Consider the following 53,788-nt stretch of genomic DNA (forward strand, 5'->3'; position numbering starts at 1 on the left):
CACCGCCGAGGTGTTGCCGTGATAGGCGGTCTGCGTCACCACGAAGCCGGCGCCGCCGGTCGCCCGCCTGGCGATGCGCAAGGCGAGGTCGTTGCTCTCGCTGCCGGTGCAGGTGAGCACGAGGTTCGACAGCACCGCCGGAAAGGTGGCGAGCAGCTTCTCGGCATAGTCGTGCGAGACGTCGAACAGGTAGCGCGAGTGGATGTTGAACGCGGCGACCTGCTTCTGCACCGCCTCCACCACCTTGGGGTGGCAATGCCCGACGGTCGGCACGTTGTTGTAGAAATCGAGATAGGCCCGCCCGTCGGAAGCGTGCAGATACGGCCCCTCCGCGCCGACCACCTTCAGCGGCACGTCGTAGAACAGCACCGAGCCGGCGCCGAAGGCGCGCTGGCGCCGTTCGACCAGCGCCGCGATGTCCGGCGGCAGCGCCGCGCCTTCGCCGGAAAAGGCGTTGAGCGACAGGATCTGCAGTTCCGGGCTCTTCTTCATCGGGCTCGTCACGAGGCCGCCCTCCCATGGGTTTCGAGGAAGGCGCGGCCGAGCGCCACCGTGCCCTGCGTATAGGCCTCGCCCATCGCCTGCGCGGTCGGAGTCTCCGCGTGCGAGGCGACCCAGGCGGTCAGCAGCATGCGCCGCAGCATGATGAACACCGGCAGGATGGCGCACTCCTCGTCGGTGAGCGGCGCCACGGTGCGGTAGCCCTCGATCCACGCCGCCTGCAACGCCGGGACATAGGGCTCGTGCTCGGTGAAGCTGATGGCGGCGGCGAAGTCGTAGAGGTACCAGGAGAAGCCGCAATCGTCGAAATCGATCACCGACAGCGTGTCGCCGTCGACCAGCAGATTGGCGACCCGCATGTCGGCATGGACGAGGCCGAAACGGTCCTCGCCGGTGCCATAGGCGGCGAGCTTCCGCTTCAGCACCGCCGCGACGTCTTCCAGCACCGCCCGCCCGTCTCCATCGAGGCCGAGGCCGGCGCGCCAGTCGCCCCAGAGCAGTACCTCGCCCAGCATGGCGTCATAGTCCCAGCGCTTGCGCACGAAGCCGTCCGGCCGCTTCCAGCCCTTGGCATGGGCGTGCAGCCGGGCATTGATGGCCCCGAGTTCGCGGAACCAGCGCGGCAGGTCCTCGCCCTCGGCCGGCTCCTTGCCGGCGACCAGCTCGAACGCCACCGCGTGCCGGGTCACGCCGCCATCGTCGAGATCGGCGATCAGCGTGCCGTCGGCGAGCGGCACCGGGGTCAGCGTCGCCACCACGCCCTCGCCGCCGAGCGCGCCCAGCCAGGCGAGTTCGGAAGCGATCTCGGCGCGCGAATGGTAGCCGGGCCGATGCACCCGCAGCACCAGCTCGCGGCCGCTGGCGGCGTCGCGGGCGCGGAAGGTGGCGTTCTCGGAGATGGTGAGCAGCTTCACGTCGCTCTCCGGCGACAGGTCCCAGCGCGGCAGCGCGGCGCGCAGGCTGGCTTCCAGCCGGCCCAGGAAGTCGTCGCTATACATGGTGTCGGTCATGGTCATGCTTCATCAGGATGCACGGAACGCAAAGGCGACGGGGACGGTCGTCGACCTCATGCCACGCCTCCCCGGTGCTTGCCGAGGAAGGCGAGCAGGCGCTGATCATAGGCGGCCGGCTCCTCGTAGAACGGCATGTGGCTGGAATTGGGAAACACCGCCGTCTCGGCCTGGGTGAGGTTCTGCTTCATGCGCAGCGCGCAGGCGGGGGTGATCTCGTCGTGCCGGCCGACGGTGATGAGCGCCGGACAGGCGATGCGATGGAGGTCCGCCGTGCGGTTCCAGTCCTTGAGGTTGCCGATATAGAGAAATTCGTTCGGCCCCTGCATCGCCATGTACGGCGCCATGTTCCAGTCGTTCAGCGAGGCCATCAGCGGCGCCGGCCACTCTTGCAGGCGGCACACATGCCGGTAGTTCAACAGCGTGATCGCCGCCTGGTATTCGGGATGGTCGTAGGAGCCGTCCGCCTCGTGGGCGAGCAGCATCTCCACCGTCTCCGGCCCCAAAGCGGCGCGCAGGCGGTGCATCTCGGCCATCAGATGCGGCAGGTCGGCGGCGGTATCTTCCAGGATCAGCGTCTTCAAGACCTGCGGATATGTCAGCGCATACTCGATGGCGAGCCAGCCGCCCCAGCTATGGCCGAGAAGATGCACCCGGCCGAGCCCGAGCGCGGCGCGCACCGTCTCGACTTCCCCGACATAGCGCTCGATGCGCCACAGGGACGGATCGTCCGGCTTGTCGGAGGCGCCGCAGCCGAGCTGGTCGAAGGCGACGACGCGATAGCCGTGATCGGCGAGGAAGGAATGCGCGTCGCGCAGATAGTCGCAGGGCAGGCCCGGCCCGCCATTCAGGAGGAAGACCACCTCCTCGCCGGCGCCGTAGCTGTAGGCGACGACCCTGTGGCCGTCGACCGCGATCTCGATCCGCTCATCGGCGGGCTTCTGCTGCCACATGATCCCTACTTTCCGGCCACCGAGACCTCGACCCCGGCACGGGCGAGCGCGCGGGCGAGCGCGCCGTCCGGCGCCTTGTCGGTGACGAGGCGCTGGATGTCCGGCACCCGCGCCCAGATGGCGAGCGACGGCACATCGAATTTCTGATGATCGGTGACGATGATGGTCTCGGCCGCCCGGTTCATCATCGCCTTGTAGACCCACGCCGCCGGCGCCTCGGCATCGGCGAGGCCCTCCGGGGTGATGCCGGAAACGCCGAGGATCGCCCGGTTGACGTTGTAGCTCTGCAGGAACTCGATGGTCTCCACCCCCACCATCATGCCCTCGCGGCCATTGTAGCGGCCGGGGCAGACGATCACCTCGATCGTCGGGTTGGCCGCCACCACCGTGGCCACCGAAAAGGAATGGGTGATCACGGTGAGGTCGCGGCACTCGGCGGCCATGCGGCGGGCGACATGGGTGGTGGTGGCGCCGGCGCCGATGGCGATCACCTCGTGCGGCTTGATGAACTTCACCGCCTTTGCCGCGATCGCCTCGCGCTCGGCCACCATCATGCGGTGCCGCTCGCTCACCGCCGGCTCGGAGCCGAAGGGCCGCACCGCGCCGCCATAGGTGCGGTTGATCAGCCCGCGCTCCTGCAATTCGAACAGGTCGCGGCGGATGGTCTCGGTGGAGACGTTGAGGTCGGCGGCGAGGTCGCCCACCCGCAGCGTCGCCGCCGCCCGCATCTCGGCGAGGATGCGCTCCTGCCGCGCCGCCTTGTCGAGCCGCGGCCGCCGCCGGTCGCCCAGCGTATCGGGACCGTCGCTGTTCGGGGGCGCGCTCATGCCGGTTGACGCCTGCGCAGGAGGAGCATGATCAGCCCGCCGCCGAGCAGCAGGCTCGCCGCGCCCAGCGTCGCCATGGTGCCCAGCGCCGGCACCATCGGCGTATAGCCGGCTACCATCTTGGCATAGAGCCATTTCGGGATCGTCGAATCCGCCCCTGCCGTATAGAGCGACAGCGGGAAGTTGCTCCACGACAGGAGGAACGCGAACAGCATGCCCGACCAGATGCCCGGCCACAACAGCGGCAGCGTCACCTCGCGGAACACCTGCACCCGCGTGCAGCCGAGATCGTAGGCCGCCTCCTCCAGCGAGGGATCGAAGCCGTAGACCTGGATGGCGATCACCAGCGTCACCACCGGCACGATCCACACCAGATGCGCGAACACCGCGGTGAGCCAGGAGGTCTGGATGCCCACCGCGTTGAAGCCCAGCAGCAGGGCAAGCCCCAGCACCGGCTGCGGGAAGAAGACCGGCAGCAGGATCAGCTTCTGGTAGAGCCGCCGCCCCTTCCAGTCGTAGCGGGCGAAGGCCAGCGCGCCGAAGGTGGCGATCACCACCGAGATCGCCGTCACCAGGAGGGCAATGGCGATGGAGTTGCGCACCAGCATGCCGATCTCGATGGAATCGAGGGTCTTCTGCCACCACTCGGTGGCGTAGACCTTGATCGGAAAGCCGAAATAGCGGCTCTTGTTGAAGCTCGCCAGCGCGCCGCAGACGATCGGCAGATAGACCGCGATGAGGACGAACGCCGTCCAGATCCAGATCAGGGTGTTGGTGCGTCTGCGGGCGACGGCCGGTGTGGTGGCCATGGTTCAGCGCCTCCCCAGCATGCGGTCGAGATCGAGCTTCGACAGCGCGACAAGCGTCAGCGCGGCGATGAACACGCTCACCACCACCGCCAGCGCCGAGCCGAGCGGCCAGTTCTGCGAATAGGTGAAGGCGATCTCGATATCGTGCGAGATCACGATGATCGACTGGCCGCCGAGGATCTTCGCTTCCGCCGTGGCGCCCACCGCCAGCACGAAGGTGAGCAGCATGCCGATCAATATGCCGGGCATGGCGAGCGGCAATTCGATCTCGCGCCAGATCAGCAGCCGCCCGGCGCCGAGGTCGCGTGCGGCATCCACGAGGTCGCGCGGCACCAGAGCGAGGCCGAGCGTCATCGGAAACAGCATGAAGGGCAGATAGGTGTAGGCCATGCCGAACAGGGTGACGCCCGGCGTGTACAGCACCTCCGGTCCGCCGGAAAAGCCGAGCCATCTCAGCGTGCCGTCGAGCACGCCGTTCTTGATGAAGAACAGCACCCAGCCATAGAGGCGCACATTCTCCGACACGAAGAGCGGGAACACGAACAGCACGCTGATCAAGCCGGCCCAGCGGCCGAACACCGCGTTCAGCCCGTAGGCGATGGGATAGGCCACCACCGCCAGGATCGCCACGGTGAACAGCGCGAAGCCCACCGACCAGGCGAAGGACAGCCACACCGTGTTGGCGGGGTCGAACAGGCCGGCGAAATTCTCCAGCGTGAAGGAGCGGAACACGTCGAAGCTGCGCGGCGTCGCGAAGGAATAGGCGAGGATCGCCACCATCGGCGCCAGGAAGCCGATGCCGAGCAGCACCGCCACCGGCATGGCGCATTTCGCGCCCACCGACAGCCGGCGGGCGTGGCGGATCTCGCGGGCGGTCTCGGGTGCGCGTGCGAGTGCGATGTCGGCCATCGTCCCCTCCTCAGCTGCCCAGCGTGAAGGCGTCGGCGGCGTCCCAGCCGATCGTCACCTCGCGCGAGGCGCCGGGCGCGAGCGCGTGGGCGCGCGACAGCTCCACCAGCATCACCTTCTCGCCCACCCGCACCTGATACTGGATGCGCGAGCCGAGGGAATACTCATTGTACACCGCACCGGACAGCCGGTTGTCGGCCCGGTCGCCGGGCGCGAGGAAGCGCATATATTCCGGCCGGATCACCACGAAGGCCTCGTCCAGCGCCGCGCCGTCCTTGGGCGGGGCGAGCGTGAAGGTGCCGGGCACGTCGACCCCGTGCCATTCCGCACCGGCGCGCGTCATCTTCAGCGTGTTCACCTCGCCGACGAATTCCGACACGAAGCGGTCCACCGGCGCGCCGTAGATCTCCTCCGGCGTGCCCACCTGCACCAGCTTGCCGGCGCGCATCACGCCGATGCGGTCGCTCATCACCATCGCCTCCTCCAGCGAGTGGGTGATGTAGATGAAGGTCTTGCCGGTCTCGCGGTGCAGGTCCTTCAGCTCCTTCTCCAGCGCCTTCTTCAGCTTGTAGTCGAGAGCGGAGAGCGGTTCGTCGAAGAACAGCACGTCGGGATCATAGGCGAAGGCGCGGGCGAGCGCGACGCGCTGGCGCTCGCCGCCCGAGCACTTCATCACGTTCTTGTCGTGATAATTGTCCGGCAGGCGGACGACGCGCATCAGCTCCAGCGCCCGCTTCTTGCGGGTCGCGGCATCGACGCCCTTCACCTTCAGCGCGAAGGCGATGTTCTCGCCGACGCTCTTGTGCGGGAACAAAGCGAGCGACTGGAAGACGAGGCAGGTGGGGCGCCTGTTCGGCGGCATGTCGTTGATCAGCTCGCCGCGCAGGGTGATGTTGCCCTCGCTCGGCTGGTCCATGCCGGCGAGCATGCGCAGCAGCGTCGTCTTGCCGGAGCCGGAGGGGCCGACGATGGTGAGGAACTCGCCCTCGCGCACGTCGAGGTCGATCCCCTCCACCGCCGCGAAGCCGCCGAACATCTTGCGCACGCCGACCAATTGCAGGATCGGCAAGGCCGTTGCGGCATGGGCGGGCGGGGCGTCCGCGGGGATGGTCTGGAACATGTCGGTCTTTCGGTGTCAGGGCAGGCGGCGGGCGTGCCGCCGCGGGCAGGAGATTGTGGAAGTCGGTGGAGCGGGACCGGCAGGGGCGCGTCGGCGGATGCGACCTGCGTGCTTCGAGACGCGGGGCCATGCCCCGCTCCTCAGCATGAGGAACACTCTCCAGCGGAAGGAGAGCTTTCCCCATGCCCGCGGCCCCTCATCCTGAGGTGCCCGGCCATCGGCCGGGCCTCGAAGGACGCAGGCCCGCCCCGTCGCGCCTCACCCCCTCAACCGCTTGGCGGCGTTCATGATGTCGAGTGCCTTGTCGTAGTCCGGCACGATGTCGTACTCGACCGAGCGGGCCATCTCCTCCTCGAGGCTGTCCCACTGGATGGCGTCGAGCTCCTCCTTGGTGAACAGCTTGAAGCAGTCGGGATTGCCCATCTGCGCCACCGGGTTGAAGGTGCCCTCGGCGAAGGCGACGGTGTGCGCCACGTCCGGCGCCTGCACATATTTCAGGAACTCCAGCGCCAGCGGCGACAGGTTCGGGTTGTTCACCGTCGACGTCACCTCGATCCAGGAGATGCCGCCCTTGCCGCCGGCCAGCGGGCCCTTCAGCGGGGTGATGGCGCGCAGGTTCGGATGGCCGTCGGCGCGCGCCGGGGAGACCGAATAGGTGCCGCCGGTGAGATGCAGGTCGATCTCGCCGGAAATCAGCGCCTGGTTCATCGAGGCGATGTCGCCGATCAGCTTGGCGCCCTTGAAGACCCGCTTGGCGGTCTCCCCGAACTTCGCCATCTCCTCCGGCGTGTGGACCTTGAAGGGGTCGATGCCGGCGACGACGAAGAGGTTGAACACGTTCCAGTCGTCGGATTCCAGGATGCCGTATTTGCCGGCCAGGGCGGGATCGTTGAACAGGTCCCAGCCGGTCTCCTCGGCGGTCTTGCGGCTGATCTTGTCGGTGTTGACCACGAAGCTGTAGGGCCCGAAGCGCTGCACCATGCCGAGCAGGTCGTTGCCGTCCTCGCTCATCGCCCATTTGTAGGGCCATTTGAATTCGGGCAGCATCTTGGCGAAGAAGGGCTCGAACTCCGCCTTGGGCAACGGCTTGATCAGCTTCTCGGGCAGCATCACCTTGCGCGCCCAGGGATTGTTGACGTTGATCAGGTCCCAGGTGCTGATCTCGCCGGCGCGCAGGCGGTTGATCATGGTCGGGTCGTTGGTGAGGCTTTCCGCCTTCACCGTAGCGCCGGTCTTGGAGCGGAACGGGTCGAGCACCTGCGCGGAGTTGTAGCCCTCCCAGCACAGGATGTTCAGCTCCTTCTCGCGTGCCGCCCATGCCGAGCCGGCGCCGAGGAACGGTCCCGCCGCCAGTGCGCCGGCACCGGCCGCCATGCCCTGCAGCAGCGATCTCCTGGAAATGCCTGCCGAATTCCCTGCCATCTCGAAGTCCCCTCTTATGGTGGCGCGCACCTCGTCCGGCCGCGCATGCAACGCTCCATCGGAACCCGGCGATGTGGTTCTGATGTTGGAGTTTGTGCGATGCTAAACATTCCGTTTTGGGCTTTACAACACCAATTTTGCAGCGCACCCTGCTGAAAAGAAAGGCAGCCTAGAGTTTCGGCAGCATCGGCACCGAGAGCGGCAGCCTTCCTGCAACCAGCTGACAAACAACGAATTTTCCAAGGGAATCCTCGACACATGTTCACGCCGCTCGCAGGCAAGACGGTCATCGTCACCGGCGCCAGCAAGGGAATCGGGCGCGGCATCGCGCTGCGCTTCGGACAGGCCGGCCTCAATGTGCTGGTGGTCAGCCGCACGCTCGCCGAGGCCGAGAAGGTCGCCGCCGAAATCGGGCCCCACGCGTCGGGCTTCGCCGCCGACGTCACCCGCGTCGAGGACTGCGACGCCATGGCGGCGACGGCGGTGGCCCGCTACGGCTCCATCGACGTGCTCTGCGCCAATGCCGGCATCTTCCCCGCCGCCAGGCTCGGCGAGATGACCGAGGCGGATTTCGACCATGTGATCGGCACCAACCTCAAGGGCACCTTCCTGTCGGTCTCGGCGGTGCTGCCGCAGATGAAGGCGCAGAAGCAGGGCCGCATCGTGCTGACCTCATCGATCACCGGACCGATCACCGGCTTTCCCGGCTGGTCGCACTATGGCGCCTCCAAGGCCGGCCAGCTCGGCTTCATGCGCACGGCGGCGATCGAGCTGGCGCCGTGGAACATCACCGTCAACGCGGTGATGCCCGGCAACATCCACACCGAGGGCATGGACGGCATGGGCGAAGCCTATATCGCCTCCACCGCCGCCTGCGTGCCGATGAAGAAGCTCGGCAGCGTGTTCGACATCGCCAATGCGGCGCTGTTCTTCGCCTCCGAGGAAGCCGGCTACATCACCGGCCAGGGCCTTTCCATCGATGGCGGGCAGATCCTGCCGGAATCGCCGATGGCGCTCGAGGAGATGGGCACCGCCTGAGCCGCGGCGGCGCACCAACGAAAAAGGGCACCGCCACGGCGATACCCCTCATCTCGTTGCCTTCACGCCGGCCGCTTATTCCGAAGGCGAGCCCTTCGGCTTCAGCCAGGCGAACATGGAGCCGACGCCCTTCTTGGGCCGGATGTCGTCCGGCAGGCGGGCGACCACCACCATGTGGTCGACCTTGCCCTTCTTCCAATGGGCGAGGAAGGAATTGTAGTCCTTGAAGGAAATGCAGCCGTTGGAATCCCCGCGCGCGCCCAGCAGATAGCTGTGGGTCAGGATGCCGTTGCGGCCATACATCGGCTCCTTGCCGATCGGCGTCATCCGCAGCGCCTCGACGCCGTGGAACAGCGATTCGCGCATGGTCAGCCGATAGGTGTTCGGCGGCGTCGGGCCGCGCATCTTCACCGCGACGTGGCGCGGATCGTCGAACTTGTCGCCATAGCCGGAATGCGCCTCGAACTTGGTGCCGTCCGGCATGTAGACCACCTGGCCGACGATGTCGTAGACGGCGAAGCGGTCGCCGGGCTTGGGCAGGCGCACCTCGGCACTGGACATCGGGATGCCCGACGCCTCTTCCGGCGCCGCCTGGGGCGCCACGGTCGGCCCCAGATCCAGCTCGCCCTCGCCGGTCGACAAGGCGGCAAGGCGCACCTTGCGGGCCAGCGGGTTCTTGTCGGGCAGCGGCGTCTGCGCGGCGAGATCGCCGGCCGCGAGCGCGTCCGGGGCCTCGGCCGCCGGCCTCGCGGCGGTCTGGCTGCGGGCGGCGCCACGCGGATCGGAGGGCGGCAGCGGCACCGCATGCGTCATCGCCACCACCGCGCCCTTCGGCGCCGCGGTACCGGCGAGGTCGGAGATGGCCGGTGCGCTCGCCACGGTCGGGCCGGGCGCGGCGCGCGGCGGCATCTGCACGTCGGGACCGAAGATCCAGTTCGGCGCCAGCGCCACGAGGCCCGACGACTGGAAATTGCGGATTTCCCGGACGCTCGCCTCCATCTTCATCGGCGGCGGCGCCATCTCGAAAGGCGTGTCCTCCGGCATGGGCGGCGGCAGGTCGACCGGCATCCGGCCGATTCCCGACAGGCCGGCAATGGCGCTCGCCTCGGTCACGCGCAATTCGGAGGAAGTCGATGACGGCACCCAGGCGGCACCGAAGGAAACCGCGGCGGTCGCAGCCGCACCTCCCGCGCCGATGATCAGCGCGGTGACGAGATGCCAGCGGGGACGGACAGGCTTGGGCGCCACCGGCGCGCGCGTACCAAAGCCACGGGTGCGAGCTCTTCTGCTCATAACTCCCCAAACCCACATTCACACCGCCGATGCGTTGCGAAGGAGGTCGCCGCATCGGTCGATCACGCTCCCGCCTTCTGACGAGGCAGGCTTACTGAGCGCGTATCCATAGCGAAACTTGGTAAGCAATTTATTGATATCCGCGTGCAATGCAAACGCGAAACGCAGGAACGGGTTTTCCGGCCTCTCCATGCCGCAGCGCAATACCGCGCGGCGCCGGGCACGGGCCGGCTCCACCCTCGTCCTTGCCCCGCCTCCGTGCGATAAGCCGTGGCTGCGGGGCGATCGGCCGGCAGCCGCCGACGACCAACAGGGAATCACACGCATGACCGACGGCATCCTTCCGGCCCTGGCCGCCCGCCTCGACGAGCTGACCGCCTGGCGGCGCGAGCTGCACAGCTTCCCCGAGACGGCCTTCGAGGAGCATCGCACCAGCGACTACCTCGCCGCCAGATTGGAGGGCTTCGGCCTGCCGGTGCATCGCGGCCTCGCCGGCACCGGCCTGGTCGCGACGCTGGAGGGCCGCCGCGGCGCGGGTCCCGCCATCGGCCTGCGCGCGGATATCGACGCCCTCGACATCGCCGAGGCCACCAATCTGCCCTGGCGCTCCACCCGTCCCGGCAAGATGCACGCCTGCGGCCATGACGGGCACATGACCATGCTGCTGGGCGCCGCCCAGCATCTCGCCGCCCATCCCGATTTCGCCGGCACGGTGCACTTCATCTTCCAGCCGGCGGAAGAGAACGAGGGCGGCGGCAAGGTGATGGTTGAGGAAGGGCTGTTCGAGCGCTTCCCGGTGCAGGGGGTATACGGGCTGCACAACTGGCCGAACGCGCCGTTCGGCACCTTTCTCGGCCGGCCGGGGCCGATGTTCGCCGCCTTCGACATCTTCGAGGTGCGAATCGGCGGGCGCAGCGCCCATGCCGCCATGCCGCATCGCGGCGTCGATCCGGTGCTGGCGGCCAGCCAGCTGGTCGCCGCGCTGCAGTCCATCGTCTCGCGCAACGTCGATCCGGCCGAGGCGGCGGTGCTCACCGTCACCCAGATCCATGGCGGCGATACCTGGAACGTCATCCCCGAGGAGGTGGTGCTGCGCGGCACCTGCCGCACCTTCACCGCCGAGGTGCGCGATCTCGTCGAGGCGCGGTTCAGGGAAATCTGCGCCGGCATCGGCGCGGCGACGGGCACCGCGATCACCGTCGACTACCAGCGCCGCTACCCGGCGATGGTCAATCACCCCGCCGAGCTCGACGAGGCCTTCGCCGCCGCCCGCGCCACCAGCGGCGAGGCGAGCGTCATCACCGATTTCCCGCCGATCATGGCGGCGGAGGACTTCGCCTACATGCTGGAGGCGGTGCCGGGCGCCTATATCTGCCTGGCCAGCGGGCCGGGGCCGAACCTGCACAACGCCCATTACGACTTCAACGATGCGCTGCTGCCGGTCGGGGCCTCCTACTGGGTGAACCTCGTGCAGCGGCTGCTGGCGCCGCGCTAGAAGCCGCCGGCGGCCGCCGCCGCGCGGGCATAGTGCACCACCCCGTCCATCACCAGCTTCAGCGACAGCAGGAACAGCGCCCCGATCACCAGGCGGAAGAACAGCTTCTCCGGGATGATGCGCGTCAGCTTCACCCCGGCGAAGGTGCCCGCCACCGCCACCGGGGTGATCGCCAGCGTCAGGGTGAGGTTGGAGAGGCTCAGCTGCCCCAGCGCCCAGTAGGGCACCAGCTTCATGGCGTTGATCGCCGCGAAGAGCAGCGTCGAGGTGCCCGCGAACACCATCTTCGGCAGGCGCTGCGGCAGCATGTAGGTCTGGTAGGGCGGCGCGCCGGCATGGGTGACGAAGCTGGTGAAGCCGGTCAGCGTGCCCCAGAACAGCCCGCGCGGCACGTCGGCGGGCCGCGGCTGCGTCGGCAGGCGGCCGAACCAGCGGTTCAGGCAGAAGGCGAGCCCGATCAGCCCGACCATCAGCATCACCGCTTCCTCGCTGATCACCGAGGCGGTCGCCCAGCCGATGCCCACCCCCAGCGCGCCGGCCGGCATCAGGATGGCGAGGTTGCGGCCGGAATATTCCCGCCGGTAGTTCCAGACGCCGAACATGTCGCTGACGACATAGACCGGCAGCAGCAGGCCGGCGGCGGTGAGCGGCGACATCACCAGCGACATGATCGGCACCGCGAGCAGGCCGATCATCGGCAGCCCGCCCTTGGACAGCCCGACCGCCATCGCCGCCAGGCAAGCGGCCAGCGCGAACCCGATCTGCGACGGATCGAGCATGATGGAGATTACCTCGGAAAAGAACGACGGCGGGCGACGGCGCTGCCGCCGTCACCCGCCCTGGTGGGAAGAGGGTGGGAAGAGAACGAAGCCGCTGCGCCGCTCAGGCCGCCACGGCGCTCTTCAGCCGCGCCCCGACCTTGGCGCGCAGGCTGTTCAGGTCCTTGACGAACTGACGGATGCCCTCGGAGAGCTTCTCGGTCGCCATGGGGTCCTCGTTCATGGCGAAGCGGAACGCCTTCTCGTCGAGCGTGATCCGCGCCGACGCCTCGGTCGCCTGGGCCGGATCGAGCCGGCGCACGAGCGTGCCCTGGTCCGCCTCCAGCTGGTCGAGCAGCGCCGGGCCGATGGTCAGGCGGTCGCAGCCCGCCAGCGCCTCGATCTCGCCGGTGTTGCGGAAGGAGGCGCCCATCACCACGGTCTTGATGCCCTGGGCCTTGTAATAGGCGTAGATGTTGCGCACCGAGACCACGCCGGGATCGGTCTCGGCGGTGAACGGACCCTCGCCGGCCTTGACGTGCCAGTCGAGGATGCGCCCGACGAAGGGCGAGATCAGGAACACGCCGGCCTCGGCGCAGGCCACCGCCTGCGGCAGCGCGAAGAGCAGCGTCAAATTGCAGTCGATGCCTTCCTTCTGCAGCACTTCCGCCGCGCGGATGCCCTCCCAGGTGGAGGCGATCTTGATGAGGATGCGCTCGCGGCCGATGCCGCGCGCCTCATAGGCCTTGATGAAGGCCCGCGCTTTGGCGAGCGTCGCCTCGGTATCGAAGGAGAGGTCGGCATCGACCTCGGTGGACACGCGGCCCGGCACGATGCCGGCGAGCTCGGCGCCGAAATTGATCGCGAGACGGTCGCAGGTCGCCTTCACCACCGCGTCATGATCGCCGCCCTGCTTGGCGCCCCAGGCGATCGCCTCGTCGACCAGCGAGGCATAGGCCGGGGTTTCGGCCGCCTTGAGCAGCAGCGTCGGGTTGGTGGTGCAATCCTGCGGCTTGAGGCGTCGTACCGCCTCGATGTCACCGGTATCGGCGACGACGACGGTCATGGCGCGCAGCTGTTCGAGCTTGGAGGGCATGTCGATCTCTCTTCCTGCGGCGCCGCTCGCCGCGTCGGCTCATGTCATATGGGACCGCGATCACAAGGTTACGACCCTTGGACCACAATTTACCCTGCCGCTTCAAGATGCTCCGGCCGCGGATTGCATCGGCCGGCAGGGTCGCCATCGCGCTCTTGTGAGCCGCGCCGGGCAGGCGTAAATGCTGAAGAATCATGCTGCCGCCAGCCGTGGCTCCCCGAGGTCGCTCATGGACGATATCCACTACCGCGAATACAAGATCCTGCTGCGTCCCGAGCGGTTCTTCGATCCGCGCCAGTTCGAGGTGTTCTGGCGCAAGGCTACGCAGATCGCCTCCGAGCACAAGGTCGGCGTCATCACGAACAAGGACGGCTTCAAGCGCCAGGTGCGCGAGGTGCTGTTCTACGACACGCCCGACTACGACCTGTACCGGAACGCCTTCATCCTGCGCAAGCGCACCTTCTACACCGATGGCTGGCCCGAGAACGAGCACGAGCTCACCTTCAAGTTCCGCCATCCCGACTTCCACGAGGCGGCGCAGATCGACGTCACCCCGCATCTTCAGGGCGCCGCCGACATCAAGTTCAAGGAGGAGTTGCTGCCGCTGAAGGAAAAGCTCGGCGGCATGCGCAGCCTCTATTCGCATAATTGCGTGCTGCGCTCGGCGGGCCTCGTGCTCGATGCCGGGCTGGAGCGCATCGCCTCGGTGTTTCCGGTGCTGTCGGAACTGTGCCCCGCCCAGGCCGGCACGCCGGTGTCGCTGGTCAACAACCTGCCGGTGGAAGAAGTGCAGGTGAATGTCGGCGCGTTCGATTTCGGCCACGGCCTCGTCGCCAAGGCGACGATCGCGGTATGGCGCGACCGGCCGACCGAGAGCTCCATCGTCGGCGAATTCGCCTTCCAGGCCAAGTTCGACCGCTATGACGAACTGCACGCCAAGGCCAAGACGCGCTCGGAAGCCTTCTTCCTCGACGTGCAGCAGCAGATGCCGGAATGGGTCTATCTCGGCGCCACTAAGACCGCGCTGGTCTATAATTTCGGCAAGCTCGCCGTGGCCGGCCGCGAATGAGCGATCCGGCGGCCGCGACGCCTGCCCCCCCGCCCGGCGGCCCGGTGGGGCTCGGCGAGATCTTCCTCACCTTCCTCGTCATCGGGGCGACCAGCTTCGGCGGCGGGGTGGTCGCCTATCTGCGCAACGCGCTGGTGCTGCAGAAGGGCTGGCTCGACGAGGAGCGCTTCCTGTCGGCGCTGGAGATCGCCCAGGCGCTGCCGGGCCTCAACGCCACCAACATGGCGATCATCGTCGGCGACCGGCTGCGCGGCATCCTCGGCGCCATCATCGCCTTTCTCGGCATCACCCTGCCCGGCGCCACGCTGATCATGGTGCTCGGCGTCGCCTATGCGGCGAACGCCGACAACCCCTACGTCAACGCCGCGCTGGTCGGGGTCGGCGCGGCGGCGGTCGGCATGCTGGCGGCGGTGACGCTGCAGATCGGCCGCAAGCAGCTCGGCTCGCTGATCGACGTCGCCATCATCCTCGTCACCGTGGGGCTGGTGAGCTTCCTGCACGTCTCGCTGGTCTGGGTGATCCTCACCGTCGGTCCGGCGGCGGTGCTCATCTATCGCCCGCGCAAGGGCGAGGCGGTGGAAGGCGAGCCGACATGAACGAGAATCTCTCGGTGCTCGGCGTGTTCTCGCTGCTGTCGATCCTGGCGGTCGGCGGCGGCGCCGCGGTGCTGCCGGAAACCAAGGCGCTGGTGATCGACAGCCATCACTGGCTCACCGAGGACCAGTTCCGCGACATTTACGGCCTCGGCCAGGTGGTGCCGGGGCCGAACATGCTGATGGTGATGGTGATCGGCTATCACGTCACCGGCTTCCTCGGCGCCCTCCTCGCCTATCTCGGCTTCTTCCTGCCGGCGGGGGCGATCTCGCTCGGCGCCTCGCGGCTGTGGGACCATTTCGAGGGCTCGCCCTGGCGCGCCGCGCTGCAGCGGGGCATGGCGCCGCTGGTGGTGGGGCTGATGGCGGCCGGCGCCATCTCCATCGCCCGCACCGCCATAGAGGGGACGATGACCGTCGCCATCGCCATCGCGGTGTTCCTCGGGGTCTATTTCGTCAAGCGGGTCAACCCGGCCCTGCTGGTGCTCGCCGGCGGCCTCGTCGGGCTCGTCGCGCTGGGCTGAGAGGGCCCCCGACGCCCCGCAAGGCGATGTCCGGCACCGCAAATGCCGCGCCGGCGTGGGTTGGGGCTACAGCGGCGCCGGCACGGTGCTATCATGCCGGGGTTGTCGAACCTTCAGGGAGACTTTCCATGCCCGGTCTGCCCGCCTTCGGCCTTGCCCAGCCTCTACGTCGCCTCGCGGCCCCGCTCCTCGGCGCCGCCGCCCTCGCCGTCACCTTCGGCCTCGGCACCCCGGCCGAAGCCGGCGTCGCCATGCCGTCCCTCGCCGCCGCCTCCACGACCGCCACGACGCTGCCCGGCGTCGAGCCGGTGCGCTGGGTCTGCGGTCCTTGGCGCTGCGTCTGGCGGCCGAACTATCCCGCCTACTGGTATGTGCCGCCCTATGCGCGCGCCTGGGGGCCGCCGGTGCGGCCGGCCTGCTACTGGCGCCGCACCTGGGGTGGCGGCTGGGCGCATGTCTGCCCCTGAGATCCGCGGAGCTCGGCAGCCCCCGGATGCTGCCGAGCTTCCGACCCTGCCGCGCGCGGCCTCCGGGCGCGGCAGCTTCCCGCGGGCCTCCCTCCCGCCCGCCGGGCCTTCATGACCTCCGATCCGACGACTGGTATCGCGTTGCGCCCGCTCATCTTCGCCACTTTCGCCACCCTCATCGCCGGTTTCGTGAACGGGGTGGGCTATGCCCATCTCGGCGGCCTGTTCCTCTCCTTCATGAGCGGCAATTCCACCCGCCTCGGCATCAGCCTCGCCGCCGGCGAACACGCCGCCGCGCTGCATGCCGCCGCCGTCATCGGCAGCTTCGTCGCCGGCGCGCTGGTCGGCACGCTGATCGCCGAGGCCGCCGGGCGCTGGAAACTGGTGCTGATCCTCGCCGGCGAAGTGGGCCTGTTCGCGCTCGCCGCCGGGCTGACCCGGCACGATGCCGGCTTTGCCGCCCTGCTGCCGGTCGCCGTCGCCATGGGCATGCAGAACGCCGTGCACCAGATCATCGCCGGCGCCGATGTCGGCAAGAGCTTCGTCACCGGCGCGCTGTTCGGCCTCGGCCGGGCGATGGCGCGCCGCCTCACCGGCCGGGGCTCGATGGCGGAAGCGGCGAGCTATGCCCTGTCCTGGTTGGCCTTCGTCGGCGGGGCGCTGACCGGGGCGCTGATGCCCGTCACCCTGGGAATGACGCCGGCGCTGATCATCGCCGGGCTGTTGCTGACCGCGCTGGCGGTGCTGGCCTTCATCTTCAGCCGGCACCTCGGGCCGGCATTGGCCGAATTCGGCGGCGACTAGCCGTCACGCATCGGACGGGAGGCGGAAGCGGTCTCCCGCCATAGGCACGCGGCCCGTCGAGGCGCCTATTCCACCCCGATGGCGTCGCGGGCCTTGGCGAGCGCCTGGCGGCAGCCCTCGGCATCCTCGCGCTCGTCGGCGGCGCGGGCCTTGTCGAGTTCCGCCTGCGCCTTTTCGGGCGCGAGGCCCTCGCCGAGTTCCCCCTCGGCCTGCGCGATGCCGCCGGGCGAGGGGTCGTGGCTCAGCGTCGCATCCTCGCTCTCCGGCGCGGTGGGGCCGGTGGCGGCGAGGTCGGCGAGCAGCCGGTCGAGCGCCTCCTGCGTGGCGACGATGTCGGCCGTGCAGGGACCCGCCAGCGCGGCCGGAGCCGATGCCAGCAGCAGGGCGACAGCGAACGGGGCGGCGGCTTTCAGGCTCATGACATCCTTCCCTCGGCGGGCCCGCGAACGGAATCGGCCTGCCGGCGGCACTCTAGCAAAGTCCCCGGCGAGGTTTCGAGAGGCAAGCCGCGGCGGCGGCCGGCTTCCGGTCCGCTCAGTCGCGGGCGATCAGCTCGCGCTCGCCGCGATGCACCGGCAAGGCCGCGGGCGTGCAGCCGGCGGCGCGGCGGCGGAACATCGCCGGCCGGCGGTGCCGCAGCACGCTGCGCCGGCGCCGGCGCGGCTGCATGCCACCGATCACCAGACGCCCGAGGGTCGGATAGGCGGCGGCGAGCGTGCCGGCCGCGTCGGTGATCAGCATCGGCAGGCCGAGCAGGCCGCTCCAGAACCGCCATTCGGCGACCACGTCGTCGACATGCGGCGCGCTGTAGAGCGTCACCGACAGCTCGGCATCCTCGTGCACCAGCACCACCGCGACGCTGTCGTCCTCGCCCTGCGGATCGAGCAGGGCGATGGCGAGGCCGCGAAAGCGCGAATAGTCGATCGCCGCCCGCAGCGGCAGGCCGCCGAGCCGGCGATGCAGCACCAGATGCTCGGGGTGGAGCTCGACGCGCCGGCAGCCGCCGTCGGCGCCAGGGTCCGGCGCCTCGAACACCACCGGCCAGCCGGCGGTGCCGATCGGCCGCGCCAGCGAAACGTACTCGTAGGTTGAAACCGGAGGCCAGGCCTCCATTGCGCAGTGACGCCTCATGGTTCTCCCCGCCGGTTTTTCGACTTTGCTGTCCCGGTCGTGAGGCCACCTTAGTCCCGCCCCTGCCCTATCCGGCTTAAGGGACATGGTTGACCGTTTCTTCGCGCCCCCGGTTCCGCTTCCATGCTTGACGAAACCTTGCCGGGGCGCACGACGGCGCCTTGCCGGCGCGCATGCGTCGCGCCTCGGCCGGGCACCGTCCCGCTTGCGTCGGGCGCGTGCTGCGCCTAAGTCGCTGGGATGGATCTGTCCCCGCGAAACACGCCCGCGCCCGCCGATGCCGGCACGGTCGCCGAGCAGCTCGCCGCCGTCGTGGTGGAAGCGGGCGGGGTGGCGCGCGACATGTTCGCCCGCGGCATCACCTCCTGGTCGAAGCACAATGATTCCCCGGTCACCGATGCCGACATCGCCGTCGACACGCTCCTGAGGGAGAAGCTCGGCGCCCTCGCCCCGGATTATGGCTGGCTGTCGGAGGAGACCGCCGACATGCCCGCCCGCCTCGAGCGCCGGCGGGTATGGATCGTCGACCCCATCGACGGCACCCGCGCCTTCATGGCCGGCGGACCGGACTGGGCGGTGGCGGCGGCGCTGGTGGAAGACGGAAGGCCGGTCGCCGGCGCCCTGTTCGCCCCGGTGACGCAGGAGCTGTTCCTGGCGGCGGCCGGGCGAGGCGCCACCCGCAACGGCGCGCCGATCCGCGCCTCGCGGGCGCAGGCCGTCGCCGGCGCCCGCGCCGACGGCCCGGCCCAGTGGCTGGCGCGGGTCGACCGGCTCGGCACGCTCGCCCGGGTGCCGCGGATCCGCTCGCTCGCGCTGCGCATCGCCCGGGTGGCGACCGGCGAGCTCGACGTCGCCATCGCCGGGCCGAACGGCAACGACTGGGACCTTGCCGCCGCCGACCTTTTGGTGCACGAAGCAGGAGGCCGGCTGACCGACCTCGACGGCCTCCAGCTGATCTACAACGCTCCCGTGCCTCGGCACGGCGCTCTGGTGTCCGCCGGCACCGGGCTGCACCCGTCGGTGACGGAAGCGGCGCGCCGGGACGAGGAATGACATAGGAATTGGATGGCAATGGCTGACAGCGCGACGAGTCCCCAGCTTCTCCACCTCGTCTTCGGCGGCGAGCTCGACAGCATCGATGGCGTGACCTTCAAGGATCTCGACGGGCTCGACGTCGTCGGCATCTTCCCCAACTACGCCACCGCCCATGCGGCGTGGAAGGCCAAGGCGCAGCAGACCGTCGACAACGCCCAGATGCGCTATTTCATCGTCCACCTGCACCGCCTGCTCGACCCGGACGCCACCGCCGGCAAGGCCGCTGCCAAGAACTGACGGACACTATCGGTCTCATGTGGCGTAAGCTGCGACGCTCGCAGGCCATCCGCACCCTTCTCGGCCGTGCGATGGCTTCCTATCTGCGCTTTGTCTGGCGCTCCTCCCGGGTGGTGATGGAGCCGGCGAACCTGCATGAGCTCGCCGACCAGCAATTGCCGATGATCCTCACCTTCTGGCACGGGCAGCATTTCCTCACCCCCTTCCTGGTGAAGCCGCATCACCGCGCCAAGGTGATGATCTCGCGCTCGCGCGATGCCGACGTGAACGCCATCGCCGCCGAGGCGCTGGGCATCGGCACGGTGCGCGGCTCCGGCGCGCAGGGGCGCAACTTCCATGAGAAGGGCGGCCTCAACGCCACCATGGAGATGATCCGCAACCTCCGGGAAGGCTGCAACGTCGCCATGACCGCCGACGTGCCGAAGATCTCGCGCGTCGCCGGCCTCGGCGTCGTCACCATCGCCAAGCATTCCGGCCGGCCGATCTATCCGGTGGCGATCGCCACCTCCAACCGCATCCTGGCGAAGAGCTGGGACAAGGCGGCCATCCACCTGCCCTTCGGCCGCGCCGCCGTGGTGGCGGGCGACGGGGTGCGGGTGCCGGCCGACGCCGATGCCGAGGCGCTGGAAGCCGCCCGCCGCGAATTGCAGCGCCAGCTGGAGGAGATCACCGCCCGTGCCGAGGCGCTGGTCGGCCGTCCCCCCGTCGCCGGCCACAGCGCCGGCACGCAGACCGGCGGTGCCGGGAACGGTGCCGATCGCTCCGCCGGCGGCGCCCATCCCGGCCGCCTCAATGCCTAGGCGCCGGGCGACGCTGCCGATCCATCTCTACCGCCTCCTGACCTGGCTGGCCTCGCCCTTCGCGCGGCTGCTGCTCGCCGGCCGGCTCCGGCGCGGCAAGGAGGATCCCGCCCGCCTGGCCGAGCGCTTCGGCCGCGCCTCGCAGCCGCGGCCGAAGGGGCCGCTGGTCTGGCTGCACGGCGCCAGCGTCGGCGAGATCATCGCCATCATGCCGCTGATGGACCGGCTGCGCGGCCTCGGCTTCCGGGTGCTGCTCACCTCCGGCACCGTCACCTCGGCGAAGCTCGCCGCCGCCCGCCTGCCGCCGGACATCGTGCACCAGTTCGTGCCGCTGGATTCGCCGCTGTTCATGCGGCGCTTCCTGAAGCACTGGCGGCCGGACCTCGCCTTGCTGGTCGAATCCGAGCTGTGGCCGAACCTGCTGATCGAGGTGGGCCGGCGCCGGGTGCCGCTGGTGCTGGTCAATGCCCGCATGTCCGAGCGCTCCTTCGCGCAATGGAGCCGCCTGCCGCGGACGGCGGCCGCCCTGCTCGCCCATGTCGATCTGTGCCTGCCGCAGGACCCGCTGGATGCCGAGCGGCTCGCCGCCCTCGGCGCCGCCCGGGTCCACACCATCGGCAACCTCAAATTCGACGCCCCGCCGCCGCCGGTCGACCTCGCCGCCTTCGAGGCCCTGCGCGCCGCCACCGTCGGCCGGACCATCCTCGTCGCCGCCTCCACCCATCCGGGCGAGGAAGCGGTGGCGGTGGAGGCGCATCGCACCCTCGCCCGCGACCTGCCGGAGCTGCTCACCATCATCGCCCCGCGCCATCCCGAGCGCGGCCGCGAGGTGATCGGCGTCGCCGACGAGGCCGGCTGCCCGGCGGTGCTGCGCTCCGACGGCTACCTGCCGGATCGCGGCACCCAGATCTATGTCGCCGACACCATCGGCGAGCTCGGCCTGTTCTACCGGCTGGCGCCGGTGGCGCTGCTGGGCGGCTCGCTGATCCGCCATGGCGGACAGAACCCGATCGAGCCGATCAAGCTCGACGCCGCCATCCTGCACGGCCCGCATGTCGCCAATTTCGCCGCGCTCTATGAGCGGCTCGACGCGGCGGGCGGCGCCGCCTCCATCGCCGATGCCGGTTCGCTGGCGGCGCATGCGCTGGCGCTCATCACCGACCTGCCGGCCCGCCGGCGCATGGTGGACGCGGCGCAGGCCACCATCGCCACGCTGGGCGGCGCGCTGGAGCGCACGCTTGCCGCCATCGATCCCTATCTGGTGCAGATCCGGCTGGAGCGGCATCCGTCATGATCGGCCACCCACCTCTCCCCACGATGCGCGAGAACTGAGGCGATGCGCGCTCCCTCCTTCTGGTGGCGACCCGAACGGAGCCTGGCGGCGCATCTCCTCTCGCCCCTTGGCGCCCTGGTCGGCGCCGTCGCCGCCCGCCGCATGCGCGAGCCGGGGGTCAGCCTCGGCGTGCCGGTGATCTGCATCGGCAATCCCACCGTCGGCGGCGCCGGCAAGACCCCGACCGCGCTCTATCTCGCCCGCCGCCTCGCCCGCCGCGGCCACCGGCCCTCGATCCTCACCCGCGGCTATGGCGGGCGCGTCGAGGGGCCTATCCAGGTCGATCCGGTGCGGCACCGCGCCATCGATGTCGGCGACGAGCCGCTGCTGCTGGCCAGCGTCGCGCCGACCTATGTCGCCCGCGAGCGGCCCGCCGGCCTCGGCATGGCGGTGGCCGACGGCGCCGACGTGGTGCTGATGGATGACGGCTTCCAGAACCCGTCGGTGGAGAAGGCGCTTTCCCTGCTGGTGATCGATGCCGGCGTCGGCATCGGCAACGGGCTGTGCCTGCCGGCCGGCCCGCTGCGGGCGCCGCTCGCCCCTCAGCTCGCCCGTGCCCAGGCGGTGCTGGTCATCGGCGAGGGCGAGGCCGCGGCGGAGGTGGTGCGCATGGCGCACGCGGCGGGCCTCGCCGTGCTCACCGGGCGGCTGGCGCCCAACGCCGCCATCATGTCGCGGCTGATCGGGCGGCGGGTGCTCGCCTTCGCCGGCATCGGCCGGCCGGAAAAATTCTTCGCCACGCTGCGCGGCCTCGGCGTCGCCTCGGTGGCGACCATGGCCTTCGCCGACCATCATCCCTTCAACGCCGGCGACATCGCCGCGCTGGTCGAGCGGGCGGCGGCCGACGACCTGCTGCCGGTGACGACGGAAAAGGATGCGGTGCGCCTCACCGCCACGCCGGAGGGACGCGACCTGCTGCGCGCCAGCATCGTCCTGCCGGTGCAGCTGGTGCTGGAGGCGGAAAGCGTCGCGGTGCTGGACAGGCTGGTCGCCCGCCTGTTCCCCGGCCGCTGATCCCGGTCTCGCGCCGGGCGGTCCGTTGCGGCGCTCAGGCGTCCTTGCCGGGGCGCAGCCGGCCGGGATGCAGGCGGGTCAGCACCGCCTGCGGGCTGGAATAGGCCTCCTGCAGGTCGACACTCCAGTAGCGCAGCTCGTCGAGCGGGATCGGCTCGCCGGTCACGGCGCAGCGCACGAAGGTGCCGGGGCGTACCACCCGGAAGTCGCCGTCGAGATAGCGCAGCTCGGCCTCGCCGGATGCGGAAAACCGTTCGAAGCGGTTCATCGTCGTCATAAATCCTGTCTGGCCGCCCTTTCGGGCGACAATAGCCAACACCGCCACGCACCGGCAAGCACCGAGCGGAACAGGCGGACTCCCGCTTTTTGGCGCAGGACCGCCGCCGCGTCCACCCCGCGGCGCCCGGCGTGGCGGAAGGCGCTAATCGTCGAACAGGGTGGGCTGCGCCGGCGACTTCGGCAAGGCATCCGCCTTGGCCCGCGCCTTCGGCTCCCGCCCGCGTGCCGGCCCCTTCGGCGCCGCCCCGCCCGCCGTCGTGGGCGGCAGGGCGCCCGGCGCGCTCTCGCCGGCTGCCGCGCGCACATGCCCGTCGGCGAACTCGATGTCGAGCCTCTGGCCGCCGGCGATCGCCGCCGCGCTGCGCAGCGGCTGGCCGTCGGCGTCGCGGACCAGGGCGAACCCGCGCGCGAGCACCCCGCGATAGGACAATGCGCCCATCAGCTTGCCGATGGCGTCGAGCCGCCGCCCCCGCTCCGCCAGCCCGCGCCGCCACGCCGGGTCGAGCCGCGCATGGAAGCCCTCGAAGCGCTCGCGGGCGCGGTGGATGCGCTCGCGATGCGCATTGGCATTGGCACGCAGCGCCGCGTCGAGCCGGCCCGCCACCAGGGTGAAGCGCTCGCGGCGCCCGGCCACCAGCTGGGCCAGCCGGTGCGGCGACAGCCGCCCCTCGGCGCGGGTGAGCTGCAGGCGGTGGGCCGCCGCATTGGCCTTGAGCGCCCGCGGCAGCCGCCCCGAGGCGAGGTCGAGCCGCTGGCGCGGCACGGCGAGCAGCGTCTCCCCGCTGGGCAGCAGCCGCGCCAGCCCGCGCAGATCGGCGCGCCGCCGTTCGCTGGCACGGGCCATGGCCGCGGTGAGCCGCGCCCCGCCGGCCTGGATCGCCGCCATCAGCTCGCCGCGCACCGGCACCGCCATTTCGGCGGCGGCGGTCGGGGTCGGGGCGCGCACATCCGCCGCGAAATCGATCAGCGTCACGTCGGTCTCGTGGCCGACGGCGGAAATGAGCGGGATGGCGCTCTCGGCCGCCGCCCGCACCACCGCCTCGTCGGAAAAGCCGAGCAGGTCCTCCAGCGAGCCGCCGCCGCGCGCCACGATCAGCACGTCCGGCCGCGGGATCGCCCCGCCGGGTTCCAGCGCGTTGAAGCCGCGGATGGCGGCGGCCACTTCCGGCCCGCACGTATCTCCCTGCACCCTTACCGGCCACACCAGCACCCGGCGCGGGAAGCGGTCGGAGAGGCGGTGCAGTATGTCGCGGATCACCGCCCCGGTGGGCGAGGTGACGACGCCGATGACGCGCGGCAGGAAGGGCGGCCGGCGCTTGCGCTCGGGCGCGAACAGGCCCTCGGCGGCGAGGCGGCGCTTGCGCTCCTCCAGCATCGCCATGATGGCGCCGGCGCCGGCATATTCCAGCTGCTCGATGACAATCTGGTAGGAGGATTTGCCGGGAAAGGTGGTGATGCGCCCGATGGCGACCACTTCCAGCCCTTCCTCAGGCTTCAGCCTGAGGCGGGAGAAGCTGGTCTTCCACACCACGGCGTCGAGCCGGGCATTGGTGTCCTTCAGGCTGAAATAGGCATGGCCGGAGGAGTGTTGGCCGCGATAGCCGGAGATCTCGCCGCGCACCCGCACATGGCCGAAGGCCTCCTCCACCGTGCGCTTCAGGGCGCCGGAGAGCTCGGAGACCGTCCAGTCCGGCGCGTTGCCGACCGGCGATTCGGGAGGAGAAGCGGACATGGCGTTGTCATAGCCGGAATTGGAGGCGGGCGGAAACGGCGGCTCCGTCGCCGGCGAGGGCGCTCCCGGTCAAAGACGTGGATGCCCGGAACAGGTCCGGGCATGACGTTCTGTCTTTTGGAGCGCCGCCTTCTCAGCCCGAGCACCGTCATGGCCGGGCTTGTCCCGGCCATCCACGCCTGCCACGCTCGAACGCATGAAGGGCGGCTTCGTCTACATCCTCGCTAACCGGCCCGACGGCACGCTCTATGTCGGCGTGACGTCGGACCTCGTGCGCCGGATCTGGGAGCATCGCGAAGGATTGGCTGATGGGTTCACCAAACGCTACGGCCTGAAGACGCTCGTCCATTTCGAACGGTTCGACGACATCGCCTCGGCGATCCAGCGCGAGAAGACCATGAAGCACTGGCCGCGCGCGTGGAAGGTCCGGCTGATCCACGCGGGCAACCCGCAATGGCGCGACCTGTATGACGAGATCTTGGGCTGACAGGACGTGACCACGGCTGAAGGCGTGGATGCCCGGGACAAGCCCGGGCATGACGTTCTACCCGTCCGACATGTCCCCTTCCACCCCAAGCACCGTCATGGCCGGGCTTGTCCCGGCCATCCACGCCTTCCCGCAGGAGCAGGCGTCTTCGTTCGCGAATGAGCGGTGCCGTCGCCCTCCCTGCGCTTGCGCATGCCCCCGTCCGTTTCCCCGCCTTGATCGCCGCTCCCTCAGCCACTAGGTTGCGCGCGATTTTCCGCCAACCGCCGGCACATGTCATGATCGATCCCGCCCTGCCGCCCCATATGCGACCCGACCGGTCGTTCCAGGGGCTCATCCTCGCCCTGCACGCCTTCTGGGCGGACAAGGGCTGCGTCGTGCTGCAGCCCTACGACATGGAGGTCGGCGCCGGCACCTTCCATCCCGCCACCACGCTGCGCGCCATCGGCCCGAAGCCGTGGAAGGCCGCCTATGTGCAGCCCTCCCGCCGTCCCAAGGACGGGCGCTATGGCGAGAACCCCAACCGGCTGCAGCATTATTACCAGTACCAGGTGATCCTGAAGCCCTCGCCGGCCGACCTGCAGGACCTCTACCTCGCCTCGCTCGACGCCATCGGCATCGACCTCAAGCTGCACGATGTGCGCTTCGTCGAGGACGACTGGGAGAGCCCCACCCTCGGCGCCTGGGGCCTCGGCTGGGAGTGCTGGTGCGACGGCATGGAAGTGTCGCAGTTCACCTATTTCCAGCAGGTGGCCGGCATCGAGTGCGCCCCGGTCTCCGGCGAGCTCACCTATGGGCTGGAACGCCTCGCCATGTACGTCCAGGGGGTCGAGAACGTCTACGACCTCAACTTCAACGGCCGCGAGGGGGCCGAGAAGGTCACCTATGGCGACGTGTTCCTGCAGGCCGAGAAGGAATATTCCCGGCACAATTTCGAGCACGCCGACACCGCCATGCTGCTGGAGCAGTTCCGCATGGCCGAGAGCGCGGCGGCGCATTATCTCGAGGCCGGCTGGAGCGACGACCGCACCCGCCACCTGATGGCGCAGCCCGCCTATGACCAGTGCATCAAGGCGAGCCACGTCTTCAACCTGCTGGACGCGCGCGGCGTCATCTCGGTGACCGAGCGCCAGAGCTACATCCTGCGGGTGCGTGAGCTGGCCAAGGCCTGCGGCGCCGCCTGGCTGGCGACGGAAGCCGGCGGCACCCCCGCCGCCTGATCCGCAGGCGGCACCGACGACGCCCGAACCTTCCTTTGCGCGGCGGCGCCTGTTCAGCGCCCCGCCTCCTCGAACCTTCCGACGTGGCCCATGCCTGACCTCCTGCTCGAACTCTTCTGCGAGGAAATCCCGGCCCGCATGCAGGCCGGCGCCGCCGACAGCCTGCGCAAGCTGGTCACCGAGGCGCTGGTCGAGCGCGGCCTGCTCTATGAGGGCGCCAAGGCCTTCGTCACCCCGCGCCGCCTGGCGCTGGCGGTGCACGGCCTGCCGGCCAGCCAGCCGGACACCCATGAGGAGCGCAAGGGCCCGCGCGTCGGCGCGCCGCAGGCCGCCATAGACGGCTTCCTCAAGGCCTCGGGCCTCGCCTCCATCGATCAGGCGAAGATCGAGAGCGACCCGAAGAAGGGCGAGTTCTACGTCGCGCACCTGCACCGCCACGGCCGTCCGACGCCGGAGGTGATCGCCGAGATCGTCCCGGCCATCATCCGCGCCTTCCCCTGGCCGAAATCGATGCGCTGGGGCTCCGGCTCGCTGCGCTGGGTGCGGCCCTTGCAATCCATCGTCTGCACCTTCGGCCCGGAGACCGAGGAGCCGGAGGTGGTGCCCTTCGAGATCGACGGCATCGCCTCGGGCGATGTCACGCGCGGCCACCGCTTCCTGTCCTCCGGCGCCATCCGCGTGCGCCGGCTCGACGACTGGATGACCAAGCTGGAGGCCGCCTTCGTGGTTGTTGACCGCGAGCGGCGCAAGGACATCATCCTCGCCGACGCCCGCGACCTCGCCCTCGCCCACGGGCTGGAGCTGGTGGAGGATGCCGGCCTGCTCGACGAGATCGCCGGCCTGGTCGAATGGCCGGTGGTGCTGATCGGCTCGTTCGACGAGAGCTTCCTCGACGTGCCCGACGAGGTGATCCGCGCCACCATCCGCGCCAACCAGAAGTGCTTCGTGCTGAAGGACCCCAGGACCGGCCGCCTCGCCAACCGCTTCATCCTGGTGTCGAACCTCGCGGCCACCGACGGCGGCGACGCCATCGTCGCCGGCAATGGCCGGGTCATCCGCGCCCGGCTGTCGGACGCCAAGTTCTTCTGGGACACCGACCGCAGGACCAATGCCACGGTGCCGCTGGCCGACCGGCTGGCGAAGTTCCAGAACGTCACCTTCCACGAGAAGCTCGGCTCGCAATATGAGCGCATCCAGCGCATCGCCGCGCTGGCGGAGACGCTCGCTCCGCGGGTCGGCGCCGACCCTAAGCTGGCCCGCGAGGCCGCGCTCTATGCGAAATCCGACCTGCGCACCGAAGTCGTCGGCGAGTTCCCCGAGGTGCAGGGCCTGATGGGCCGCTACTATGCGGAGTTGGAAGGGCTCGACCCGCAGATCGCGCTGGCGGCGGAAGAACACTACAAGCCGCAGGGCCCCACCGACCGCGTGCCCACCGCCCCGGTGTCGATCGCCGTGGCGCTGGCCGACAAGCTCGACACCCTTACCGGCTTCTGGGCCATCGACGAGAAGCCCACGGGTTCGAAGGACCCCTTCGCGCTGCGCCGCGCCGCCCTCGGCGTGGTGCGGATCGTGCTGGACAACGGGCTGACGCTGAAGCTGTCCGAGTTCGTTGAGCCCGACCTCCTCGCCTTCTTCGCCGACCGTCTGAAGGTTCACCTGCGCGAGCAGGGCGCCCGCCATGACCTCGTCGACGCGGTGTTCGCGCTCGGCCAAGACGCGGGGAGCGCCGAAGGCGCGACAGGGACGCAGAAGACTCTCCAGGACGACCTCCTCCTCGTCGTCAAGCGCGTCGAGGCGCTCGGCCGTTTCCTGCGCACGGAAGACGGCAAGAACCTCCTGGCCGGCACCAAGCGCGCGGCGAACATCCTGCGCATCGAGGAAAAGAAGGACGGCGTCTCCTATGGCGGCGGCGTCGACATCACGCTGCTGCACGAGCCGGAAGAGCGCGCGCTCGCCGATGCCATCGCCAAGGCCGGTCCGTTGATCGCCACCGCGCTCGGCGCGGAGGATTTCGAGGGCGCCATGGGCGTGATGGCCTCGCTGCGCGCCCCGGTCGACGCCTTCTTCGAGAAGGTGACGGTGAATGCCGAGGACAAGGCCCTGCGCGCCAACCGCCTCGCCTTGCTCGCCGACATCCGCGCCATCACCCGCCAGGTCGCCGATTTCGAGCGCATCGAAGGCTGAGGACGGCACGGACCGGGGGACGGGGACCAGACCATGAGCCTCGTCCACAATGAGCGCACCAAGCTGACGGCCACCTTGCTCAACAATGTGGCCGCCGCCATGTTCATCACCGGCGGTATCGGTCCGACCGTCTCGCTCTCCTACGGCTTGCCCGGCCCGACCGGCGGATGGTCCGCCCTCGGCATCACCACCATTTGGATTCTGGGCGGTTCGGCCATACATTACATGGCGAGACTGCTTCTGAAGGGACTGAAGCCATGACGACCGCGATCCTCGCATGGTACGTCGCTCCGCTACTTCTGGTTGCGGCGTGCTACGTCCTCTTCCTGGCGACCCGTGCGGACACCCACCACGCCGGCCCGGCGGAATAGCCGCCTCGCGCGCGCCTCCCCGCGTAGCCTTCCGCCGCCTCGGGAACCTTCCCCTACCTCCGGCCGTTCATGAAGGCACCCACCGGAGGCCCCTTCATGTCCGTCAGCATCGTCGCCATCCAGCCCATCGTCGCGCTGATCGCCGGCATCCTCATCCTGGTGATGCCGCGGCTGCTCAACTTCATCGTGGCGATCTACCTGATCTTCATCGGCGTCATGGGGCTGATCGGCAACGGCACCATCAACCTGTAGCCGCAACGAAAATGGCCGGGACATGCCCGGCCATCTCCCGCCATCGATGCGAAGGCGTCAGATCGTCTTGCGGATCAGCCGGTCGACGCTCCACGGGCCGGGGCCGGCGAAGGCGAGGTAGAACAGCGTGAAGCAGTACAGCGCCGCCAGTTCGCCGCCATTGAGGATCGGGTAGAAATCCTTCGGCGCATGCACGAGGAAATAGGCCACGGCGGTCATGCCGGAGAGCACGAAGGCCACCGGCCGCGAGAACAGGCCGATCAGCAGCAATGCGCCGCCGATCAGCTCGAACAGGCCGGCGAGGCCGGGCATGGTCGCCAGGCTCACCCCGGTCATCGGCGTCTGGGGAATTCCGAGAATCTTGGTGGTGCCGTGCTGCATCAGCAGCAGCGCCGTCATCACCCGCAGGAGGCTCAGCACATGCGGCGTGAGCGAATCGACGAATTTTGTCATGCCCCAACTTCCCTGAACACGCTCGGTTTTTCTCCCGGCAGGCCGGAGGCTGCCGCAACGGCGCCCCGGACGCAATCGCCCTATGCATCACGTTGCAGTGCGATATAATTCGCCGCATTGCGAATGATGGATTGAACGAAACACCTCAAAAGGCTAGACCAAGGGATGGAAAAGCCATCCGGGATGGCCTTCCCAACAAGATGAACCCCTTGATGGGGCTCCCTTTTCGAACTCGCCAGCATTTCCACAGAGGCTATGATCGTGCGGTCCAAGGCACGTTCAACCAGCGGGACTTCCGAAATGACGAAATGGGTCTACACCTTCGGCGACGGCGCGGCAGAAGGTGCGGCGGACATGCGCAACCTCCTGGGCGGCAAGGGCGCCAACCTTGCCGAGATGTCCAATCTGGGGCTGCCGGTTCCTCCCGGCTTCACCATCTCCACCGAGGTCTGCACCTGGTACTACGCCCATGGCAACGCCTATCCGGCCGAGCTGAAGGGCAATGTCGAGGACGCCCTCGCCTATGTCGGCAAGCTGGTCGGCAAGACCTTCGGCGATCCCGCCAATCCGCTTCTCGTCTCGGTCCGTTCGGGCGCCCGCGCCTCCATGCCGGGCATGATGGACACCGTGCTCAATCTCGGCCTCAACGACGTGACGGTCGAGGCGGTGGCGAGCGCCTCCGGCAATCCCCGTTTCGCCTATGACAGCTACCGCCGCTTCATCCAGATGTACTCGAACGTGGTGCTGGACTTCCCGCACCATCATTTCGAGGAAGTGCTGGACGGCTACAAGGCCGACAACGGCTACACGCTCGACACCGACCTCTCCGCCGACGACTGGAAGGAAATCGTCAAGCGCTACAAGGCGCTGGTCGAGCACGAGCTCGGCAAGCCCTTCCCGCAGGACCCGCAGGACCAGCTCTGGGGCGCCATCGGCGCGGTGTTCGGCTCCTGGATGAACCAGCGCGCCATCGTCTATCGCCGCCTGCATTCCATCCCCGAGAGCTGGGGCACCGCGGTCAACGTGCAGGCCATGGTGTTCGGCAATATGGGCGACAGCTCGGCCACCGGCGTCGCCTTCACCCGCAACCCGTCCACCGGCGAGAACGCGCTCTATGGCGAGTTCCTGATCAACGCCCAGGGCGAGGACGTGGTGGCGGGCATCCGCACCCCGCAGAACATCACCGAGACCGCCCGCAAGGAGGCCGGCTCCGACAAGCCGTCGATGGAGACGGCGCTGCCGGAGGTGTTCACCGAGTTCAACCGCATCGCCGGTGTGCTCGAAGGGCACTACCGCGATATGCAGGACCTCGAATTCACCGTCGAGAACGGCAAGCTGTGGATGCTGCAGACCCGTTCCGGCAAGCGCACCGCGAAAGCCGCGCTGCGCATCGCGGTGGAGATGGCCGATGCCGGCGTCATCACCCGCGAGGAAGCCATCGCCCGCGTCGATCCCGCCGCGCTCGACCAGCTGCTGCACCCGATGCTCGACCCCAAGGCGGACAAGGCGGTGATCGGCTCCGGCCTGCCGGCCTCGCCGGGCGCCGCCTCGGGCGAGATCGTGTTCTCCGCCGACGAGGCCGAGCTCTTGAAGAGCCAGGGCCGCAAGGTCATCCTGGTGCGCATCGAAACCTCGCCGGAAGACATTCACGGCATGCACGCCTCGCAGGGCATCCTCACCACCCGCGGCGGCATGACCTCGCACGCCGCCGTGGTGGCGCGCGGCATGGGCAAGCCCTGCGTCTGCGGCGCCGGCACCATCCGCGTCGACTATGCCGCCGGCACCATCTCCTCCGGCGGCGTCACCCTGAAGAAGGGCGACATCCTCACCATCGACGGCGGCACCGGCCAGGTGATCGCCGGCGCGGTGCCGATGCTGCAGCCGGAGCTCTCCGGCGAGTTCGGCACGCTGATGGGCTGGGCCGACGGCGTGCGCCGCCTCAAGGTGCGCGCCAATGCGGAAACCCCGCTCGACGCCCGCACCGCGAAGAATTTCGGCGCCGAAGGCATCGGCCTGTCGCGCACCGAGCACATGTTCTTCGACGCCGGCCGCATCCGCGCGGTGCGCGAGATGATCCTCGCCGACGACGAGAAGGGCCGCCGCGCCGCGCTCGCCAAGCTGCTCGCCGCCCAGCGCTCGGACTTCCAGGAGCTGTTCGAGATCATGGACGGCCTGCCGGTGACGATCCGCCTGCTCGACCCGCCGCTGCACGAGTTCCTGCCGCACACCGATGCGGAGATCGCGGAAGTCGCGGAAGGGCTCGGCGTCTCCGCCGCCAAGCTCGCCGCCCGCAAGAAGGAATTCGACGAGTTCAACCCGATGCTCGGCTTCCGCGGCTGCCGTCTGGCGATCGCCTTCCCGGAAATCGCCGAGATGCAGGCCCGCGCCATCTTCGAGGCGGCCGTCGCCGCCCAGAAGTCCACCGGCAAGCCGGTGGTGCCGGAGATCATGGTCCCCCTGATCACCGGCAAGCGCGAGTTCGACCTCGTCAAGGCCGACATCGACGGCGTGGCGAAGAAGGTCGAGGAAGAAACCGGCACCAGGCTCGACTACCAGGTCGGCACCATGATTGAGCTGCCGCGCGCGGCGCTGAAGGCGGGCGAGATCGCCGAGACGGCGGAGTTCTTCTCCTACGGCACCAACGACCTCACCCAGACCACCTACGGCATCTCGCGCGACGACGCCGGCACCTTCCTCGGCACCTACATCTCCAAGGGCATCTTCGAGGTGGACCCCTTCGTGTCGATCGACACTGACGGCGTCGGCGAACTGGTCAAGATCGCCACCGAGCGCGGCCGGGCGGTGCGCCCCAAGCTGAAACTCGGCATTTGCGGCGAGCACGGCGGCGATCCGGCCTCGGTGGCGTTCTGCGAGGAAGTGGGACTCGACTACGTGTCCTGCTCGCCCTTCCGCGTGCCGATCGCCCGCCTCGCCGCCGCCCAGGCGGCGCTGAAGGCGCAGGCCGCCTCGCAGGCGTGAGCGCGGCCGCCACACCATGACGACAGGCGATGGCCGGGCGGACAGCCCGGCCATCTGCGTTCAGGCGGCGGCCTCCGGCCCTGCCGGGGCCGGTTCCGGGGGCCGTCTTTGGCCCGCCGGTGAGCCCGCGCAGGGCACGGCTGCGCGCCGAGGGGTTTCCTTTTGCGCGCAAAACCCCATATTCCCAGGCATCGCTCAATTCGGAGTGCCAGAACCGCGGCCGCGACCGGCCGCTCAGATTGGATAAGATTTGCAAGTTCTCGTTCGCGACAACAATGTCGACCAGGCCTTGAGGGTCCTCAAGAAGAAGATGCAGCGCGAAGGCATCTTCCGCGAGATGAAGGCCCGGCGGTCCTATGAAAAGCCGTCCGAGCGGCGCAACCGGGAAGAGGCCGAGGCGGTGCGCCGTGCCCGCAAGGCGGCCCGGAAACAGGCGATCCGCGAAGGGCTGATCGCCGCCCCGAAGAAGAAGCCGCTGCCGGCGCGCCCGCGCGCGGAGGCGCCTCAGCCCGCGACCGCAAAATAAAATTGCCGCAGGGTTGCGGGCGATAACCCCGTCCTATAAGTTATCCACATCGATCTTGCACGTTGAACTTTGTTTTCGCGCCTTGTGCGCTGCGGCGAACTTCCTCTCAAATCGATGTCAATGTGGCGTTCACCCTGGGATGGGCGCCCGGTTTTCTATGTCGAATGAAAGGATTCTGTCATGGCGACAGGTACCGTGAAGTGGTTCAACGGCCAGAAGGGCTATGGTTTCATCCAGCCGGACAATGGCGGCCCGGACGTGTTCGTCCACATTTCCGCCGTGGAGCGCGCTGGCATGACCAGCCTGCACGACGGGCAGAAGGTCTCCTACGAGATCGAGTCCGATCGCCGCACCGGCAAGCAGAGCGCTGGCCAGCTGCAGGCGGCGTGATTGGTGCCGGACGGCTCCTGACCACGGATGTACTGGCAGGAACGTCGAGCACTATGGGGAGGCCGGGGCAATCCCGGCCTTTTTCATTTTGAGGAGAGCGGCAATGGCCAATCCGACCCGGGAGACTTTGTTCAAGCCCAATCTCACCAAGACCGAGAGCAAGGCCGAGGCGGTCTCGCGCATCGCCATGTCGATGATCGAGCAGGAAACCGCCCGGCGCGACGCCAAGACCGCGCGGCTCCGGGAAGCCCGGCTGGCGCAGGAAGCCGCCTCCCAGCCGGCCAAGACCGTTCCCGGCGCCAATAGCGCCGCCCAGGCCAAGAGCGCCTCCCGGACCAAGACCCGCCGCGCCAAATAGGGCGGTTGCGCCTACCCCTCGCGGCTCGACCGGCCGGCGACAGGGTGCGATGATGGCGCCGTCCGCGCTCCGCTTCCCATCGAAAGGCCGATCCGCATGCTGCAGTCCGCGGCAGCGCTGGTGATCATCGACCTCCAGAAGGCCATCGACCATCCGGGATGGGCGGAGCAGGGTCCGCGCAACAATCCCGATGCGGAAGCGGTCGTCGCCCGGCTGCTCGCGGCATGGCGCGCCGCCGGCCGGCCGGTCTTCCACATCCGCCACGACTCCGCGGATTGGCGCTCGACCTATCATGCCGACGGCCCGGGCAGCGGCTTCAAGCCGGAGGCGATGCCCCGGCCCGGCGAGACGGTGATCGTCAAGCGGGTGCACAACGCCTTTCTCGGCACCGATCTCGAGGCGCGCCTGCGCGCGGCCGGCATCGCGACGCTGGTGGTCGCGGGGGTGATCACCAATAATTCCGTCGAGACGACGGTGCGCATGGCCGGCGATCTCGGCTTCGACGTGCGGCTGGTCGAGGATGGCTGCTTCACCTTCGCGCGCCGCGACCATGCCGGCCGGCTCAGGAGCGCCGACGAGGTGCATGCCATGTCGCTGGCGAATCTGGACGGGGAATATTGCACCGTGGTGCGGGCGGCGGATCTGCTGTAGCGGCGGCAGGGGCTCCGCCGGCCTCCCCGCCAGATATGCGACAGCGCGACAGCGCGGCAGGACGCGAGGGCGGGACGAGCCCGCGCGCCCCGGCCGCCCATCGGGGGACAGGATGCCGATGCGCTCAGCCGGCCCGCGCGGCGAGCACGGCGTCGGCGGCCTCGACGAAGCCTTCCCCGCCCGGCCCCGCCGCGATCCAGGCGGGCGGGGTCGCGATCTCCTGCAGATAGCGGGTGACGGTGCTCACGCCGACGCTGTGCGGGAAGAAGCCGAACATCGGCGCGTCATTCGTCGAATCCCCGACATAGAGCACCGCCTCCGGCTCGGCCGCGACATCCAGCCCGTAGCCGTCGGCCAGCACGCGCCGGGCCATGGCCAGCTTGTCGTAGCCGCCGAGCCAGCCGAGCACCCAGAGATTGTTGAGCGTCACCTCCGCGCCCTCCGCTCGCAGGGCGCTAGCGATGGCGCTCCGCTCCCCCGGATCCTCCGGCTGCGCGAAGGCGATGCTTGTCAGGCGAAACGGCTGGTCCTCGGCGAGGCGGGCGGACGGAACCGCGGCCTGCACGGCGCGCGCGATCCGCGCCAGTTCCTCCGCGACCGCCGGCCGGTCGCCCTCCCCGTGCCAGAACAGGCGCCGGATACCGTGCCCCTCGCCGTCCCGGCGAAAGAACAGCCCGCCATTCTCGCCGATGACCCCGTCGACCGGCCACATGCGGGCCATCTGGTCGCACCATCCGGCGGGAGCGGCGGTGACCGGCATCACCGTCACGCCGGCCTGCTGCAACCGCTCCAGCGCTCCATAGGTGCGGGCCGCCAGCCGCCCCCGATAGGTGAGGGTCTCGTCCATGTCGGTCAGGACGAAGCGGACGCCCGCGAAGGTCGAGGGAGCAGCATCACGCAAGGGTCGCATATCGTTCCGTCCTGCTGGAAAGCCGGGTCACGAGTGGGTTGCCCGGCTAGCCGCTTCTCGCCGCCGCCTTCAGCCGGTACAGCGCCTCCAGCGCCTCGCGCGGGGTCATCTCGTCCGGGTCGATCCCCGACAGCGCCGTCTTCACCGCCTCGGCCGCCGGGTCCGCCTTCGCGGTTTCCAAAGGTGCCGCCGGCACCCGGTTGATCGCCGCGAACAGCGGCAGGTCGTCGAGGATGCGCTGCGCCGGCGCGGCGCGGTCGGCGGTCTCCAGCTCCGTCAGCACCGCCTTGGCCCGCGCCACCACGCTGGCCGGCAGGCCGGCAAGCCGCGCCACCTGGATGCCGTAGGAACGGTCCGCCGCCCCCGGCACCACCTCGTGCAGGAAGATCACCTCGCCCTCCCACTCCTTCACCTTCACCGTCGCGTTGACGAGGCGGACGAGGCGCTGCGACAGCGCGGTGAGCTCGTGGAAATGGGTGGCGAACAGGCCGCGGCAGCGGTTCACCTCGTGCAGGTGCTCGAGGCTCGCCCAGGCGATGGACAGGCCGTCGAAGGTGGCGGTGCCGCGGCCGATCTCGTCGAGGATCACCAGCGAGCGCTCGCTCGCCTGGTTGAGGATGGCGGCGGTCTCCACCATCTCCACCATGAAGGTCGAGCGCCCGCGCGCCAGGTCGTCCGCCGCGCCGACGCGGGAGAACAGGCGATCCACCACGCCGATATGCGCCGCCCGCGCGGGCACGAAGCTGCCGGCTTGGGCGAGGATGGCGATCAGCGCGTTCTGGCGCAGGAAGGTCGACTTACCCGCCATGTTGGGGCCGGTGACCAGCCAGATACGGCCGGAATTCGCCCGCCCGTCGGCAGCGTCCGGCGGCGAGAGCTCGCAGTCATTGGCGACGAACGGGCCGCCGTCGCGCCGCAGCGCCTGCTCCACCACCGGATGGCGTGCGCCCTCCAGCCGGAAATCGAGCCCGCCATCGACCTCGGGCCGGACATAGGCTTCCTCCACGGCGAGCCGCGCGAGGCCGGCGGTGACGTCGATCACCGCGAGCACCCCGGCGGCGGCACGGATCGCCTCCGCCTCCGCCATCACCGCGGCGGCCAGCCGGTCGAAGATCGCCTGTTCGAGGGCGAGGGCCCGCTCGCCGGCGCTGGCGATCCTGGCCTCCAGCTCGCCGAGCTCGGTGGAGGTGAAGCGCATGGCCCCGGCCATGGTCTGGCGATGCACGAAGACGGCATCGAAAGGCGGCTCGCGCAGCCGGTCGGCATTCTGCTGGGACACCTCGACATAATAGCCGAGCACCGCATTGTGCCGGATCTTCAGGGATTTGACGCCGGTTTCCTCGGCATAGCGCCGCTCCAGCGCTGCCACCACGCGCCGGCTCTCGTCGCGCATGGCCCGCGTGGCGTCGAGATCGGCGTCGAAGCCGGCGCGGGTGAAGCCGCCGTCGCGGCGATAGGGCGGCAATTCGTCGGCCAGCGCCTCCGCGAGCAGCGCCGGCAAGGCGGGGTCGACGGCGCCGAACAGCAGGGCGTTCGCCTTCAGCTCCTGCCCCACCTCGCCCGCCAGCAGCAGGCCGGCGATCGCCGCGCCCTCGGCGAGACCGCGGCCGATGGCGGCGAGGTCGCGCGGGCCGGAGCGGCCGAGCGCGATGCGGGCGAGCGCGCGGGCGAGGTCCGGCGCCCCCGCGAGCCGCTGCTGCAGCGAGGCGCGCAGCGCCGCATCCTCCACCAGCGCCTCCACCGCGTCGAGCCGGGCGGCGATGCGGGCAGGGTCGGTCAGCGGCTCGGCGAGGCGGCGGGCCAGCAGGCGGGCACCGGCCGAGGTCACGGTGCGGTCGACGGCGGCGTTGAGGCTGCCGGCGCGGTCGCCGGTGGTGGTGCGCAGGATCTCGAGATTGGCCCGCGTCGCCGGGTCGATCACCATGATGTCGGACGCCGCCTCGCGGGCGGGCGCGGCGAGCGGCGGGCGCTGGCCGAGCTGGGTGCGCTCGACATAGGCGACCACCGCGCTGGCGGCGGTGAGCTCGACGCGCGAGAAGGCGCCGAAGGCATCGAGGGTGGCCACCCCGAAGAAGCCGGCGAGGCGACGTTCGGCGGAGGCGCCGTCGAAGCTTTCCTTCGGCAGCGGCGTCACCGCCGGCAGCGTGCGCCAGATCTCGCGGAAATCGGCCTCATCATACACCTGATCGGGCACCAGCAGCTCGGCCGGCTCCACCCGCGCGAGGTCGGCGGCCAGCCGCCCGGCATGCGTCTCGATGACCCGGAAGGAGCCGGTCGAGATGTCCGCGAAGGCGAGCGCATAGACATAGCCGTCCTCCCCCGCCCCCTCCCCGCCGCGCTGGCGGGCGAGGCTTGCCAGCACGTTCTCGCGCCTGGCGTCGAGCAAGGCATCCTCGGTGAGGGTGCCGGGGGTGACGAGACGGGTAACATCCCGCCGCACCACGCTTTTCGGGCCGCGCTTCTTCGCCTCGGCGGGGTCCTCGGTCTGCTCGCACACCGCGACGCGATGGCCGGCGGCGATGAGCTTGTGGAGATATTCCTCGGCGCGCTCCACCGGCACGCCGCACATCGGGATATCCGCGCCCTGGTGCTTGCCGCGCTTGGTCAGCACGATGCCGAGCGTGCGCGAGGCGATTTCCGCGTCCTCGAAGAACAATTCGTAGAAATCGCCCATCCGGTAGAACAGCAGGCTGTCCGGGTTGGCGGTCTTTATCTCGACATACTGCGCCATCATCGGCGTGACGCGCTCGGCGTCGCCGGAGGCCTTCGGGGAGGGAGTCGCGGTCGCATCCATGCCTGAACGCTTGCAGGGACACCGCCCCGACCGCAAGGGCGCGGCGGGCTTTTCCCCGCCTTACAGCTCGATGCCGCGCAGCGCCTCGGGGTCCATCAGGCCCATCAGGCGGCCGGCGGCGCAGCGCGCGAGCCGCAGGGTGAGCGCCTTGCGCTGCGGTGCCGCCAGCGGGTGGCGCGGCGCCTCGCGCATCAGCGCCGCCCCGAAACCGTCGGCGACCAGGATGCCGGTGTCCTCCGGCAGGATCTCCAGCGGAAAGCCCGGCGCGACGGCGAAGAACAGCCGGTCGCAAAAGTCCCGATATTCGAACCACTTGTGATCGGCGCGGAAATCGGCGACCGAGGATTTCACCTCGATCACCCAGACCTCGCCCTTGGCGCAGAGCGCCGCGACATCGGCGCGGCGGCCGCTGGCCAGCACGAATTCCGGCACGCCGACCAGCCCGCACGCCGCCACATAGCGCAACGCGCCGCGCCGGATGGCGAGCGCCGCCTCCGATTGGCGGCCGTCCGGCGGCAAGGCGAGAGCGTCGAGGGTTCCATGCATGACTGTACCCTATACGTTCTCATCGGAGAATGAAAAGCCCCGAGCGAAAGGTCGTTACCCGACCGGATCGACTCGTCTATAAGCGGGCGTCCTTCCGATGGTCCCCCTCATGGCCGCCTCGACCGTGCCGTCCGAATCCGCACCTGCGAAAACCGCATCCGGCGAGGCATCGCCCGCCGGCTCCGGGACCGAACGGCCGACACCGAGCCTGCGTGAGCTTTTCGTCGGCTTCCTGTCGGTGGCGGTGGTGGCCTTTGGCGGGGTGCTGCCGATCGCCCGGCGCGCGGTGGTCGAGCGGTATCAATGGGTGGATTCGGACGAGTTCACCGAGCTCGTCGGCCTCGCCCAGTTCCTGCCGGGGCCGAACATCGTCAACCTGTCCGTCGTCATCGGCGCGCGCTTCCGCGGGGTGCCGGGCGCCATTGCCGCCTTCAGCGGCCTCACCCTGGCGCCGGCGGTCATCGTCATCCTCGCCGGCACGCTGTTCGCGCGCTACAGCGACGTGCCGGCGGTCTCGGATCTGCTTGCCGGCCTCGCCGCCGGGGCCGCCGGCCTCGTCATCTCCATGGCCGGGCGCATGGGCGAGCCGATATGGCGACGCCGGGAATGGCGCGACCTCGGCATCGTCGCCGTCTCCTTCATCGGCATCGTCGTGCTCGGCCTGCCGCTGCCCTGGGTGATGCTCAGCCTGGCCCCCGTCTCGATCGCCCTCGCCTGGTGGGCGATCCGATGAGAGACGACAGCATCCTCGGCCAGCTCGCCACGCATTTCCTGCTGATCTCGCTGCTGGCGGTCGGCGGCGCCAATGCGGTGCTGCCGGAGATGCACCGCCAGGTGGTCGAGGTCGCCGGCTGGATGACCAACGAGCAGTTCGCCCAGACCTACGCCATCGCCCAGGCGGTGCCGGGGCCGAACGTGCTGGTGGTGACGCTGATCGGCTGGCATGTCGCCGGTTTCGCCGGCGCGCTGGTGTCGACGCTCGCCATGTGCGGGCCGACCTGCGTGCTCGCCTATGTGGTCGGCGGCGTCTGGTACCGTTTCCGCGAGGCGAAATGGCGCCGGGCGATCCAGGGCGGGCTGGTGCCGCTCACCATCGGGCTGATCGCCGCCTCCGGCTTCCTGCTCGCCGAGGGGGCCGCGCGCACGGTTCCGACTGCGCTCTACACCGCCGTCACCGTCGCCGTGCTGCTGTTCACCCGCGTCAGCCCGCTGTGGATGCTGTTCGGCGGCGGCGCTCTCGGGCTGCTGCGGCTGATCTGAGTCACCGCCGATGGAAGGCGGCGGCGAGGCCCTCAGGGCTCGAGCGCCGTGGCGCCCTCTCCGCGGGCGAAGGGCGGCAGTTCCGGTCCGGCCAGCGGCGCCTCCGCCGGCTCCGGCCGGCTCGCCCCGGCGGCAAGCCCGCGCACCAGCGCCAGCGCGCTGATCAAGGCCGCCACGCCGAAGGCGACCGATCCCAGCGCCTGGCCCGCAAGCACGCCCTCGGCACCCCAGTAGCGCCCGCCCACCAGCACGAAGGGGATGACGCCGAGCGTCGCCCGGCTCCAGTTGAACACGGTGGAGCGCAGCGGTGCGCCGAGATTGTTGAACGCCGCGTTGGCGACGAACAGCATGCCGAGGAAGACGAAGCTGCCGGCGAGCCACAGGCAGTAGAAGACGACGAGATGCTCGCCCTCCGCCGAGAGGCCGAAGGCGCCGGCGACGGCATGGCGGCCCAGCGCCATCAGCCCCCATACCCCGATCACATAGGCGAGGATCAGGATCAGGCTGTCGAGAATGGCGCGCCGCACCCGGTCGTAGCGCCCGGCGCCGACATTCTGGCCGATCACCGGCCCGATGGCGCCGGTCAGCGCGAAGAGCGGCCCGAAGGCGACCGGGATCAGCCGCCCCACCACCGCGAAGGCGGCCACCGCCGCGTCGCCATGAGCGGCGAGCGCAAAGGTGACATAGGCATTGCCGACCGGCGTGGCGAGATTGGTGAGGATGGCCGGCACCGCGATGCCGGACAGCGGCCCGGCGTCGCGCCGGAAGTCCTGCCAGCGCAACGGGCTGGCGCAGCCATGGACGCGCGCGACCGCATGCAGGCCGTAGGCCGCCATCGCGACGCGGGAGACCACCGAGACCGCCGCCGCTCCCTCCACCCGCCAGTCGAGAACCAGGATCAGCAACGGGTCGAGCGCCGCCGTCACCAGCCCGCCGATCAGCGTCACCAGCATGGAACGCCGCGCATCGCCGAGGCCGCGCAGCGTGCCGGATGCCGCCATGCCGATGCCGAGCAGCGGCGTCGAGGGCAGCACGATCATCAGGAAGTCGCGGGCGATCTCCAGCGTGCGCCCGGTGGCGCCCAGCAAGGCGAGCAACGGGGCGAGCAGCGGCATCATCACCCCGGCGGTGACGAGGCTGGCGAGCGTCATGTAGACGAAGCCGGAGGTGGAGATCCGCCCGACCTCCTCGCGGCGGCCGGCGCCGACCGCGCGCGACACCAGCGCCGAGACTGCGATCATCACCCCGATCGACACCGAGGTGACGAAGAACATCACCGTGCCGGCATAGCCGATGGCGGCGGCGAGTTCCTCCTCGCCGAGCAGCGAGATGTAGAACAGGTTGAGCAGGTCGACGACGAACACCGCCACCAGCCCCACCGAGCCGGCCGCGGTCATCACCGCGACATGGACCATGGTCGAGCCGGTGACGAAGCGGGCCGTGGAAGCGGATGAGCTCTGCATGGCCGGCTTATCGCACGGACGCGGCGGCCGGCGATAGCGGCACGCGGAGGCGAGGCGCCATACCCCTGGCGCCATGCCCTCGCGCCATGCCCGGCTCCCGTCGCCGTGCCGGCCCCTCGGGCCGTGCCGCCAGCGGCCCGGCGCGCCGCGCATAGGCCCGCCCGGCGTCTTGTCGTATGCTGGCCATGGACGGCCGCGTGAAATGTCCATTTCGGACGGTGTCACAGGAGCATGCGATGAACCCGTTGCAGGAAGTGCTCGCCCAGGCGCAGCAGGGCCAGCTGATCGACAATCTGGCGCGCAGCTACGGCATCTCGCCGGGCGAGGCGCAGCAGGCGGTGGCCGCGCTGCTGCCGGCCTTCTCCGTCGGCCTCGACCGCAGCACCCGCACGCCGGAAGGTCTCGCCGGCCTCCTCGGCACCATGGCCCGCAATCCCTATTCCGAGGCGTTCGATAACCCGGAGGCGACCCCGGACCCGGTGCTGAAGGCGCAGGGCACGGACGCCCTCGCCGCCATGTTCGGCTCGCCGGACGTGAGCCGCGCGGTCGCGGCCCATGCCTCCTCCGAGACCGGGCTGAGCTCCTCGCTGCTGCAGCAGATGCTGCCGGCGATCGCCGCCATGGTTCTGGGCGGGCTGATGAAGGGTGGCGGCAGCGGCGGCCTCGGCGACCTCTTGGGCGGATTGCTGGGCAACCGCCCTCCGGAGGGCGCCTCCACCGGCGCCTCGACGGGGGGCGGGATTGGCGGCGGGCTCGGCGGAGGACTCGGCGGAGGACTGGGCGACCTCCTCGGCGGCATGCTGGGCGGCGGCGGCGCGGCGGATCGCTCCGGCGCGGGGACATCCACCGGCAACCCGCTGCAGGACCTGCTGGAAGGCCTGGCGAGAAGCGGCCTCGGCGGTTCCCAACCGGGCAGCGTCACGCCGGCCGATTCGCGCAGCCCGGGCACGAGCGGTAACCCGCTGGACGATCTCCTGGGCGGCATGCTGGGTGGAGGTCGGTCGGAAACGGCCGGACCGGACAGCGGCGGCATCCCGCAGCCGCGGCAGGGCGGCGACCCGACCGGCGACCTTCTCGGCAGCATACTGGGCGGCTTGCTCGGCGGGGGAGCCGGGACCGCCGGCGCGCGCCCCGCGCCGGGCGGCGAGGCTCAGGATCCCACATTGCAGCCGCTGAACGACATCTTCGACCGGTTCACCCGCAAGGACGGGCAATAGGCGCCTCGCCTGCGCACCCTCCCCGGCGGCCACCGCCGGGGAGGTGATGGCGGGGCCGATTGAGAAGCGTCATGAAAATCGGCTAGAAGGGCCGGCTGCCCATATCCCGCCGAGAGATGCCGCCCCGATGTCCGACAAGAATCCCGCCACCGATCCCGATCAGCTCGACGACCACGCCAAGGCCCGCGTGCTGGTGCAGGCGCTGCCGCACATGCAGCGCTATGACGACGCCATCATCGTGGTGAAATATGGCGGCCACGCCATGGGCGACGAGCAGGTCGCGCGCGATTTCGCCCAGGACATCGTGCTGCTCGAGCAGTCCGGCGTGAACCCGGTGGTGGTGCATGGCGGCGGGCCGCAGATCGGCGCCATGCTGGCCAAGCTCGGCATCAAGTCGGAATTCGCCGCCGGGCTGCGCATCACCGACAAGGCCACCGTCGAGATCGTCGAGATGGTGCTGGCCGGCTCGATCAACAAGTCGCTGGTCGGCTTCATCAACGAGGCCGGCGGCAAGGCGCTGGGGCTGTCCGGCAAGGACGGCAACATGGTGATCGCCTCCAAGGTCACCCGCAGCGTCCTCGACCCGGATTCCAACATCGAGCAGGTGATCGACCTCGGCTTCGTCGGCGAACCGGCGAGCGTCGACACCACCGTGCTCGACCAGATCCTCGGCCGCGAGCTGATCCCGGTGCTGGCCCCGGTCGCCACCGGCGAGGAGGGCGGCACCTTCAACGTCAACGCCGACACCTTCGCCGGCGCCATCGCCGGGGCGCTCGGCGCCAAGCGCCTGCTGCTGCTCACCGACGTGCCGGGCGTGCTCGACCGCGACAAGAACCTGATCAAGGAACTGTCGATCGCCCAGGCCCGGGCGCTGATCGCCGACGGCACCATTTCCGGCGGCATGATCCCCAAGGTCGAGACCTGCATCTATGCGCTGGAGCAGGGCGTCGAGGGCGTGGTCATCCTCGACGGCAAGGTGCCGCATGCTGTACTGTTGGAGCTGCTCACCGACCATGGCGCCGGCACGCTGATTCGACGGTGAGGGAGGAGCGGAGCGCGATGACGGCCGGAGCAAGGCCCCGGAGAACGCTCGGAGAACGCTCGGAGAACGCCCTTGGCGCCATCCCGCATCGTCCTGCGCAACGGCGAGGTTCTGCTGGGATGGGCCGTCAGCCTGTCCATGCTCGGCATCGTGACCTATGTGGGCGGCCCCCTGCTCTTGCATGGTTCCCCGCGATGGCTGGACACGGCCATCCCGCTGGCGATCATGGCGATCGTCGTCGTGGAGAGCAGCCGTCAGGTCTATGTCGCGCTGACGATTGACGGCGACGAGGCCGAGATCCTGGAGATCGGCCTCTTCCGCTGGCGCCGCCGCCGCTTCCCGTGCCGGTCGCTGAAGCCGCTGCAGAAGCGCGGGAAGGACGAGGAGGGCATGGCCATCGACCGATGCTGGATCGAACTGCCGGACGGCTCGCGTGTCTGCCTCGGTCGCGACTATCCCTGGACAAGCCGATCGACCTTTGCGCGCCTGCGCACGGCGCTCGGGCACTAGCCGCCCCACCGACGACACCGGCCGGGCGCCGGACAGCCCGCGCCGAAGAAGGACACCATGACCATTCGTTCCCCCGATGCCCAGCCGACCCATGGTTTCTCGCATATCGACACCTGGGTGTTCGATCTCGACAACACGCTCTATCCGCCCGGGCTCGACCTGTGGCGGCAGATCGACCTCAACATGCGCCGCTACATCGCCGATTATCTCGGCCTGTCGCTCGACGACGCCTTCGCGCTGCAGAAGGGCTATTACCGCAAATACGGCACCTCGCTACGCGGGCTGATGATCGAGCACGGCATGGACCCGGACCCGTTCCTCGCCGAGGCGCACAGGATCGACCTGTCCGAGCTCGCCCCGGCGCCGGAGCTCGGCGCGGCGCTCGCCGCCCTGCCCGGCCGCAAGCTCGTCTACACCAACGGCTCGCGCGCCCATGCCGCCGCGATCCTGGACAAGCTCGACCTCTCCGGCCATTTCGCCGACGTGCATGACATCGTCGCGGCCGAGTTCCATCCCAAGCCGCAGGAGCCGGCCTATCGCCATTTCCTCGGCCTCTACGGCGTCGAGCCGACCCGCGCCGCGATGTTCGAGGATCTCGCCCGCAATCTCGAAGTGCCGCACGCGCTCGGCATGCGCACCGTGCTGGTGGTGCCGCCCGGCCTCGCCGTGAGCCCGGCCGACCGCGAGGCCTGGGAGCATGACGGGCGCGACGGCCGGCACATCCAGCACGTCACCGACGACCTGCCGGCCTTCCTGCGCGCCTTGCGCGGGACGATCGCCGGCGGCGCCTCGTGACGCCCACCCGTTGACACCCGGCGCTCGGCGCCGCAACAAGTCCCCGCCACTAGCGGAGTAACGGAACATGTCGAGCGAACTGAAGACCATCATCGAGGACGCCTTCGAGAAGCGCGCGGAGATCGGCTTCGACACCAAGGGTCCGGTTCGCGACGCCGTGAACGCGGCGCTCGGCCTGCTCGACGCCGGCAAGGCGCGCGTCGCCGAGCAGGGCGCCGACGGCAATTGGAGCGTCAACCAGTGGCTGAAGAAGGCGGTGCTGCTGTCCTTCCGCCTCAACGACATGGCGCCGATCCCCGGCGCGCCCGGCGGGGCGAGCTGGTGGGACAAGGTGCCTTCCAAGTTCGATGGCTGGGGCGAGGCGGAATATCGCGCCGCCGGCTTCCGTGCCGTGCCGGGCTGCATCGTGCGCCGCTCGGCCTATATCGCGCCGAACGTCGTGCTGATGCCGTCCTTCGTGAACCTCGGCGCCTCGGTCGGCGAGGGCTCGATGGTCGACACCTGGGCCACCGTCGGCTCCTGCGCGCAGATCGGCAAGCATGTGCACCTGTCCGGCGGCGTCGGCATCGGCGGCGTGCTGGAGCCACTGCAGGCCGGCCCGGTGATCATCGAGGACGACTGCTTCATCGGCGCTCGCTCCGAGGTGGTCGAGGGCGTGATCGTGCGCAAGGGCTCGGTGCTGTCCATGGGCGTGTTCATCTCGGCGACCACCAAGATCGTCGACCGCGCCACCGGCGAGGTGTTCGTCGGCGAAGTGCCGGCCTATTCGGTGGTGGTGCCCGGCTCGCTGCCCGGCAAGCCGCTGCCCAACGGCCAGCCCGGCCCGTCGCTCTATTGCGCGGTGATCGTCAAGCGGGTGGACGAGCAGACCCGCTCTAAGACCTCGATCAACGACCTGCTCAGGGACTGATCGGCATCTCCCTCTCCCCGACGGGGAGAGGGAAGTGGAAGGACCCGGCTCAGAGGAGATCTGGCATGGCCGACACCGCTGCTCCCGCCTCCCTGGCCGATCCTGTCGAGATCGCCCGCGCGCTCATCCGCTGCCCCTCGGTGACGCCCGATGAGGGCGGCGCCCTCGGCTATCTCGAAGGCCTGCTCGGCGACGCCGGCTTCACCGTGCACCGGGTGACGCTCAGCGCTCCCGACACGCCGGACATCGAGAATCTCTATGCGCGCTTCGGCACGCGGGGACCCAATCTCTGCTTCGCCGGCCATACCGACGTGGTGCCGCCCGGCGATCCCGCGCATTGGCGCTTCCCGCCTTTCGAGGCGGCGATCCATGGCGGCCTCATCTATGGTCGCGGCGCGGTGGACATGAAGGGCGGCGTCGCCGCCTTCGCCGCCGCGGCGCTCGATCTCGCGGCCGAGCACGGCGACGGTCTGCCGGGCTCGATCTCGCTGCTCATCACCGGCGACGAGGAAGGCCCGGCGATCAACGGCACCGAGAAGCTGCTGCGCTGGCTCGCCGATCGCGACGAGCGGCTCGACCATTGCGTGCTGGGCGAGCCCTCCTCTCGCGCGGTGCTGGGCGACATGGTGAAGATCGGCCGGCGCGGCTCGCTGTCCGGCACGCTCACCGTGCACGGCAAGCAGGGGCATGTCGGCTATCCGCATCTCGCCGAGAACCCGATTCCCGGCATGGCGAAGCTCATCACCGCCCTGCAGGCCGAGCCGCTCGACCGCGGCAACGACCATTTCCAGGCGTCCAATCTCGAGCTGGTCTCGGTGGATGTCGGCAATCCCGCCTTCAACGTCATTCCCGCCGAGGCGAAGGCCCGCTTCAACATCCGCTTCAACGACCTGTGGATGCCCGGCACGCTGAAGGCGGAGATCGAACGCCGGCTCAGGATCGCCGCCGGCAACGAGGTGCGCTTCTCGGTGGCCTTCGAGGAGCGCTCTTCCGACAGCTTCCTCACCGCGCCCGGTGACTTCGTCGATCTCGTGGTGGCCGCCATCAACGAGACCACCGGCCGCACGCCGGAACTCTCCACCACCGGCGGCACCTCGGACGCGCGCTTCATCAAGGATTATTGCCCGGTGATCGAGTTCGGCCTCGTCGGCACCTCGATGCATGCGGTGGACGAATCGACGCCGGTCGACGAGGTTCGGGCCCTCACCCGCGTCTACAAGGACATCGCGACGCGATACTTCGCCGCCTTCGGACGCTAGGACGGGTCGGGCGACGCACCGGCCCGTGCCGCCTCACCGGCTCTGCAGCGCCGGGGCCAGCGGGTCGCCGGTCGTCGAGGACTGGCGATAGCCGTCCACCTGCACATTGCCGCTGATCTTGACGCAGGTCGAGGTCCCGGCGAGGCGGGTGAACCCCTTGCCGTAGCTGGCACAGACGGGATCCGGCCGATCCGCCGTCGCCGGCGGCGTGGCCGCGGTCGGCGCCGGGCTGCCGGCAAGGGCCGGACCGGCCAGCAGGCCGCCGGCGACAAGCAGCGACACGGCAGCCAACGACATGGGCGCCAACGACATGGGAGCGCGGCTGTCCGCGCTTGGCTTCCGGCTCATGATCCCACCCTCCTCCGCTGCCGGGTGCCGCAGCGGACCTGACAACCATCCGATCCGATTGCGGCCCCAGCGGGGCGGTCCGTCCCGCGCGGCATGCCGCCACCGGCCGGCAGGCTCGCCCGTCGCCGCCGCGGATCATAGGATGGCGCGGCAAGCGGAGGGAACCGATTCGATGACGACACAGCCGATACGCCCGGTGCTGGCGATCTCCACCGCGGTCTTCCGCGAGGGGCGCGTGCTGCTCGCCCGTCGCGGCGCGGCGCCGATGCGCGGCCTGTGGTCGCTGCCGGGCGGACGGCTGGAACCGGGCGAGACCCTGGCCGAGGGAGCCGTCCGCGAGGTGATGGAGGAGGTCGGCGTCGCCTGCCGCATCGTCGGCGTGGCCGGCGCGCTCGACATCATCCGCCGCGACGGGGACGGCGCCGTCACCTCGCATTTCGTGGTGATCAGCCATGCCGGCCTCTGGCTCGAGGGCGACGCCTCCACCGGCCCGGAAGCGGCGGAGATCGGCTGGTTCGATCCGCAGCATCTGCCGGCGGACACTACCGACGGCCTTGCCGGAATCGTGACCGCTGCCCAGTTCCTCGCCACCCAGGCCCTCGTCGCCGGCCCTTGACGCCGCCGCCGCGCCGGCCCACCACAGGGACGATGACACGCCGCCCGGCCCACTCCTTCCTCCCGCGACCGTTCCGTCCGCGCCTCGCGCTCGGCATGGTCGCGATCAGCCTCGCGCTGGCCCTGCCGCCACCGGCGGGCGCCCAGGGCGCGCCGCCGAATTCGAGCGGCTCCACGCCCCCCTATGAGGCGGACATGCTGCGGCTGGCGGAAATGCTCGGCACGCTCCACTATATCCGCCCGCTCTGCGGCGCGCCGGACGCGGCACGCTGGCGCGAGGAGATGCAGGCCCTCATCGATGCCGAGCAGCCGTCCGACGCGCGGCGCGGCCTGATGATCGCCGCCTTCAACCGCGGCTATGAGAGCTACCGGCAGGTCTATCACAGCTGCACCCCGTCGGCGGAGCTCGCCGCGCAGCGCTATCTCGAGGCCGGCGCCCGGCTCTCCCGCGACATTGCGGCACGCTACGGCAGCAATTAGCGGCCCCCGCCGCCTCCGGACGGGGATGGAGCCGGCGGCGGCGCCATGTTACCGATGGAGAAAAGCGACCCGCAGGAGCGGACAGATGAGAGCGTGCGCCTGGTTCGTCGTCGTGGCCGTCGCCGGCCTGCTCGCCTCGACGGCCGGCCTGCGCGCCGACGGCTCGGGCGACCCCGCCCCGGCGAGCTCGGATGACGGCAAGTACCTCGACAAGGCCGGCAATCCCACCTTCCGCATCGCGCCGGACGGCACCGTCGATTGGTACACGTCGATCGGCTACATCCGCTACACGGCCAATTGCCTGCAATGCCACGGCCCGGACGGGCTCGGCTCCAGCTTCGCCCCCTCGCTGGTCGACGCGCTGAAGACCATCGACTATGGCCGCTTCATCGACATCGTGACCAACGGCAAGAAGAACGTCGACACCAGCCAGGAGCTGGTCATGCCGTCCTTCGGCGATAATCCGAACGTCATGTGCTACATCGACGCGATCTTCGTCTATCTGCGCGCCCGCTCCGATGGCGCGCTCGGCCGCGGCAGGCCGCAGAAGAACGATCCCCGCCCACCGGGATACAGCGCGACGGAAGACGCCTGCATGGGCTAGGCCGTGGCGGGCGGCGCGTCACCGCCTGCTGCCGACCCGTCCGGCATCTGCTATTCGGTCCTGCTTCGGCAGCAGACCGTGTATCCTCTCATGGGGGATAGACGCCACGGGAAGACACGTCACATGAGCGAGCATCCGCATATCCACGCGACCCATCCCCAGATCGTCAAGCGCCTGAAGCGCTCGCACGGCCATTTGCGGACGGTGATCGACATGCTGGAGGCCGGGCGGTCCTGCCACGACATCGCCCAGCAGCTGCATGCGGTGGAGAAGGCGATCAACCAGGCCAAGAAGACCCTGATCCAGGATCATCTGGATCACTGCCTCGACGAGGTGGTGTCCCCGCTGGAGGGGAACCAGCGGCACTCGATCGACGAGTTCAAGGACATCATCAAGTATCTTTGAGGAGGCACGCCCGGCGCTCGCGCCGCGCGCCGGAACACCCTGCGGATTTTTCATCGCGGCGGCCGGGGCCGGCATCCCCGGAAGAGCAGGGTCGCACCGCGTTGCCGGCCGCCGGCCGCGGCGGGCTATCGGTCCGGCTTGGACTGATCCGCGCCCATGAGCTGGAAACTGCTGCCGGCGGCGGCTCCGGGCGCGCGCCGGACCATGGCATCGTATTCCCGCTGCCGGCTGTCCAGATCGGCGATATGGGCGAAGACGGAATCGACGGCGCCACCCGTGATTTCGAAAGCCACTACCGGCCACAGCCGATCGACCTTCTCTTCGAGCTCGGTCGGCCAGCACCCGGCGGCCAACAGATCTTGCGCGCAGATCGCGCGCGCACGTTCCTCCAACTTGTCCATAACAGCCACGCTGCCGTCGAAAGCGACGGCGTATGAGAAATGTGGCGGAAGATTTGAGGGCACGCCTTGCGTGACACCATTTCGACCGTTGGGATCGATCATCCCAGGCACGGGTTCCCACGGAACAGATGGAGAATAGCACATCGCGCGGGGTACGTCGCGCTCTCAATGGCCGGCGGCGGCGGGAACTCTCGTCCGGCCGGTGCGTTGCCTTTCACCTGAGTTCATGCGTCACCTGAGTTGCGAGGCCTTCCCATGGAAGTCATCAGAGCTTTCAGCGGCGAAGGCTGGTTACGCATCGCCGGGCTCGCCGCCACCACGGCCAGCTACGACATCAAGATCATGCGCCGGGAAGCGACCGAGCCGGTCGGCGGCATGTCCGCGACGGGCTTCCTCGCCACCGAAATGCCGTCGATGATGGGAGCGGGCCTGTTTGCCGCCCTGGTCACGCTGCAGGATGGCAGTTCTCACCGCGGCAGGATAACCGCGGTCTCCGCACGCGGGGTGGATGTCTCTTTCGACGCGCCGCTCAGCCTGCTCCATGCCGCCTAGCAAGGCCGGCTCGGCGATGGCGGGGCCCCCGGAGGGGAAGAATCTGCGGCGGCAGCGGGTGCAGATCTGAACTTCCGGCGCGCTCTCGGGTTGCCTTCCGGAAACAGGAGGTGACCATGATCCTCGAGCATTCCGCAAAACCCGCCGAAGATCTGGAAGACGTTCGGAAAATCCGGTTCTTCTTCCGCGGCGACACCGATGTCGTGCCCTGCCTTGTCAGCTGGGAGGCCCTGGACCGGCTGGAGGGCGGCAAGGCCGCGGACCGCGCCGAGCGCCTCAACCGGTTCGAGAAGCACCGTTCGGCCATCGAGGTCGCCGCGCGGCGTAAATTCGATGCTTCGGAGAGAGAAGTGGTGGTGGAAGCCAGCGATGTGCTGCAAGCCGCAAGGGAAGGATGACGCCCGGCCCGTCGTCGGTTGGCGGCGCTCATCGCCTCGCGCGGTGCCCCCCCGCTCTTCCGCGACCGAAGCTGTTCGCAGGAAAATGTTCCCGTCCGTGCCGGCAGCCTCCCGCGCGGCTCGCGCGGCCACCGTCGAGCCCGCGCGGGTCATCGGAACCGCGCATGGAAGAACGGCAGGCCACGGCTTGGAAGCTGCCGCGGGGCATCGGCGGATAACGCAACGCGCCGGATAGCGCCGTCGGCAGCTGCCGATGCAAACCGTCGATGCAGGTTCGGGATGGCGTGGCCGGAGGCGGGATTTTCGCGGACGGGATCAGATGTCGCGCCGTTCCGATGGTGGAGCCGAGGTCCACCAAACTAATGTTCTGCCATGTCTCCTGACGTCCTCTAGGCGTCAGCATCTCCAAGCTTTTGCGGGCATTTGACCCCGCCGACGTCCTCCAACATTTGTCCGAAGCACGGTCGAGCGTTAGGGTGAATGTTAGGGTGAAGTTGGGGTGAGCGATGGCGCGCGAAGTGAATCGTTTGACCGCTCGCGGCATTGCTGCTGCGTCGAAGCGAGGGAGGCATGCTGATGGCGGCGGTCTTTACCTTGTCGTCGACGCCAATGGCTCAAAGCGTTGGGTCTTTCTGTTCCGCAGGGACGGCAAACTCAAGGAAATGGGGCTTGGTAGCCTGTCATCCGTATCATTGAGCGCTGCGCGAGAGCTCGCAGCCGGTGCACGACAGGTAGTCGCCGCGGGACAGAACCCCATTGAGCTACGCCGGGCGCAAGTGTCCGCAGACGATGTCGTGACATTCGGAGCCTTCGCCGATCAGCTTGTCACCGACATCCAGTCCGGCTTCCGGAACGAAAAGCACCGCTGGCAGTGGAAGCACACCCTCGAAACCTATGCCGCCTCTCTCCGTCCTTTGACGCTCGATGCCGTTACGACCGAGAAGGTTCTGCAGGTGCTGACGCCCCTTTGGCAGACAAAGCAGGAAACCGCCTCTCGCCTGCGCGGTCGGATTGAAAGGGTCCTGGACGCCGCCAAGGCGAAGGGGCTGCGAACCGGCGAAAACCCGGCCCGTTGGCGGGGCCATCTGGATAGCCTGCTGCCGCGCCGGAAAAAGCTTCAACGCGGCCACCATGCAGCCATGCCCTATTCTGATGTCCCCGCCTTCATCGTGGAGCTCCGCAAGAGGGAAGCCGTCGCCGCGCTCATGCTGGAGTTTACCATTCTGACGGCTGCTCGAACCGGCGAAGTGACCGGCGCCACGTGGGGCGAGATAGACCGCAAGGCCAAGCTTTGGACGATTCCGGCAGAACGCATGAAGGCCGGGAAGGCACATCGCGTTCCCCTGAGCGCGAGGGCGCTGGAGATAGTGAAAAAGGTCGAAGTGCTGCGTACGGAAGGCGACTTCCTGTTCCCCGGCCCACAGAAGCGTAAGCCGCATTCCAACATAGCGATGCTCGCCCTGATGAAGAGGCGCATGAAGCTTGAGGATCTGACGGTACACGGCTTCCGATCGTCCTTCCGGGATTGGGCAGGCGAATGCACCGCATTTCCGCGAGAGGTAGCAGAGGCAGCTCTAGCCCATGTTGTGGGAGATGAGGTGGAGCGGGCTTATCGGCGAGGCGATGCACTCGAAAAGCGCCGGGAACTGATGGACGCGTGGGAAAAGTTCGTCACGTCGACGCAAGCCGCCGATGTGGGGGCTATGGTGCGACCGGCGGAAACTTGAAAACAATCAAAAATCAATCAAAGCGACAGCTCACGGATTCACGCCGAAAAACCGTTGCACGTATTGGGGTTATGAGGCTGACTAGGTCGAAAATGGGCGTGTGGATTCACGCCCATCTGGATACCGTAACAGTTCGGATCCCGCATGTCGGCTTACTGGCTTTCTGTGCTCGCCGCCTTGCTCGCATGTACCGTCGGGATGGTGACCTTTCGCCGATGGGTAGCTCGGCGAGCGCTCAGCGACGATGGGGAGGAGAATTCTCCCCCGCTTGCGCCCTCCATGCCCACGGAGGAAGAAACGGACCTTGCCAGATACCTCGCCGGGCCCGAGACGCTCGAACCTCCTCCGCCACGTACTTATCGCTATAGCGCCGGAAGGCCATTGCGCGGCCCTGCTCAACCATCCACTGACCGACGTCCACCCCGCGCGCCTCGCAGGTGGCGATGACGCGTTTGTAGCGGTCACGGCCAGTCGGCTCACAGGCAACCGTGGCCAGGCCGACAAAGTCAGCCAAGGCCAAGGCCGCCAACTGCCCGCAGCGGTAAGGTTCACCCGCAGCACGACGGCATAGCTGCCGGCTCTCGGGAGCATCGATCCCATTCAGTCGGATGCGCTGTCCGTGGATTTCCAACGTATCGCCATCGATGACGGAAGCCTGACCCGTGATGGGCGCGGCGGCGGCGAGGGTGGAAGCGGAGAGGAGAATGGACAAGAAGAGGACTCGGAGCATGGCTTCAAGCTAGCAGCTCGAGGTTTCGCATTTCCCCTATCTGGACCGCCGCCAGCACATCTGCTCGGATGCATCCGGGGGTTGATACATGACACGGCGGAAATCATCACAGCCTAAGGGGAGAAAGCTGCCTCCTGGCCTTTTCCTCCTGTTGCTGCTTGCGCTGCCGCTCGCCTGGTGCAGCAGCAAGGACGCGCCAGATTATCGGGTTGCCACATCGGCGCCGGCACCCGTTGTGAGCCCAGCGGCTGCGCCTGCTCTAACCAGCCCTCCACCTCGCTCGCATGCCGCGGCTTCTTCCCCGCCACCAGATATCGGGCCTGCACCAGCAGCAACGGCGGGGACGACAGAGCTGCCAGAGCCGCTCCGAGAAACGCTCTATGTGACCGCGAAGGTGAACGTCCGCGGGGGCCCCAACACCTCGGGGCGGGTGATCGGTAGCCTTTCCGCTGGCACATCTATCGAGGCGGGAGAGAGCCGAGGCAATTGGCGTCGGGTTCGGCTCGATGGACAAGAAGGCTGGGTTTCGTCCCGCTACCTGTCCGCTCAACCTCCGTCCGTCACCACTCCCGTACGGGAACCCAGTCGGACGGTGGCACGGGTTGCCGCAGAGCCGGATGAAGATGACGACGATAGCGGCGG

At 69.2% G+C, this 53,788-nt stretch carries 61 protein-coding genes (2 of these 61 cut by a window edge); 38 read left to right on the forward strand and 23 right to left on the reverse strand.

Translation table 11 applies throughout. The features are described 5' to 3' along the window. The 8 genes from KHC19_RS08460 to KHC19_RS08495 form a co-directional block, all read right to left on the reverse strand. A protein-coding gene (locus KHC19_RS08460; protein ID WP_213351992.1) for an aspartate aminotransferase family protein crosses the window boundary here: on the reverse strand, positions 1-492 show its start. 828 nt of this gene lie to the left of the window's left edge; only the first 492 of its 1,320 coding nucleotides appear in the window; the start codon lies at positions 490-492; its stop codon lies off the left edge, out of view. 8 nt (positions 493-500) lie between these two features. Then, complete coding sequence (locus KHC19_RS08465; protein ID WP_213351924.1) at positions 501-1,511, reverse strand: phosphotransferase enzyme family protein; 1,011 nt, start codon at positions 1,509-1,511, stop codon at positions 501-503. Between the two features lie 56 nt (positions 1,512-1,567). Next, entirely contained in the window at positions 1,568-2,464 is an 897-nt protein-coding gene (locus KHC19_RS08470; protein ID WP_213351925.1) for a proline iminopeptidase-family hydrolase, read from the reverse strand. 5 nt (positions 2,465-2,469) lie between these two features. Further along, positions 2,470-3,291, reverse strand: a complete 822-nt coding sequence (locus KHC19_RS08475; protein WP_213351926.1) for a DeoR/GlpR family DNA-binding transcription regulator — start codon at positions 3,289-3,291, stop codon at positions 2,470-2,472. Next, positions 3,288-4,100 carry an ABC transporter permease gene (locus KHC19_RS08480; protein ID WP_213351927.1) on the reverse strand — a complete coding sequence of 271 codons (813 nt, stop codon included), beginning with the start codon at positions 4,098-4,100 and terminating at the stop codon, positions 3,288-3,290. Before KHC19_RS08480 ends, KHC19_RS08475 begins: the two co-directional genes overlap by 4 nt. Before the next feature lie 3 nt (positions 4,101-4,103). After that, positions 4,104-5,009 carry an ABC transporter permease gene (locus KHC19_RS08485; RefSeq protein ID WP_213351928.1) on the reverse strand — a complete coding sequence of 302 codons (906 nt, stop codon included), beginning with the start codon at positions 5,007-5,009 and terminating at the stop codon, positions 4,104-4,106. Between the two features lie 10 nt (positions 5,010-5,019). After that, a complete protein-coding gene (locus KHC19_RS08490) occupies positions 5,020-6,129 on the reverse strand; it encodes an ABC transporter ATP-binding protein (protein WP_213351929.1) in 1,110 nt (369 codons plus the stop codon). 258 nt (positions 6,130-6,387) lie between these two features. Then, positions 6,388-7,503, reverse strand: a complete 1,116-nt coding sequence (locus KHC19_RS08495; protein ID WP_213351993.1) for an ABC transporter substrate-binding protein — start codon at positions 7,501-7,503, stop codon at positions 6,388-6,390. A 306-nt stretch (positions 7,504-7,809) separates the two neighbouring features. On the opposite strand from KHC19_RS08495, the gene fabG reads away from it, so the two are divergent. Continuing rightward, the gene (gene fabG / locus KHC19_RS08500; RefSeq protein ID WP_213351930.1) at positions 7,810-8,589 is read left to right on the forward strand and encodes a 3-oxoacyl-ACP reductase FabG; all 780 of its coding nucleotides are present in this window, start codon (positions 7,810-7,812) and stop codon (positions 8,587-8,589) included. A 75-nt stretch (positions 8,590-8,664) separates the two neighbouring features. Here fabG and KHC19_RS26340 read toward each other — a convergent pair whose 3' ends face one another. Further along, a complete protein-coding gene (locus tag KHC19_RS26340; protein WP_343207678.1) occupies positions 8,665-9,837 on the reverse strand; it encodes a DUF2778 domain-containing protein in 1,173 nt (390 codons plus the stop codon). Between the two features lie 370 nt (positions 9,838-10,207). Here KHC19_RS26340 and KHC19_RS08510 point away from each other — a divergent pair, with 370 nt between their 5' ends. After that, a complete protein-coding gene (locus KHC19_RS08510) occupies positions 10,208-11,377 on the forward strand; it encodes a M20 aminoacylase family protein (RefSeq protein ID WP_213351932.1) in 1,170 nt (389 codons plus the stop codon). On the opposite strand, the gene KHC19_RS08515 is transcribed toward KHC19_RS08510, so the two are convergent. Beyond that, positions 11,374-12,156 (reverse strand): sulfite exporter TauE/SafE family protein, encoded by a 783-nt coding sequence (locus KHC19_RS08515; RefSeq protein WP_213351933.1) that lies wholly within the window; start codon positions 12,154-12,156, stop codon positions 11,374-11,376. The genes KHC19_RS08510 and KHC19_RS08515 overlap by 4 nt on opposite strands. Before the next feature lie 103 nt (positions 12,157-12,259). Then, a complete protein-coding gene (gene tal, locus KHC19_RS08520; protein WP_213351934.1) occupies positions 12,260-13,231 on the reverse strand; it encodes a transaldolase in 972 nt (323 codons plus the stop codon). Between the two features lie 229 nt (positions 13,232-13,460). On the opposite strand from tal, the gene KHC19_RS08525 reads away from it, so the two are divergent. The 5 genes from KHC19_RS08525 to KHC19_RS08545 all read left to right on the forward strand — a co-directional run bounded on the left by KHC19_RS08525 (position 13,461) and on the right by KHC19_RS08545 (position 16,688). Further along, the gene (locus KHC19_RS08525) at positions 13,461-14,300 is read left to right on the forward strand and encodes a hypothetical protein (RefSeq protein ID WP_213351935.1); all 840 of its coding nucleotides are present in this window, start codon (positions 13,461-13,463) and stop codon (positions 14,298-14,300) included. Then, complete coding sequence (locus KHC19_RS08530; RefSeq protein WP_213351936.1) at positions 14,297-14,896, forward strand: chromate transporter; 600 nt, start codon at positions 14,297-14,299, stop codon at positions 14,894-14,896. Before KHC19_RS08525 ends, KHC19_RS08530 begins: the two co-directional genes overlap by 4 nt. Then, entirely contained in the window at positions 14,893-15,417 is a 525-nt protein-coding gene (locus KHC19_RS08535) for a chromate transporter (RefSeq protein WP_213351937.1), read from the forward strand. The genes KHC19_RS08530 and KHC19_RS08535 overlap by 4 nt, the downstream gene beginning before the upstream one ends. A gap of 128 nt (positions 15,418-15,545) precedes the next feature. Next, positions 15,546-15,884: a hypothetical protein gene (locus KHC19_RS08540; protein ID WP_213351938.1), complete on the forward strand. Its 339-nt coding sequence runs from the start codon at positions 15,546-15,548 to the stop codon at positions 15,882-15,884. 111 nt (positions 15,885-15,995) lie between these two features. Next, positions 15,996-16,688 carry a YoaK family protein gene (locus KHC19_RS08545; protein WP_213351939.1) on the forward strand — a complete coding sequence of 231 codons (693 nt, stop codon included), beginning with the start codon at positions 15,996-15,998 and terminating at the stop codon, positions 16,686-16,688. A gap of 65 nt (positions 16,689-16,753) precedes the next feature. On the opposite strand, the gene KHC19_RS08550 is transcribed toward KHC19_RS08545, so the two are convergent. Continuing rightward, entirely contained in the window at positions 16,754-17,107 is a 354-nt protein-coding gene (locus tag KHC19_RS08550; protein ID WP_213351940.1) for a hypothetical protein, read from the reverse strand. 115 nt (positions 17,108-17,222) lie between these two features. Next, complete coding sequence (locus tag KHC19_RS08555) at positions 17,223-17,801, reverse strand: DUF6101 family protein (protein ID WP_246548516.1); 579 nt, start codon at positions 17,799-17,801, stop codon at positions 17,223-17,225. A gap of 258 nt (positions 17,802-18,059) precedes the next feature. On the opposite strand from KHC19_RS08555, the gene KHC19_RS08560 reads away from it, so the two are divergent. From KHC19_RS08560 to lpxK, 5 genes are read left to right on the forward strand one after another with little or no spacing between them, the layout of a single operon-like run. Then, positions 18,060-18,872: a 3'(2'),5'-bisphosphate nucleotidase CysQ gene (locus KHC19_RS08560; protein WP_213351942.1), complete on the forward strand. Its 813-nt coding sequence runs from the start codon at positions 18,060-18,062 to the stop codon at positions 18,870-18,872. An 18-nt stretch (positions 18,873-18,890) separates the two neighbouring features. Continuing rightward, complete coding sequence (locus KHC19_RS08565) at positions 18,891-19,151, forward strand: DUF4170 domain-containing protein (protein ID WP_213351943.1); 261 nt, start codon at positions 18,891-18,893, stop codon at positions 19,149-19,151. Between the two features lie 17 nt (positions 19,152-19,168). Beyond that, positions 19,169-19,951: a lysophospholipid acyltransferase family protein gene (locus tag KHC19_RS08570; protein ID WP_213351944.1), complete on the forward strand. Its 783-nt coding sequence runs from the start codon at positions 19,169-19,171 to the stop codon at positions 19,949-19,951. Continuing rightward, a complete protein-coding gene (locus tag KHC19_RS08575) occupies positions 19,944-21,245 on the forward strand; it encodes a 3-deoxy-D-manno-octulosonic acid transferase (protein WP_213351945.1) in 1,302 nt (433 codons plus the stop codon). The genes KHC19_RS08570 and KHC19_RS08575 overlap by 8 nt, the downstream gene beginning before the upstream one ends. Before the next feature lie 42 nt (positions 21,246-21,287). Further along, positions 21,288-22,298, forward strand: coding sequence for a tetraacyldisaccharide 4'-kinase (lpxK, locus tag KHC19_RS08580; protein WP_213351946.1), 1,011 nt, complete (start codon positions 21,288-21,290; stop codon positions 22,296-22,298). A 34-nt stretch (positions 22,299-22,332) separates the two neighbouring features. Here lpxK and KHC19_RS08585 read toward each other — a convergent pair whose 3' ends face one another. Both KHC19_RS08585 and xseA read right to left on the reverse strand, forming a co-directional pair. Beyond that, positions 22,333-22,566, reverse strand: a complete 234-nt coding sequence (locus KHC19_RS08585) for a DUF2093 domain-containing protein (protein ID WP_213351947.1) — start codon at positions 22,564-22,566, stop codon at positions 22,333-22,335. Between the two features lie 153 nt (positions 22,567-22,719). Continuing rightward, positions 22,720-24,309 (reverse strand): exodeoxyribonuclease VII large subunit, encoded by a 1,590-nt coding sequence (gene xseA, locus KHC19_RS08590; RefSeq protein ID WP_213351948.1) that lies wholly within the window; start codon positions 24,307-24,309, stop codon positions 22,720-22,722. A 196-nt stretch (positions 24,310-24,505) separates the two neighbouring features. Here xseA and KHC19_RS08595 point away from each other — a divergent pair, with 196 nt between their 5' ends. From KHC19_RS08595 to KHC19_RS08615, 5 genes are all read left to right on the forward strand, one after another. Then, on the forward strand, positions 24,506-24,796 hold the full coding sequence (locus KHC19_RS08595) for a GIY-YIG nuclease family protein (RefSeq protein ID WP_213351949.1): 291 nt from the start codon (positions 24,506-24,508) through the stop codon (positions 24,794-24,796). Positions 24,797-25,074: 278 nt separating this feature from the next. Then, positions 25,075-26,016, forward strand: a complete 942-nt coding sequence (locus KHC19_RS08600; RefSeq protein WP_213351950.1) for a glycine--tRNA ligase subunit alpha — start codon at positions 25,075-25,077, stop codon at positions 26,014-26,016. Between the two features lie 90 nt (positions 26,017-26,106). Beyond that, positions 26,107-28,200, forward strand: a complete 2,094-nt coding sequence (gene glyS / locus KHC19_RS08605) for a glycine--tRNA ligase subunit beta (protein WP_213351951.1) — start codon at positions 26,107-26,109, stop codon at positions 28,198-28,200. Between the two features lie 33 nt (positions 28,201-28,233). Beyond that, positions 28,234-28,461, forward strand: a complete 228-nt coding sequence (locus KHC19_RS08610; protein WP_213351952.1) for a hypothetical protein — start codon at positions 28,234-28,236, stop codon at positions 28,459-28,461. Positions 28,462-28,667: 206 nt separating this feature from the next. Continuing rightward, entirely contained in the window at positions 28,668-28,823 is a 156-nt protein-coding gene (locus tag KHC19_RS08615; RefSeq protein WP_213351953.1) for a DUF3096 domain-containing protein, read from the forward strand. A gap of 57 nt (positions 28,824-28,880) precedes the next feature. Here the strand turns inward: KHC19_RS08615 and KHC19_RS08620 are convergent, their stop codons facing one another. Beyond that, the gene (locus KHC19_RS08620) at positions 28,881-29,276 is read right to left on the reverse strand and encodes a DoxX family protein (protein ID WP_213351954.1); all 396 of its coding nucleotides are present in this window, start codon (positions 29,274-29,276) and stop codon (positions 28,881-28,883) included. A gap of 300 nt (positions 29,277-29,576) precedes the next feature. On the opposite strand from KHC19_RS08620, the gene ppdK reads away from it, so the two are divergent. The 5 genes from ppdK (at position 29,577) to KHC19_RS08645 (ending at position 34,180) form a co-directional block, all read left to right on the forward strand. Continuing rightward, positions 29,577-32,255: a pyruvate, phosphate dikinase gene (gene ppdK / locus KHC19_RS08625; protein WP_213351955.1), complete on the forward strand. Its 2,679-nt coding sequence runs from the start codon at positions 29,577-29,579 to the stop codon at positions 32,253-32,255. Between the two features lie 250 nt (positions 32,256-32,505). Beyond that, a complete protein-coding gene (rpsU, locus tag KHC19_RS08630; protein WP_213351956.1) occupies positions 32,506-32,781 on the forward strand; it encodes a 30S ribosomal protein S21 in 276 nt (91 codons plus the stop codon). Positions 32,782-32,961: 180 nt separating this feature from the next. Next, on the forward strand, positions 32,962-33,171 hold the full coding sequence (locus KHC19_RS08635) for a cold-shock protein (RefSeq protein WP_213351957.1): 210 nt from the start codon (positions 32,962-32,964) through the stop codon (positions 33,169-33,171). A gap of 103 nt (positions 33,172-33,274) precedes the next feature. Further along, on the forward strand, positions 33,275-33,529 hold the full coding sequence (locus KHC19_RS08640; protein WP_213351997.1) for a hypothetical protein: 255 nt from the start codon (positions 33,275-33,277) through the stop codon (positions 33,527-33,529). Positions 33,530-33,625: 96 nt separating this feature from the next. Then, positions 33,626-34,180, forward strand: a complete 555-nt coding sequence (locus KHC19_RS08645; protein WP_213351958.1) for a cysteine hydrolase family protein — start codon at positions 33,626-33,628, stop codon at positions 34,178-34,180. Positions 34,181-34,304: 124 nt separating this feature from the next. On the opposite strand, the gene KHC19_RS08650 is transcribed toward KHC19_RS08645, so the two are convergent. The 3 genes from KHC19_RS08650 to KHC19_RS08660 are packed head-to-tail and all read right to left on the reverse strand — an operon-like array spanning position 34,305 to position 38,430. After that, positions 34,305-35,090, reverse strand: a complete 786-nt coding sequence (locus tag KHC19_RS08650; RefSeq protein ID WP_213351959.1) for an HAD-IIB family hydrolase — start codon at positions 35,088-35,090, stop codon at positions 34,305-34,307. A gap of 46 nt (positions 35,091-35,136) precedes the next feature. Next, positions 35,137-37,884, reverse strand: coding sequence for a DNA mismatch repair protein MutS (gene mutS, locus KHC19_RS08655; protein WP_213351960.1), 2,748 nt, complete (start codon positions 37,882-37,884; stop codon positions 35,137-35,139). A gap of 60 nt (positions 37,885-37,944) precedes the next feature. Next, a complete protein-coding gene (locus KHC19_RS08660) occupies positions 37,945-38,430 on the reverse strand; it encodes an MmcB family DNA repair protein (RefSeq protein WP_213351961.1) in 486 nt (161 codons plus the stop codon). 97 nt (positions 38,431-38,527) lie between these two features. Between KHC19_RS08660 and KHC19_RS08665 the strand changes: the two genes are divergently transcribed. Together KHC19_RS08665 and KHC19_RS08670 are read left to right on the forward strand one after the other, a co-directional pair. Continuing rightward, a complete protein-coding gene (locus tag KHC19_RS08665) occupies positions 38,528-39,163 on the forward strand; it encodes a chromate transporter (RefSeq protein ID WP_246548519.1) in 636 nt (211 codons plus the stop codon). Continuing rightward, the gene (locus KHC19_RS08670) at positions 39,160-39,690 is read left to right on the forward strand and encodes a chromate transporter (protein ID WP_213351962.1); all 531 of its coding nucleotides are present in this window, start codon (positions 39,160-39,162) and stop codon (positions 39,688-39,690) included. The genes KHC19_RS08665 and KHC19_RS08670 overlap by 4 nt, the downstream gene beginning before the upstream one ends. A gap of 32 nt (positions 39,691-39,722) precedes the next feature. Here the strand turns inward: KHC19_RS08670 and KHC19_RS08675 are convergent, their stop codons facing one another. Further along, complete coding sequence (locus KHC19_RS08675; RefSeq protein WP_246548521.1) at positions 39,723-41,153, reverse strand: MATE family efflux transporter; 1,431 nt, start codon at positions 41,151-41,153, stop codon at positions 39,723-39,725. A gap of 236 nt (positions 41,154-41,389) precedes the next feature. Between KHC19_RS08675 and KHC19_RS08680 the strand changes: the two genes are divergently transcribed. The 6 genes from KHC19_RS08680 (at position 41,390) to dapE (ending at position 46,886) form a co-directional block, all read left to right on the forward strand. Next, positions 41,390-42,370 (forward strand): DUF937 domain-containing protein, encoded by a 981-nt coding sequence (locus tag KHC19_RS08680; protein ID WP_213351963.1) that lies wholly within the window; start codon positions 41,390-41,392, stop codon positions 42,368-42,370. 127 nt (positions 42,371-42,497) lie between these two features. After that, positions 42,498-43,412: an acetylglutamate kinase gene (gene argB / locus KHC19_RS08685; RefSeq protein WP_213351964.1), complete on the forward strand. Its 915-nt coding sequence runs from the start codon at positions 42,498-42,500 to the stop codon at positions 43,410-43,412. A 72-nt stretch (positions 43,413-43,484) separates the two neighbouring features. After that, positions 43,485-43,922, forward strand: a complete 438-nt coding sequence (locus KHC19_RS08690) for a hypothetical protein (protein WP_213351965.1) — start codon at positions 43,485-43,487, stop codon at positions 43,920-43,922. Positions 43,923-43,979: 57 nt separating this feature from the next. Further along, entirely contained in the window at positions 43,980-44,717 is a 738-nt protein-coding gene (locus KHC19_RS08695) for a pyrimidine 5'-nucleotidase (protein WP_213351966.1), read from the forward strand. Positions 44,718-44,784: 67 nt separating this feature from the next. After that, positions 44,785-45,627 (forward strand): 2,3,4,5-tetrahydropyridine-2,6-dicarboxylate N-succinyltransferase, encoded by an 843-nt coding sequence (gene dapD / locus KHC19_RS08700; protein ID WP_213351967.1) that lies wholly within the window; start codon positions 44,785-44,787, stop codon positions 45,625-45,627. Positions 45,628-45,692: 65 nt separating this feature from the next. After that, a complete protein-coding gene (gene dapE, locus KHC19_RS08705; protein WP_213351968.1) occupies positions 45,693-46,886 on the forward strand; it encodes a succinyl-diaminopimelate desuccinylase in 1,194 nt (397 codons plus the stop codon). Between the two features lie 33 nt (positions 46,887-46,919). Here the strand turns inward: dapE and KHC19_RS08710 are convergent, their stop codons facing one another. Continuing rightward, positions 46,920-47,183: a porin gene (locus tag KHC19_RS08710; RefSeq protein ID WP_246548524.1), complete on the reverse strand. Its 264-nt coding sequence runs from the start codon at positions 47,181-47,183 to the stop codon at positions 46,920-46,922. Between the two features lie 223 nt (positions 47,184-47,406). On the opposite strand from KHC19_RS08710, the gene KHC19_RS08715 reads away from it, so the two are divergent. From KHC19_RS08715 to KHC19_RS08730, 4 genes are all read left to right on the forward strand, one after another. Beyond that, positions 47,407-47,850: an NUDIX hydrolase gene (locus KHC19_RS08715; protein ID WP_213351969.1), complete on the forward strand. Its 444-nt coding sequence runs from the start codon at positions 47,407-47,409 to the stop codon at positions 47,848-47,850. 95 nt (positions 47,851-47,945) lie between these two features. Next, the gene (locus KHC19_RS08720; RefSeq protein ID WP_246548526.1) at positions 47,946-48,329 is read left to right on the forward strand and encodes a TIGR02301 family protein; all 384 of its coding nucleotides are present in this window, start codon (positions 47,946-47,948) and stop codon (positions 48,327-48,329) included. Between the two features lie 85 nt (positions 48,330-48,414). Beyond that, positions 48,415-48,933, forward strand: coding sequence for a c-type cytochrome, methanol metabolism-related (locus KHC19_RS08725; RefSeq protein ID WP_213351971.1), 519 nt, complete (start codon positions 48,415-48,417; stop codon positions 48,931-48,933). Positions 48,934-49,056: 123 nt separating this feature from the next. Further along, on the forward strand, positions 49,057-49,338 hold the full coding sequence (locus tag KHC19_RS08730; RefSeq protein ID WP_213351972.1) for a metal-sensing transcriptional repressor: 282 nt from the start codon (positions 49,057-49,059) through the stop codon (positions 49,336-49,338). A 125-nt stretch (positions 49,339-49,463) separates the two neighbouring features. Here KHC19_RS08730 and KHC19_RS08735 read toward each other — a convergent pair whose 3' ends face one another. Next, a complete protein-coding gene (locus tag KHC19_RS08735; RefSeq protein WP_213351973.1) occupies positions 49,464-49,841 on the reverse strand; it encodes a hypothetical protein in 378 nt (125 codons plus the stop codon). A 153-nt stretch (positions 49,842-49,994) separates the two neighbouring features. Here KHC19_RS08735 and KHC19_RS08740 point away from each other — a divergent pair, with 153 nt between their 5' ends. From KHC19_RS08740 to KHC19_RS08750, 3 genes are all read left to right on the forward strand, one after another. Next, entirely contained in the window at positions 49,995-50,291 is a 297-nt protein-coding gene (locus tag KHC19_RS08740) for a hypothetical protein (protein ID WP_213351974.1), read from the forward strand. Positions 50,292-50,407: 116 nt separating this feature from the next. After that, positions 50,408-50,689: a DUF1488 family protein gene (locus tag KHC19_RS08745; RefSeq protein ID WP_213351975.1), complete on the forward strand. Its 282-nt coding sequence runs from the start codon at positions 50,408-50,410 to the stop codon at positions 50,687-50,689. Between the two features lie 506 nt (positions 50,690-51,195). After that, positions 51,196-52,416, forward strand: a complete 1,221-nt coding sequence (locus tag KHC19_RS08750; protein ID WP_213351976.1) for a tyrosine-type recombinase/integrase — start codon at positions 51,196-51,198, stop codon at positions 52,414-52,416. 235 nt (positions 52,417-52,651) lie between these two features. Here the strand turns inward: KHC19_RS08750 and KHC19_RS08755 are convergent, their stop codons facing one another. Beyond that, positions 52,652-53,128, reverse strand: a complete 477-nt coding sequence (locus tag KHC19_RS08755) for a thermonuclease family protein (protein WP_246548531.1) — start codon at positions 53,126-53,128, stop codon at positions 52,652-52,654. Positions 53,129-53,234: 106 nt separating this feature from the next. Here KHC19_RS08755 and KHC19_RS26440 point away from each other — a divergent pair, with 106 nt between their 5' ends. After that, a protein-coding gene (locus KHC19_RS26440; RefSeq protein ID WP_378295929.1) for an SH3 domain-containing protein crosses the window boundary here: on the forward strand, positions 53,235-53,788 show its 5' portion. It continues 133 nt past the right edge of the window; the window shows 554 of its 687 coding nt (coding positions 1-554); the start codon lies at positions 53,235-53,237; its stop codon lies beyond the right edge, outside the window.

Origin of the sequence: Ancylobacter oerskovii (assembly GCF_018390555.1) — a bacterium.
GTDB lineage: Bacteria > Pseudomonadota > Alphaproteobacteria > Rhizobiales > Xanthobacteraceae > Ancylobacter > Ancylobacter oerskovii.

Excerpts from the sequence above, each read along its gene's own strand:
- KHC19_RS08465 (WP_213351924.1), bottom strand. The coding sequence starts at position 1,511 with ATGACCGACACCATGTATAGCGACGACTTCCTGGGCCGGCTGGAAGCC.
- KHC19_RS08470 (WP_213351925.1), bottom strand. The coding sequence starts at position 2,464 with ATGTGGCAGCAGAAGCCCGCCGATGAGCGGATCGAGATCGCGGTCGAC.
- KHC19_RS08475 (WP_213351926.1), bottom strand. The coding sequence starts at position 3,291 with ATGAGCGCGCCCCCGAACAGCGACGGTCCCGATACGCTGGGCGACCGG.
- KHC19_RS08480 (WP_213351927.1), bottom strand. The coding sequence starts at position 4,100 with ATGGCCACCACACCGGCCGTCGCCCGCAGACGCACCAACACCCTGATC.
- KHC19_RS08485 (WP_213351928.1), bottom strand. The coding sequence starts at position 5,009 with ATGGCCGACATCGCACTCGCACGCGCACCCGAGACCGCCCGCGAGATC.
- KHC19_RS08490 (WP_213351929.1), bottom strand. The coding sequence starts at position 6,129 with ATGTTCCAGACCATCCCCGCGGACGCCCCGCCCGCCCATGCCGCAACG.
- KHC19_RS08495 (WP_213351993.1), bottom strand. The coding sequence starts at position 7,503 with ATGGCGGCCGGTGCCGGCGCACTGGCGGCGGGACCGTTCCTCGGCGCC.
- fabG (WP_213351930.1), top strand. The coding sequence starts at position 7,810 with ATGTTCACGCCGCTCGCAGGCAAGACGGTCATCGTCACCGGCGCCAGC.
- KHC19_RS08510 (WP_213351932.1), top strand. The coding sequence starts at position 10,208 with ATGACCGACGGCATCCTTCCGGCCCTGGCCGCCCGCCTCGACGAGCTG.
- KHC19_RS08515 (WP_213351933.1), bottom strand. The coding sequence starts at position 12,156 with ATGCTCGATCCGTCGCAGATCGGGTTCGCGCTGGCCGCTTGCCTGGCG.
- tal (WP_213351934.1), bottom strand. The coding sequence starts at position 13,231 with ATGCCCTCCAAGCTCGAACAGCTGCGCGCCATGACCGTCGTCGTCGCC.
- KHC19_RS08525 (WP_213351935.1), top strand. The coding sequence starts at position 13,461 with ATGGACGATATCCACTACCGCGAATACAAGATCCTGCTGCGTCCCGAG.
- KHC19_RS08530 (WP_213351936.1), top strand. The coding sequence starts at position 14,297 with ATGAGCGATCCGGCGGCCGCGACGCCTGCCCCCCCGCCCGGCGGCCCG.
- KHC19_RS08535 (WP_213351937.1), top strand. The coding sequence starts at position 14,893 with ATGAACGAGAATCTCTCGGTGCTCGGCGTGTTCTCGCTGCTGTCGATC.
- KHC19_RS08540 (WP_213351938.1), top strand. The coding sequence starts at position 15,546 with ATGCCCGGTCTGCCCGCCTTCGGCCTTGCCCAGCCTCTACGTCGCCTC.
- KHC19_RS08545 (WP_213351939.1), top strand. The coding sequence starts at position 15,996 with ATGACCTCCGATCCGACGACTGGTATCGCGTTGCGCCCGCTCATCTTC.
- KHC19_RS08550 (WP_213351940.1), bottom strand. The coding sequence starts at position 17,107 with ATGAGCCTGAAAGCCGCCGCCCCGTTCGCTGTCGCCCTGCTGCTGGCA.
- KHC19_RS08555 (WP_246548516.1), bottom strand. The coding sequence starts at position 17,801 with ATGGAGGCCTGGCCTCCGGTTTCAACCTACGAGTACGTTTCGCTGGCG.
- KHC19_RS08560 (WP_213351942.1), top strand. The coding sequence starts at position 18,060 with ATGGATCTGTCCCCGCGAAACACGCCCGCGCCCGCCGATGCCGGCACG.
- KHC19_RS08565 (WP_213351943.1), top strand. The coding sequence starts at position 18,891 with ATGGCTGACAGCGCGACGAGTCCCCAGCTTCTCCACCTCGTCTTCGGC.
- KHC19_RS08570 (WP_213351944.1), top strand. The coding sequence starts at position 19,169 with ATGTGGCGTAAGCTGCGACGCTCGCAGGCCATCCGCACCCTTCTCGGC.
- KHC19_RS08575 (WP_213351945.1), top strand. The coding sequence starts at position 19,944 with ATGCCTAGGCGCCGGGCGACGCTGCCGATCCATCTCTACCGCCTCCTG.
- lpxK (WP_213351946.1), top strand. The coding sequence starts at position 21,288 with ATGCGCGCTCCCTCCTTCTGGTGGCGACCCGAACGGAGCCTGGCGGCG.
- KHC19_RS08585 (WP_213351947.1), bottom strand. The coding sequence starts at position 22,566 with ATGAACCGCTTCGAACGGTTTTCCGCATCCGGCGAGGCCGAGCTGCGC.
- xseA (WP_213351948.1), bottom strand. The coding sequence starts at position 24,309 with ATGTCCGCTTCTCCTCCCGAATCGCCGGTCGGCAACGCGCCGGACTGG.
- KHC19_RS08595 (WP_213351949.1), top strand. The coding sequence starts at position 24,506 with ATGAAGGGCGGCTTCGTCTACATCCTCGCTAACCGGCCCGACGGCACG.
- KHC19_RS08600 (WP_213351950.1), top strand. The coding sequence starts at position 25,075 with ATGATCGATCCCGCCCTGCCGCCCCATATGCGACCCGACCGGTCGTTC.
- glyS (WP_213351951.1), top strand. The coding sequence starts at position 26,107 with ATGCCTGACCTCCTGCTCGAACTCTTCTGCGAGGAAATCCCGGCCCGC.
- KHC19_RS08610 (WP_213351952.1), top strand. The coding sequence starts at position 28,234 with ATGAGCCTCGTCCACAATGAGCGCACCAAGCTGACGGCCACCTTGCTC.
- KHC19_RS08615 (WP_213351953.1), top strand. The coding sequence starts at position 28,668 with ATGTCCGTCAGCATCGTCGCCATCCAGCCCATCGTCGCGCTGATCGCC.
- KHC19_RS08620 (WP_213351954.1), bottom strand. The coding sequence starts at position 29,276 with ATGACAAAATTCGTCGATTCGCTCACGCCGCATGTGCTGAGCCTCCTG.
- ppdK (WP_213351955.1), top strand. The coding sequence starts at position 29,577 with ATGACGAAATGGGTCTACACCTTCGGCGACGGCGCGGCAGAAGGTGCG.
- KHC19_RS08635 (WP_213351957.1), top strand. The coding sequence starts at position 32,962 with ATGGCGACAGGTACCGTGAAGTGGTTCAACGGCCAGAAGGGCTATGGT.
- KHC19_RS08640 (WP_213351997.1), top strand. The coding sequence starts at position 33,275 with ATGGCCAATCCGACCCGGGAGACTTTGTTCAAGCCCAATCTCACCAAG.
- KHC19_RS08645 (WP_213351958.1), top strand. The coding sequence starts at position 33,626 with ATGCTGCAGTCCGCGGCAGCGCTGGTGATCATCGACCTCCAGAAGGCC.
- KHC19_RS08650 (WP_213351959.1), bottom strand. The coding sequence starts at position 35,090 with ATGCGACCCTTGCGTGATGCTGCTCCCTCGACCTTCGCGGGCGTCCGC.
- mutS (WP_213351960.1), bottom strand. The coding sequence starts at position 37,884 with ATGGATGCGACCGCGACTCCCTCCCCGAAGGCCTCCGGCGACGCCGAG.
- KHC19_RS08660 (WP_213351961.1), bottom strand. The coding sequence starts at position 38,430 with ATGCATGGAACCCTCGACGCTCTCGCCTTGCCGCCGGACGGCCGCCAA.
- KHC19_RS08665 (WP_246548519.1), top strand. The coding sequence starts at position 38,528 with ATGGTCCCCCTCATGGCCGCCTCGACCGTGCCGTCCGAATCCGCACCT.
- KHC19_RS08670 (WP_213351962.1), top strand. The coding sequence starts at position 39,160 with ATGAGAGACGACAGCATCCTCGGCCAGCTCGCCACGCATTTCCTGCTG.
- KHC19_RS08675 (WP_246548521.1), bottom strand. The coding sequence starts at position 41,153 with ATGCAGAGCTCATCCGCTTCCACGGCCCGCTTCGTCACCGGCTCGACC.
- KHC19_RS08680 (WP_213351963.1), top strand. The coding sequence starts at position 41,390 with ATGAACCCGTTGCAGGAAGTGCTCGCCCAGGCGCAGCAGGGCCAGCTG.
- argB (WP_213351964.1), top strand. The coding sequence starts at position 42,498 with ATGTCCGACAAGAATCCCGCCACCGATCCCGATCAGCTCGACGACCAC.
- KHC19_RS08695 (WP_213351966.1), top strand. The coding sequence starts at position 43,980 with ATGACCATTCGTTCCCCCGATGCCCAGCCGACCCATGGTTTCTCGCAT.
- dapD (WP_213351967.1), top strand. The coding sequence starts at position 44,785 with ATGTCGAGCGAACTGAAGACCATCATCGAGGACGCCTTCGAGAAGCGC.
- dapE (WP_213351968.1), top strand. The coding sequence starts at position 45,693 with ATGGCCGACACCGCTGCTCCCGCCTCCCTGGCCGATCCTGTCGAGATC.
- KHC19_RS08710 (WP_246548524.1), bottom strand. The coding sequence starts at position 47,183 with ATGTCGTTGGCTGCCGTGTCGCTGCTTGTCGCCGGCGGCCTGCTGGCC.
- KHC19_RS08715 (WP_213351969.1), top strand. The coding sequence starts at position 47,407 with ATGACGACACAGCCGATACGCCCGGTGCTGGCGATCTCCACCGCGGTC.
- KHC19_RS08720 (WP_246548526.1), top strand. The coding sequence starts at position 47,946 with ATGGTCGCGATCAGCCTCGCGCTGGCCCTGCCGCCACCGGCGGGCGCC.
- KHC19_RS08725 (WP_213351971.1), top strand. The coding sequence starts at position 48,415 with ATGAGAGCGTGCGCCTGGTTCGTCGTCGTGGCCGTCGCCGGCCTGCTC.
- KHC19_RS08730 (WP_213351972.1), top strand. The coding sequence starts at position 49,057 with ATGAGCGAGCATCCGCATATCCACGCGACCCATCCCCAGATCGTCAAG.
- KHC19_RS08735 (WP_213351973.1), bottom strand. The coding sequence starts at position 49,841 with ATGATCGATCCCAACGGTCGAAATGGTGTCACGCAAGGCGTGCCCTCA.
- KHC19_RS08740 (WP_213351974.1), top strand. The coding sequence starts at position 49,995 with ATGGAAGTCATCAGAGCTTTCAGCGGCGAAGGCTGGTTACGCATCGCC.
- KHC19_RS08745 (WP_213351975.1), top strand. The coding sequence starts at position 50,408 with ATGATCCTCGAGCATTCCGCAAAACCCGCCGAAGATCTGGAAGACGTT.
- KHC19_RS08750 (WP_213351976.1), top strand. The coding sequence starts at position 51,196 with ATGGCGCGCGAAGTGAATCGTTTGACCGCTCGCGGCATTGCTGCTGCG.